This window comes from Lentzea sp. NPDC005914, assembly GCF_040629405.1.
Lineage (GTDB): Bacteria > Actinomycetota > Actinomycetes > Mycobacteriales > Pseudonocardiaceae > Lentzea.
In genome coordinates, this window is sequence record NZ_JBEXVQ010000016.1 from 134265 (window position 1) to 191935 (window position 57671).

The 57671-nt window shown below is 69.2% G+C and carries 46 protein-coding genes, 1 pseudogene and 1 riboswitch (2 of these 48 cut by a window edge); of the genes and pseudogenes, 14 read left to right on the forward strand and 33 right to left on the reverse strand.

Annotated elements, in window-relative coordinates:
- On the reverse strand, positions 1-136 hold the start of the coding sequence (locus tag ABZ345_RS23440; RefSeq protein ID WP_359852384.1) for a hypothetical protein. Its footprint begins 764 nt before the window's first position; the window shows 136 of its 900 coding nt (coding positions 1-136); it begins with the start codon at positions 134-136; its stop codon lies beyond the left edge, outside the window.
- Between the two features lie 123 nt (positions 137-259).
- Here ABZ345_RS23440 and ABZ345_RS23445 point away from each other — a divergent pair, with 123 nt between their 5' ends.
- The gene (locus tag ABZ345_RS23445) at positions 260-1303 is read left to right on the forward strand and encodes a polyprenyl synthetase family protein (protein ID WP_359852387.1); all 1044 of its coding nucleotides are present in this window, start codon (positions 260-262) and stop codon (positions 1301-1303) included.
- Between the two features lies 1 nt (position 1304).
- On the opposite strand, the gene ABZ345_RS23450 is transcribed toward ABZ345_RS23445, so the two are convergent.
- The 3 genes from ABZ345_RS23450 to ABZ345_RS23460 form a co-directional block, all read right to left on the reverse strand.
- On the reverse strand, positions 1305-2339 hold the full coding sequence (locus tag ABZ345_RS23450; protein WP_359852389.1) for a ribonucleotide-diphosphate reductase subunit beta: 1035 nt from the start codon (positions 2337-2339) through the stop codon (positions 1305-1307).
- Positions 2339-4681, reverse strand: coding sequence for a ribonucleoside-diphosphate reductase subunit alpha (locus tag ABZ345_RS23455; protein WP_359852392.1), 2343 nt, complete (start codon positions 4679-4681; stop codon positions 2339-2341). The genes ABZ345_RS23450 and ABZ345_RS23455 overlap by 1 nt, the downstream gene beginning before the upstream one ends.
- Before the next feature lie 105 nt (positions 4682-4786).
- A riboswitch (cobalamin riboswitch) is annotated at positions 4787-5001 on the reverse strand.
- Positions 5002-5198: 197 nt separating this feature from the next.
- The gene (locus ABZ345_RS23460; protein WP_359852586.1) at positions 5199-5744 is read right to left on the reverse strand and encodes a LysE family transporter; all 546 of its coding nucleotides are present in this window, start codon (positions 5742-5744) and stop codon (positions 5199-5201) included.
- Between the two features lie 99 nt (positions 5745-5843).
- Between ABZ345_RS23460 and ABZ345_RS23465 the strand changes: the two genes are divergently transcribed.
- From ABZ345_RS23465 to ABZ345_RS23485, 5 genes are all read left to right on the forward strand, one after another.
- Positions 5844-6701 (forward strand): LysR family transcriptional regulator ArgP, encoded by an 858-nt coding sequence (locus tag ABZ345_RS23465; RefSeq protein WP_359852589.1) that lies wholly within the window; start codon positions 5844-5846, stop codon positions 6699-6701.
- Between the two features lie 85 nt (positions 6702-6786).
- Positions 6787-7494 carry a DUF998 domain-containing protein gene (locus ABZ345_RS23470; RefSeq protein WP_359852395.1) on the forward strand — a complete coding sequence of 236 codons (708 nt, stop codon included), beginning with the start codon at positions 6787-6789 and terminating at the stop codon, positions 7492-7494.
- Complete coding sequence (locus ABZ345_RS23475) at positions 7419-7829, forward strand: hypothetical protein (RefSeq protein ID WP_359852398.1); 411 nt, start codon at positions 7419-7421, stop codon at positions 7827-7829. The genes ABZ345_RS23470 and ABZ345_RS23475 overlap by 76 nt, the downstream gene beginning before the upstream one ends.
- Entirely contained in the window at positions 7829-8395 is a 567-nt protein-coding gene (locus ABZ345_RS23480) for a TIGR03086 family metal-binding protein (protein ID WP_359852401.1), read from the forward strand. Before ABZ345_RS23475 ends, ABZ345_RS23480 begins: the two co-directional genes overlap by 1 nt.
- Before the next feature lie 11 nt (positions 8396-8406).
- On the forward strand, positions 8407-8745 hold the full coding sequence (locus tag ABZ345_RS23485; RefSeq protein WP_359852404.1) for a hypothetical protein: 339 nt from the start codon (positions 8407-8409) through the stop codon (positions 8743-8745).
- 23 nt (positions 8746-8768) lie between these two features.
- On the opposite strand, the gene ABZ345_RS23490 is transcribed toward ABZ345_RS23485, so the two are convergent.
- From ABZ345_RS23490 to ABZ345_RS23505, 4 genes are read right to left on the reverse strand one after another with little or no spacing between them, the layout of a single operon-like run.
- Complete coding sequence (locus ABZ345_RS23490) at positions 8769-9464, reverse strand: class I SAM-dependent methyltransferase (protein WP_359852407.1); 696 nt, start codon at positions 9462-9464, stop codon at positions 8769-8771.
- Entirely contained in the window at positions 9457-10125 is a 669-nt protein-coding gene (locus tag ABZ345_RS23495; protein WP_359852410.1) for an NAD-dependent protein deacetylase of SIR2 family, read from the reverse strand. The genes ABZ345_RS23490 and ABZ345_RS23495 overlap by 8 nt, the downstream gene beginning before the upstream one ends.
- Positions 10125-11732, reverse strand: coding sequence for a hypothetical protein (locus ABZ345_RS23500; RefSeq protein ID WP_359852413.1), 1608 nt, complete (start codon positions 11730-11732; stop codon positions 10125-10127). The genes ABZ345_RS23495 and ABZ345_RS23500 overlap by 1 nt, the downstream gene beginning before the upstream one ends.
- Complete coding sequence (locus ABZ345_RS23505) at positions 11729-12790, reverse strand: MoxR family ATPase (RefSeq protein ID WP_359852416.1); 1062 nt, start codon at positions 12788-12790, stop codon at positions 11729-11731. The genes ABZ345_RS23500 and ABZ345_RS23505 overlap by 4 nt, the downstream gene beginning before the upstream one ends.
- A gap of 158 nt (positions 12791-12948) precedes the next feature.
- Between ABZ345_RS23505 and ABZ345_RS23510 the strand changes: the two genes are divergently transcribed.
- Positions 12949-14631: a cellulase family glycosylhydrolase gene (locus ABZ345_RS23510; RefSeq protein WP_359852418.1), complete on the forward strand. Its 1683-nt coding sequence runs from the start codon at positions 12949-12951 to the stop codon at positions 14629-14631.
- Positions 14632-14667: 36 nt separating this feature from the next.
- On the opposite strand, the gene ABZ345_RS23515 is transcribed toward ABZ345_RS23510, so the two are convergent.
- The 3 genes from ABZ345_RS23515 to ABZ345_RS23525 form a co-directional block, all read right to left on the reverse strand.
- The gene (locus tag ABZ345_RS23515; RefSeq protein ID WP_359852421.1) at positions 14668-16149 is read right to left on the reverse strand and encodes a glutamate--cysteine ligase; all 1482 of its coding nucleotides are present in this window, start codon (positions 16147-16149) and stop codon (positions 14668-14670) included.
- 138 nt (positions 16150-16287) lie between these two features.
- Entirely contained in the window at positions 16288-16716 is a 429-nt protein-coding gene (locus ABZ345_RS23520) for a hypothetical protein (RefSeq protein WP_359852424.1), read from the reverse strand.
- Positions 16717-16814: 98 nt separating this feature from the next.
- Positions 16815-17285 carry a ricin-type beta-trefoil lectin domain protein gene (locus tag ABZ345_RS23525; RefSeq protein ID WP_359852427.1) on the reverse strand — a complete coding sequence of 157 codons (471 nt, stop codon included), beginning with the start codon at positions 17283-17285 and terminating at the stop codon, positions 16815-16817.
- Positions 17286-17463: 178 nt separating this feature from the next.
- On the opposite strand from ABZ345_RS23525, the gene ABZ345_RS23530 reads away from it, so the two are divergent.
- Positions 17464-20313 carry a BTAD domain-containing putative transcriptional regulator gene (locus ABZ345_RS23530; RefSeq protein WP_359852430.1) on the forward strand — a complete coding sequence of 950 codons (2850 nt, stop codon included), beginning with the start codon at positions 17464-17466 and terminating at the stop codon, positions 20311-20313.
- A gap of 25 nt (positions 20314-20338) precedes the next feature.
- Here the strand turns inward: ABZ345_RS23530 and ABZ345_RS23535 are convergent, their stop codons facing one another.
- Positions 20339-21505: an FG-GAP-like repeat-containing protein gene (locus ABZ345_RS23535; RefSeq protein WP_359852433.1), complete on the reverse strand. Its 1167-nt coding sequence runs from the start codon at positions 21503-21505 to the stop codon at positions 20339-20341.
- Position 21506: 1 nt separating this feature from the next.
- Positions 21507-22820 carry a VCBS repeat domain-containing M23 family metallopeptidase gene (locus tag ABZ345_RS23540; protein WP_359852436.1) on the reverse strand — a complete coding sequence of 438 codons (1314 nt, stop codon included), beginning with the start codon at positions 22818-22820 and terminating at the stop codon, positions 21507-21509.
- Positions 22821-22952: 132 nt separating this feature from the next.
- Between ABZ345_RS23540 and ABZ345_RS23545 the strand changes: the two genes are divergently transcribed.
- Complete coding sequence (locus ABZ345_RS23545) at positions 22953-25826, forward strand: BTAD domain-containing putative transcriptional regulator (protein WP_359852439.1); 2874 nt, start codon at positions 22953-22955, stop codon at positions 25824-25826.
- Here the strand turns inward: ABZ345_RS23545 and ABZ345_RS23550 are convergent.
- Genes ABZ345_RS23550 through ABZ345_RS23580 form a run of 7 tightly spaced genes read right to left on the reverse strand, consistent with a single transcriptional unit; the run spans position 25801 to position 31639 of the window.
- Positions 25801-26604 carry a carbohydrate ABC transporter permease gene (locus ABZ345_RS23550; protein ID WP_359852442.1) on the reverse strand — a complete coding sequence of 268 codons (804 nt, stop codon included), beginning with the start codon at positions 26602-26604 and terminating at the stop codon, positions 25801-25803. The genes ABZ345_RS23545 and ABZ345_RS23550 overlap by 26 nt on opposite strands.
- Positions 26604-27419: a sugar ABC transporter permease gene (locus ABZ345_RS23555; protein WP_359852445.1), complete on the reverse strand. Its 816-nt coding sequence runs from the start codon at positions 27417-27419 to the stop codon at positions 26604-26606. Before ABZ345_RS23555 ends, ABZ345_RS23550 begins: the two co-directional genes overlap by 1 nt.
- Positions 27416-28645 (reverse strand): sugar ABC transporter substrate-binding protein, encoded by a 1230-nt coding sequence (locus tag ABZ345_RS23560; RefSeq protein WP_359852448.1) that lies wholly within the window; start codon positions 28643-28645, stop codon positions 27416-27418. The genes ABZ345_RS23555 and ABZ345_RS23560 overlap by 4 nt, the downstream gene beginning before the upstream one ends.
- The gene (locus ABZ345_RS23565; RefSeq protein ID WP_359852451.1) at positions 28642-29379 is read right to left on the reverse strand and encodes an amidohydrolase family protein; all 738 of its coding nucleotides are present in this window, start codon (positions 29377-29379) and stop codon (positions 28642-28644) included. Before ABZ345_RS23565 ends, ABZ345_RS23560 begins: the two co-directional genes overlap by 4 nt.
- Positions 29376-30125: a hypothetical protein gene (locus ABZ345_RS23570; protein WP_359852454.1), complete on the reverse strand. Its 750-nt coding sequence runs from the start codon at positions 30123-30125 to the stop codon at positions 29376-29378. The genes ABZ345_RS23565 and ABZ345_RS23570 overlap by 4 nt, the downstream gene beginning before the upstream one ends.
- A gap of 50 nt (positions 30126-30175) precedes the next feature.
- The gene (locus ABZ345_RS23575) at positions 30176-30820 is read right to left on the reverse strand and encodes a 4'-phosphopantetheinyl transferase superfamily protein (protein WP_359852456.1); all 645 of its coding nucleotides are present in this window, start codon (positions 30818-30820) and stop codon (positions 30176-30178) included.
- Positions 30821-31639 carry a metallophosphoesterase gene (locus ABZ345_RS23580; RefSeq protein ID WP_359852459.1) on the reverse strand — a complete coding sequence of 273 codons (819 nt, stop codon included), beginning with the start codon at positions 31637-31639 and terminating at the stop codon, positions 30821-30823.
- A gap of 628 nt (positions 31640-32267) precedes the next feature.
- Here ABZ345_RS23580 and ABZ345_RS23585 point away from each other — a divergent pair.
- A pseudogene (locus ABZ345_RS23585) lies at positions 32268-32675 on the forward strand (transposase); the annotation flags it as partial.
- Between the two features lie 120 nt (positions 32676-32795).
- On the opposite strand, the gene ABZ345_RS23590 reads toward ABZ345_RS23585, so the two are convergent.
- From ABZ345_RS23590 to ABZ345_RS23640, 11 genes are all read right to left on the reverse strand, one after another.
- Positions 32796-35333, reverse strand: a complete 2538-nt coding sequence (locus ABZ345_RS23590; protein WP_359852462.1) for a CHAT domain-containing tetratricopeptide repeat protein — start codon at positions 35331-35333, stop codon at positions 32796-32798.
- A 3-nt stretch (positions 35334-35336) separates the two neighbouring features.
- Complete coding sequence (locus tag ABZ345_RS23595; protein ID WP_359852465.1) at positions 35337-35807, reverse strand: hypothetical protein; 471 nt, start codon at positions 35805-35807, stop codon at positions 35337-35339.
- Entirely contained in the window at positions 35804-36394 is a 591-nt protein-coding gene (locus ABZ345_RS23600) for a sigma-70 family RNA polymerase sigma factor (RefSeq protein ID WP_359852468.1), read from the reverse strand. Before ABZ345_RS23600 ends, ABZ345_RS23595 begins: the two co-directional genes overlap by 4 nt.
- 7 nt (positions 36395-36401) lie before the next feature.
- Positions 36402-38180 (reverse strand): S8/S53 family peptidase, encoded by a 1779-nt coding sequence (locus ABZ345_RS23605; RefSeq protein WP_359852470.1) that lies wholly within the window; start codon positions 38178-38180, stop codon positions 36402-36404.
- A 95-nt stretch (positions 38181-38275) separates the two neighbouring features.
- Positions 38276-38920, reverse strand: coding sequence for a hypothetical protein (locus ABZ345_RS23610; protein ID WP_359852472.1), 645 nt, complete (start codon positions 38918-38920; stop codon positions 38276-38278).
- Positions 38921-39000: 80 nt separating this feature from the next.
- Positions 39001-40176 (reverse strand): histidine kinase, encoded by a 1176-nt coding sequence (locus tag ABZ345_RS23615; protein ID WP_359852475.1) that lies wholly within the window; start codon positions 40174-40176, stop codon positions 39001-39003.
- Positions 40177-40186: 10 nt separating this feature from the next.
- On the reverse strand, positions 40187-41929 hold the full coding sequence (locus ABZ345_RS23620) for a cation acetate symporter (protein WP_359852478.1): 1743 nt from the start codon (positions 41927-41929) through the stop codon (positions 40187-40189).
- On the reverse strand, positions 41926-42315 hold the full coding sequence (locus tag ABZ345_RS23625) for a hypothetical protein (protein WP_359852480.1): 390 nt from the start codon (positions 42313-42315) through the stop codon (positions 41926-41928). The genes ABZ345_RS23620 and ABZ345_RS23625 overlap by 4 nt, the downstream gene beginning before the upstream one ends.
- The gene (locus tag ABZ345_RS23630; protein ID WP_359852483.1) at positions 42312-43220 is read right to left on the reverse strand and encodes a LytTR family DNA-binding domain-containing protein; all 909 of its coding nucleotides are present in this window, start codon (positions 43218-43220) and stop codon (positions 42312-42314) included. The genes ABZ345_RS23625 and ABZ345_RS23630 overlap by 4 nt, the downstream gene beginning before the upstream one ends.
- A 323-nt stretch (positions 43221-43543) precedes the next feature.
- On the reverse strand, positions 43544-43831 hold the full coding sequence (locus tag ABZ345_RS23635) for a hypothetical protein (protein WP_359852486.1): 288 nt from the start codon (positions 43829-43831) through the stop codon (positions 43544-43546).
- Positions 43832-44278: 447 nt separating this feature from the next.
- Positions 44279-46114 carry a polyketide synthase dehydratase domain-containing protein gene (locus ABZ345_RS23640; protein WP_359852489.1) on the reverse strand — a complete coding sequence of 612 codons (1836 nt, stop codon included), beginning with the start codon at positions 46112-46114 and terminating at the stop codon, positions 44279-44281.
- Positions 46115-46586: 472 nt separating this feature from the next.
- Here ABZ345_RS23640 and ABZ345_RS23645 point away from each other — a divergent pair, with 472 nt between their 5' ends.
- From ABZ345_RS23645 to ABZ345_RS23660, 4 genes are all read left to right on the forward strand, one after another.
- Positions 46587-48302, forward strand: a complete 1716-nt coding sequence (locus tag ABZ345_RS23645) for a fatty acyl-AMP ligase (protein WP_359852492.1) — start codon at positions 46587-46589, stop codon at positions 48300-48302.
- Between the two features lie 274 nt (positions 48303-48576).
- Positions 48577-52149 (forward strand): cytochrome P450, encoded by a 3573-nt coding sequence (locus ABZ345_RS23650; protein ID WP_359852495.1) that lies wholly within the window; start codon positions 48577-48579, stop codon positions 52147-52149.
- A 12-nt stretch (positions 52150-52161) separates the two neighbouring features.
- The gene (locus ABZ345_RS23655; RefSeq protein ID WP_359852498.1) at positions 52162-52911 is read left to right on the forward strand and encodes a maleylpyruvate isomerase family mycothiol-dependent enzyme; all 750 of its coding nucleotides are present in this window, start codon (positions 52162-52164) and stop codon (positions 52909-52911) included.
- A 166-nt stretch (positions 52912-53077) separates the two neighbouring features.
- The gene (locus ABZ345_RS23660; protein WP_359852500.1) at positions 53078-54187 is read left to right on the forward strand and encodes a hypothetical protein; all 1110 of its coding nucleotides are present in this window, start codon (positions 53078-53080) and stop codon (positions 54185-54187) included.
- A 10-nt stretch (positions 54188-54197) separates the two neighbouring features.
- On the opposite strand, the gene ABZ345_RS23665 is transcribed toward ABZ345_RS23660, so the two are convergent.
- Positions 54198-56687 carry a DUF3516 domain-containing protein gene (locus tag ABZ345_RS23665; RefSeq protein ID WP_359852502.1) on the reverse strand — a complete coding sequence of 830 codons (2490 nt, stop codon included), beginning with the start codon at positions 56685-56687 and terminating at the stop codon, positions 54198-54200.
- Positions 56688-56697: 10 nt separating this feature from the next.
- Positions 56698-57671: the 3' portion of a glutamine synthetase family protein gene (locus ABZ345_RS23670; protein ID WP_359852505.1), read on the reverse strand. The gene runs 361 nt beyond the window's last position; only the last 974 of its 1335 coding nucleotides appear in the window; its start codon lies off the right edge, out of view; it ends in the stop codon at positions 56698-56700.

Below are 57671 nucleotides of genomic sequence, written 5' to 3' on the forward strand. Positions count from 1 at the left end.
AACCGTACGACTCGGTGGTCCGATGGGGCCCGTGCGCGTCCATCCACCTGTGGAAACAGTTCCTGACCTCGATGTAGTGAGGGCTCTGTCGAACGGGGTACGAACGATCCAAGACCGGCATTTCCATGCGCAGCATCCATCCGATCCGGCAGCGTGGGGACTTCGAGGGTAAATGCGCGAACCTTCGCGGGTAAACGACGTCGTCTCAAATCGAAGAGTTCGTTGACAACGCACTGACCCGATCCCTCATCATTACCGCATGACCACCGCGCCTATTTTCACCGCGACCGCCGCACGCGCCGAACTGATCGCGCTGCTGCGCGAGGTCGAGGTGGGCCTGGCCGACCACCTCGCCCTGGAGGCCGTCCGCCGAGCCGACCCCGACCCCCGCGGCGCCCTGCCCGTTATGGACATCGCGTCCCTGGTGCGCGCCGGCGGCAAGAGACTCCGGCCACTGTTCTGTCTCGCCGGGTTCCTCGCCGCGGGTGGTGACCCGGGAGCCTCGCCGATACCCGCCGCCATGGCCGTGGAGCTGCTGCACATCGGCGCGTTGATCCACGACGACGTGATGGACGACTCGGACCTTCGTCGTGGCTCGCTGACCGTGCACGCCAGGCATGCGTTGGAGCACAAGCAAAACAGCTGGCGCGGCGAGTCACGCCGCTACGGCGAAGCTCTCGCAATCCTGGCGGGCGACCTGGCCTGGACCTACGCCGACGGCCTGATAGCGGACTACGGCGCCGCGGTCGCCCGCGAGTGGTGCGAGATGCGCACGGAACTGTGCAGCGGCCAGGCACTCGACGTGATCGCGGCCGCAGAGTTCGCCGCGGATCCCGTGCTGGCACGGCACATCGCGGTCGTGAAGTCCGGCCGCTACACGATCCAGCGCCCGCTGACCCTGGGCGCGCTGATCGCCGGGCGCGCCGACCTGGCGTCGGTGTTCGCGATCTACGGCGAGGCGCTGGGGGAGGCGTTCCAGCTGCGCGACGACCTGATCGACGCGTTCGGAACCAGCAGCGTGAGCGGCAAGCCCGCCGGTCTGGACTTCCAGCAGCACAAGATGACGCTGCTGATCTCATTGGCCATGCGGCACGACGCGGAGGTGCGCGCGCTCGTCGAACAGGGTGCGTTCGACGAGCTGCGCTACCACCTGGTGACCTCCGGCGCGCTGGGCACCGTGGAGGACCACATCGCGGACCTGGTGCGGACCGCGCGGACCGCGATCGGCGAGGCCCCGATCAGCGACGAGTGGCGCGACGAGCTCTGCGCGCTCGCCGCGCGGGTCGCCTACCGGGACCGGTAGCTCACCACTCCAGCGAGCCGCCGTTCTGGTACTCGATCACGCGGGTCTCGAAGAAGTTCTTCTCCTTCTTGAGGTCCATCATCTCGGACATCCACGGGAACGGGTTCTCCGTCACTTCCCACACCGGCTCCAAGCCGAGCTGCGCGCACCGGCGGTTGGTGATGAACCGCATGTACTGCTCGCAGGAGTCGGCGTTGAGGCCGAGGATGCCGCCGGGCATGGTGTCGCGGCCGTACGCGATCTCCAGCTCGCAGCCCTCGGCGAGCATCGTGCGCACCTCCTTCTGGAACACGTCGTTCCACAGGTGCGGGTTCTCGAGCTTGATCTGGTTGATGGCGTCGATGCCGAAGTTCAGGTGGATCGACTCGTCGCGCAGGATGTACTGGTACTGCTCGGCGATGCCGACCATCTTGTTGCGCCGGCCCAGCGACAGGATCTGCGCGAAGCCCGTGTAGAACCACATGCCCTCGAAGACCACGTAGAACGCGACGAGGTCCTTGAGGAACGCCTGGTCCTTGTCCGGCGTGCCGGTCCTGAACTCCGGGTCCTCCAGGTGCTGCGTGAACTGCAGTGCCCAGGCGGCCTTGTCGGTGATGGACGGGATCTCGCGGTACATGTTGAACAGTTCGCCCTCGTCCAGGCCGAGCGAGGTGCAGATGTACTGGAACGTGTGAGTGTGCACGGCCTCCTCGAAGGCCTGGCGCAGCAGGTACTGGCGGCACTCGGGGTTGGTGAGGTGCCGGTACACCGCGAGCACGATGTTGTTGGCCACCAACGACTCGCTCGTCGCGAAGAAGCCGAGGTTGCGCTTGATCATGCGGCGCTCTTCTTCGGTGAGGCCGTCCTTCGATTTCCAGAGCGAGATGTCGGCCTGCATCGAGACCTCGGTCGGCATCCAGTGGTTGTTGCAGCCGTTGAGGTACTTGTCCCACGCCCAGTGGTACTTGAGCGGCAGCAGCTGGTTGACGTCGGCGCGGCAGTTGATCATCGCCTTGTCGTCGACACTGACGCGCGCGGCGCCTGCTTCGATGCCCATTACTGACAAGCCTCACATTCGGGGTCGGTCACGGCGCAGGCGTTGGGGGAGACGGCGTTGAGCTTGCCGTCGGTGCCCTGCAGCGTGGACTTCTCCACGTGCGTGGCGCTCTGCGTCCGCAGGTAGTAGGTGGTCTTGAGGCCGCGCAGCCACGCCAGCTGGTACAGCTCGTCGAGCTTGCGGCCACTCGGCGCGGCCAGGTAGAGGTTCAGCGACTGCGCCTGGTCGATCCACTTCTGCCGGCGCGAACCCGCCTCGATCAGCCACGAGCTGTCGACCTCGAACGCCGTGGCGTACAGGGCCTTGAGGTACGGCGGCACCCGGTCGATCGCGCCGAGGCTGCCGTCGTGCAGCTTCAGGTCCGAGATCATCTGCTCGCCCCACAGCTTGCGCTGCTTGAGCGCCCGCACCAGGTCCGGGTTGGTCACGGTGAAGTCGCCGGACATGTTCGACTTCACGTACAGGTTGCGGTACAGCGGCTCGATCGACTGGTTCACGCCGGTGATGTTCGCGATGGTGGCGGTCGGCGCGATGGCCATGACGTTCGAGTTCCGCATGCCCGCGCGGGCCTTCTCGCGCACGACGTCCCAGTCCATCGTGGACCCGCGGTTCTGCTCCAGCTCACCCTCCGCGCGTGTGCCCGCGAGGATCTCCACGGAGTCGATCGGCAGGATCCCCTTGCTCCACAAGGATCCCTCGAACGACTGGTACGCGCCGCGTTCCTGTGCCAGCTCAGCCGACGCGGTGATCGCGTAGTAGCTGATCTCCTCCATGCTGCGGTCGGCGAACTCGACGGCTTCCGTGCTGGCCATCGGCGTGCCGAGCGTGAACAGCGCGTCCTGGAACCCCATCAGGCCGAGACCGACCGGTCGGTGCCGGAGGTTGGAGTTCCGCGCCTCGGGGATCGTGTAGTAGTTCACGTCGATCACGTTGTCGAGCATGCGAACCGCCGTGCGCACGGTCTTCTCGAGCCGCGCGTGGTCGATGCCGTCCGCGGTGACGTGCCGCGCGAGGTTGACCGAGCCCAGGTTGCAGACCGCGACCTCGTCGACCGTCGTGTTCAGGGTGATCTCGGTGCACAGGTTCGACGAGTGCACGACACCGCTGTGCTGCTGCGGCGAACGCAGGTTGCACGGGTCCTTGAACGTGATCCACGGGTGCCCGGTCTCGAACAGCATGGTCAGCATGCGCCGCCACAGGTCGACGGCCTGCACCCGGCGGAAGACCTTGATCTCGCCGTTGTCGGCCATCTCCTCGTACGCCCGGTACTTGGCCGCGAACTCGTCCCCGAACGCGTCGTGCAGGTCCGGCACTTCGTCGGGCGAGAACAACGTCCACTGGTCGTTCGCGCGGACCCGGCGGATGAACTCGTCCGGCACCCAGTTCGCGGTGTTCATGTCGTGCGTGCGGCGCCGCTCGTCACCGGTGTTCTTGCGCAGGTCGAGGAACTCCTCGACGTCGATGTGCCACGTCTCGAGGTACGCGCACACGGCGCCCTTGCGCTTGCCCCCCTGATTCACGGCTACCGCGGTGTCGTTGGCGACCTTGAGGAACGGCACGACACCCTGCGACTTGCCGTTGGTGCCCTTGATGTGCGCGCCGATGCCGCGCACGGGCGTCCAGTCGTTGCCGAGACCGCCGGCGAACTTGCTGAGCAGCGCGTTGTTGCTGATGCCGTGGAAGATCGAGGCGAGATCGTCGTCCACCGTGGTCAGGAAGCACGACGACAGCTGCGGGCGAGTGGTGCCCGAGTTGAACAGCGTCGGTGTCGAGCACATGAAGTCGAACGACGAGAGCAGCTCGTAGAACTCGATCGCGCGGGCGTCGCGATCGTCCTCCTCCAGCGCCAGGCCCATGGCGACGCGCAGGAAGAACGCCTGGGGCAGCTCGTAACGGCGGCCGTCGTGGTGCAGGAAGTAGCGGTCGTAGAGGGTCTGCATGCCCAGGAACTGGAAGTTCAGGTCACGCGACGCGTCCAGCGCCGAACCGAGCTTGACCAGGTCGAAGTCCGCCAGGCGCGGGTCGAGTTGGCCGCAGTCGATGCCGTAGCCGATGAACTCGGCGAAGTACGCCGGGTAGCGCTCGGTCATCTCGGCGTGCGACAAGGGAACGCCGCAGGCCTCGGCGCGCAGCTTGTCCAGCAGCAACCGCGCGCTGACGTACGAGTAGTCCGGGTCGTGTTCGACCATCGTGCGGGCGGCCATGATCGGCGCCAGCGCGAGCTCGGCGTCGGTGATGCCGGCGTAGAGATTCCGCTTGGTCTCGGCCAGAACCGCCTCGGCCGACGCGTTCGGCAGGTCTGCACAGGCTTCGTTGATGACCACTGAAAGGCGGTCGGGCACGCTCTCTCCTCGCGAGCCGGCCCGAGGAAACGCATGCGCACGCCAGCGAGGACACCACTGATGCACACAGCAGCCCTCCCTCGGGGCACCGTGTCGTGCGCGCAGGTTTGCGCGCACACCAGTGGCAGGTCTTCGGACTCGTGGGCAGACCGCAAAGACTCCTACCGGCCGTCGCTTCCCAGGTCCGGAGACCCAGTGCTTCGTTGACGGCTTTCGTTCCCACTCACCGCTGCGGGGCAGTCCCGGATTCTCACCGGGTTCCCTCTTGCCTCACCGGGCCCGTTGCTCCGGGCCGGTGAACCACCAGCGCGGCAGATACTACATGTGGTGGTGGGGTCTGGATCACCACCCAACATGCGCGTGTCGCGGGCTATGGTCATCAACGTGGGTGATCTTCGGCCGCGGGTCGTCATCGGTGCTCTGGTCAGTGCGGGGCTCGCTTCGGCGTCCCTCGGGATCGGTGCCGCAGCGCCCGTGACGGCCGGTGTTCTGGCGGTGGCGGTGGCGCTGGTGATGATCACCACCCGGCGATCAGGGTCACCCCGAGACTGATCATCACGGCCGCGATCACGCCGTCCAGCACCCGCCACGCGCGGGGCTTCGCGAACAGCGGGCTGAGCAGGCGGGCGCCGAAGCCGAGCGCGACGAACCACGTGACGCTCGCCGTCACCGCGCCGACCCCGAAGAGCCACCGCCCGGCCGCGATCGAGCCGAGCAGCAGCAGGGTGTCCAGGTAGACGTGCGGGTTGAGCCACGTCAGCGCGAGTGCCGTGAGCACGGGCCTGGCGCTGTCGCCGCCGGCCCGCAGCGACTGCGGGTGCAACGCCCGCCGCGCCGCCAGAAACCCGTATCCCAGCAGGAAAAGCCCGCCGACGACGGCAGCGACGGTGACGGCGCGCGGGAACATCTTCACGATCGCCCCGAACCCGGCGACGCCCACCGCCACGAGGATGGCGTCCGAGAGGGCGCACACGGCGACGACCCTGGCCACGGCCTGACGCCGGAGTCCTTGGCGCAGCACGAAAGCGTTCTGCGCGCCGATCGCGACGATCAGGGTCATCATGGTGCCGAAGCCGAGCAGCAGGTCAGTCACGCCCACGACGGTATTGACGCGGTCTTGATGAGACCAGCTAAAGATTCTTACGTACCATTAGCCGCTGTGATGGACCTGGACCTGGTGCGCACGCTGCTCGCGGTCGTCGACGCGGGCACGTTCGACGCGGCTGCCGCAAATCTGCACGTCACTCCTTCCGCTGTCTCGCAACGGATCAAGGCCCTGGAGCAACGGACAGGTCGCGTGCTGCTGGTGCGGGCGCGGCCGGTGCGGTTGACACCATCGGGGGAGGTGCTCGTCCGCTACGGTCGGCAACTGCTCGCTCTGGATCAGGACCTCGACGCGGCCCTCGGCGAGGACGCCGTCGTACGGGTGCCGATCGCGGTCAACGCCGACTCGCTCGCCACCTGGTTCCTGCCCGCGCTGCAACGGGTCTCGCCGGAGCTCAAGATCTCGTTCGACCTCCACCGCGAGGACCAGGACCACACGACCGCCCTGCTGCGACAGGGTGTGGTGATGGCGGCCGTGACGTCCTCGCGCGAGCCGGTCGCGGGCTGCTCGGTGCGCAAGCTGGGCAGCATCCGTTACGCCGCAATGGCCACACAGTCCTTTGTGGACCGATACGCGGACGGCCCGGTCAAGTCGTGGCTGCCGGACGCGCCGGTCGTGGTGTTCGACCGCAACGACGACCTGCAGGACCGGTTCGTGCGCACGCTGACCCGCGGCCGTGGCGCGTCCGACCACCGCCACTACGTCCCGTCGTCGGAGGTGTACGTGCGGGCGATCGTGGCGGGCCTCGGGTGGGGGATGGTGCCGCCGCAACAGCTGCAGGAAGGCCTGGTCGACCTCGCGCCCGGCCGGACGGTCGACATCCCGCTGTACTGGCAGCAGTGGAAGCTCGACTCCCCGGCGCTGACGGCGGTGGCCGACGCGGTGGAACAGGAAGCGGCGCGGGCGCTGAGGTAGGAGTCACCTGTCGGGAAGCTGGGAGCAACCTGTCGGCTTGCTGAATCCAGGAACCCCGGAGGTTCACCCCGGCGTTGACCGTTGTGTGCTGATTCCTCGACTAGCCGCCACCGGCGGTTCACTCGCCGTCGTCGCCACGGTGGCCATGGTCGGCCTGCTCGACCTGACCGTAGGCCCGCTGCGCCGCACGATCAGCGAGTACGCGCTGGGCGACCACCGCGCCGTCTTCGACACCGCCGTGCTGCTGCTGGCGATCGGGTCGCTCGCGATCCTCGCCGCGCTCGTCCACAAGGGACTGACGAGATGGCGGTCCGCGGGCTCGATCGCGCTGGTCCTGTGGTCGGTGGGCCTGCTGCTCGTGGTCGCGTTCCCCAAGACGAACTGGGCGATGGGCACCAACGAGCTCAGCGGCAGCATCCACCGGTTCGGCAGCATGATCGCGTTCGTCAGCCTGCCGGTCGCGGTGATCCTGCTGGCCCGGCCGTGGCTCCGGGACCACGTGTGGGGCCGGCACGCGAAAGTCGCGATGGCGTCCGGTGTGGTCAGCGTTGTCGCGTTCATGCCCATCCTCTACGCCATTGTGATGGGCGCGGCCTCCGGCGTTCGGTGGTGGCGCGTGTTCCCGTTGGGCTACATCGAGAGGATCTTGCTCGCCGCGGAGGTCGGCGCCGTGCTGGTCGTCGGGCTGTGGGCGATCGCGGCAAGTAGGGTTGCGCCATGGCGAGTTGGGGAGACCTCGCGGATTACGTCCGCGCCGAGTACGACGTCATCCACGACGAGGACGAGGAGCTGAGGATCCTCTTCACCTTCGGTGACGATGATGAGGGCGATGACGAGCGCACGCAGGTCGTGATCGTCGTCCGGGAAGTGCTCGACAAGATGCACGAATGGGTGCAGATCGCGTCCCCCTGCGGCCTCGCGAAGGACGTGAACCTCCGCGAGGTGCTGGAGGAGGTCGGCAGGTCCACCGTCGCGTGCGGCCTCGCGATCATGGGGGAGCACGTCGTGGTGCGGCACTCGCTGCCGCTGGCGGACCTCGACATCCACGAGTTCACCGACCCGCTGCAGCTGCTCGCCGGCACGGCGGACACGCTCGAGGAACAGTTCTGGGGAGGAGACGGCTACTGATGTTCGACTTATCGCCTGCGGCCGATCAGCTCGCGGGGTTGGTGCGCACCGTGACGGACGGGGACCTGAAGGCCCCGACCCCGTGTCCCGACTACATGGTCGGCGACCTGCTCGACCACATCAACGGCCTGTCGGTGGCGTTCACCATGGCCGCGCTGAAGACCCCGCTCGACGGGACGGCCGCGGGAGACGCGTCCCGCCTGCCTTTGGACTTCCGCGAGGCGATTCCCGCACGGCTGGGCGAGCTCGCCGAGGCCTGGCGGGCGAAGGACGCGTGGGAGGGCATGACCAGGGCGGGCGGCGTCGACCTGCCCGGCGAGGTGGCGGGTGCCGTGGCGCTGGACGAGCTCGTGCTGCACGGCTGGGACCTCGCTCGCGCGACAGGGCAGCCGTTCGAGGTCGACGAGAACCTGCTCGAGGTCGTCCACGGGTTCGTGTCGTCGATCGGCCCGGACGATCGGGACGGCTCGTTGTTCGGTGCGGCGGTCGACGTCGGCCCGGACGCGCCTCTGCTCGACCGTGTCCTAGGACTCAGTGGGCGCGATCCCTCGTGGAGCCTGGGTTAGGGTCTCCTAACATGAGAGCGATTACGGTGCAGGTTCGGGCCGGCCTGGGCGTGGGACGCCTGGCCGCCGCGGTGGACTCCCTCGTGGAGCTGCATCCCGAACTGCGTCGTTCCGGCTTCGCGCACGTCGAGGTCGTGGACCCCGCCGCCGCCACGGACGTCGCACTGGCGCGGGCGGAGGCGGGGCTCGACCTCCAGACGGGTGTTCTGATGCAGGCCGTGTGGCTGGACGCGGGACCGCGGCAGTCCGGCCGGATGATCGTGGTGCTGCACGACGTCGTGGCCGACCGGATGCCGCGGATCCTGCCGTGGCTGGTGCGGGCCTGGAAGCAGCCCGCCCTCGTCAGCTGACGCCCGTCATGCCTGCCTGCCCGCTATGCCTTTTGGGCGACGAACACGTACTCGCGGCCCGGCCGATCGGGCGCGTCCCGCACGTCCACGACCTTGAAGCCGCAGCGAACCAGGGTCTGCTCGACCTCCGCGCGCGAGCGGAACCGCAGGGTCGAGTCCGACGCGATCGCCGAACCGTCCGGGAAGCTGTAGGTGTGGCGGAACGAGACGAACGGCATGCTCACGTCGAGCAGTTCGAGCTGCTCCCGAACCCCGACCAGCACCCGCGGCTTCGCACGCGCCCAGTCCTCCCAGGCCCGCCGCTCCGGCCGCCGGGTCTCGAACACGAAGTGCCCGCCGGGCCGCAGCGCGGCACGGACACCCCGCAGCGTGGCCTCCCAGTCGTCACCGAGGAACACCTGGGCCACGTTCCCGGTCATCGTCGCGAGATCGACCGACAACGGGGGAAGTGAGGTCGCGTCCCCGTGGATCCAGGTGACGCGGGAGTCCTTGGCACGGGCGATCTCGAGCGACGCGAGCGCCGGGTCCACCCCGACGACCGATCGTCCGGACGAGGCCAGCAGCACCGCGAGGGAACCGGTTCCGCACCCGATGTCGAGCACACTCGTCGCCTCCACCTCGGCGGCGATCCCGAGATACAGGTCCAGGTCCACGCGCGGCCCGTCGAAGGCGTCGTAGATCCGAGCCAGTCGTGGGTCGGCGAAAATCGCATCAGGCATGCCACATCCTAGGCCCGACGACGTACGGCATCAGCAACTCGATCACCTCGCGGTCCGGACGCCCGTTCAGTTCTTCCTCGGCGACGCGGCGGGCGATCCCCGCGAGGAAGTCGGCGACCTGCACGCGCGCGTCGAACTGGGAGTCCACCAAAGTGAGGCTTTTCAGTCGCGGGGCCAGCTTCTTGAGCTGCCGGATCCGGCCGTCGGTCAGCGACAGCTGCTGGTCGTGCACGATCGACACCGGGCCGCCCCACTGCGCGACGGCCCTCAGGATCGCCGGGAACAGCGGGTCCAGCGTGCCGCGCTGGCCGCGGGCGCGCAGCAGGTCGTTGTAGTGCTCCAGCGGCCCCGAGACGGCACCGAACTCCGCGCGCACCCGTGAGGCCAGGAACCGCCGCTTGTCGACGAGCTGCACTCGCGCCTTGTCCGCCAACGGGCCGGTGGGGCCGAGGAACCACAGCAGCACCCACCGGTTCTTCGCGCGCAGCAGGTGGTTCGCCTTGTACTCGAGCGCGGGCGACTTGATCATCTCCCGCAGCGACGCGACGCAGGTGGAAGCCTCGTCCTCGGACATCCGCACACCGGCGTGCGCGAAGACCGCCGTGACCCCGCCGACGAGCTTCTCGCCCTCGGATCCCGACTCGTCGCAGGCGATCTCCATCAGGACATCCGGAACACGGGCCCACGAGCGCGGAACGGCAGGTGCGCGCCGGCGGGGATCAGGAACGCGTGCTCGCGCCGGATCCGCAGCACGTCGCACCCGCCGTCGGTGATGACCAGGATCGGCCCGGCGGAGGGGAAGTCGGGGGCGCGTTCGAGCAGGTCGACGCCGGGCTGCAGCACCGTGCCGCCGCGCCCGCGCACCTTCATGCGGCCCGCGATGTCCTCGACGGGCACGTATCCGGCGTCATATGCCATCGCGTCACAGAAAACCACGCGTGCGGCGGGCACGTCACGTGCCGCGGCATAGGAAGCGATCGCGCCCACGGCCTTGCCCAGCAACTTGGGATCCATCGAGCCGGACGTGTCGAGCACGACCCCGAACGTGGGCCGCGACTCCAGGCTCTCGGGCCGCACCCACCCCGGTCGCGGAATGTCCGGAGTGGACGCTTGCCGCCGTGACGCGCGGGCGTAGGTCCGGTGCTTTTCCGCGGCGGGAACGAATTCCTCGAACCAGCGCGCCAGCTGGGCGTCCCACGACAGCGGCGGGTGCTCCAGCGCGCGGATCTCCTCGACGAGCCCGGCGGGCAGCAGGCCACGCGACACCGTGTGATAACTCAGCCCGGTCAGCAGGGCACGGCGGTAGAACTCGTCCAGATCCGTGATGTCCGAGGGGCCTTTCAACGGTGCGCCGAGCAAGTCGCCGTTGTGGTGGCCGCGCAACGTCAGCAGCTTCCGGTACCGCCGCAGATCCGTGGTGATCTGGTCGTAGACCGACTCCGCCGACAACCCGCGCAACGACTGGTCGTGCAGCACGCCCTCCGGTGGGGAACCGACGCCCATCTCGATCAGCCAGCCGTTGACCACGTAGTCCGCGGCGATGTTCCACAGGTACTCGTCGCGCCCGCCGACCCGGTCGCAGTGGCGCAACGCGGCGTGCAGCATCTCGTGCGCGAGAACGAACCGCCACTCGTCGCGCTTCAGGCCGGCGAGCGGGTTGACGTAGATCTCGGCCGACGCCGTGGAGACCGCCGCGATCGAGATGTCCCAGCCCCGCGCCAGTTCCGCGTCCGCCACCACCGTCATCGACGACGCCAGCGCGCCCAGCAGCGGATAGTTCGACACGAACCAGCTCAACGCGAGGTCCCACTCGGTCCTGGCGGGCCGTTTGTCGGTCAGCGACGAGCGCGCGCCGCCCGCCACGTCGATCGCGGCCACGGCGGCGTTGGAGAGCCCGGTGGCGAACCGTTGCGCCCACTTCTCCGGTTCCCTCGACTCCCCGCCGCGCACGCACCTCCCCGGCCGCCACGACGCGGGCTGCCTGCCGAACCTCAGCGCGGGCTGGAAGTCGAGCACCTCGTCGCAGGAGTGCGTGCCGAAACCGACGTGCAGCAGGCAGTGCGCGAAGACCCAAATCCACTCGGCCTCGTCGGCTTGTCGCTTCGGGTGCGCGTACAGGCTGCCGTCCAGTGAGATGTCGGCCCAGTCGTGGTCGGAGCGGCGGTAGAAGTAGACGCCCAGCGCGGCGAACAGCGGGTGGTTCGCGACCTGCCGGTGGGCGGCGTCGTACGCCGCCGCACCGGGGTCGATCTTGTTGCGCGAGCTCATGCCCGTGCCGCGACGAGCCGCGGCAGGTCACGGGTGACCTCGACGAGGAACCACGCGGGCAGCACGGGGTTGCCGTCGTCGTCGGCCGCGATCACCATCTGCGCGATCTCCAGCGACAGCTCGGCCAGCTCCAGCAGCAGCGCCTTGCCGCGGTGCGCGAGCTGCTTGCCCGCCGCCGGTGCGTGCGCCTTGTCGTGCGGCAGTTCCTTCACCAGCCGGGTGCGGAACGCCTCGGCGAGGAAGTAGAGCAGGTCGCGGTCTTTGGGCTCACCGGGCCAGCGAACGTCCCCGCGCAGCACGGCTTCCAGCCCGTACGCGTGCTTCACGGTCTTCACGAACGCCTTGAACATCGAGGCGTGGTTCGCGGTGACCGTGCCGAACGCGAGCACGCCGAGGATGTCCTCGGAGATGTCGTCGCCGAACGAGTGCAGCGCGTCGGACAGCATGTGCCAGCCCCGCGGCGTGGAGAACGTCTCCTCGACCTTCGGCGCCGCGCTCCACAGGTGGTCCGGGCGCTGCGTGAGGTACTCGAGCACCCACGGGTGGATGCCGTTCTCGCGCGCCCACCCCAGCCAGTCCTTCGCCGACGCGGTGAGGTGCACGTGGATCATGCGGTTCACGAGCGCGGACGCCATCGGGCGCGCCAACGCGTTGTCGACTGCCCGGTTGCCCGCGCCGATCACGATGGAGCCCTTCGGCAGCTCGTAGGAGCCGATGCGCCGGTCGAGGATCAGCGAGTAGAACGCCTTCTGCACCTCCGGGCTGCTGGCGTTGAGCTCGTCGAGGAAGAGGCAGTACGGGTCGTGGCGGGCGATGGACTCGGGCGGGGCGAACCGGGACCTGCCACCGACCAGTTCCGGAACACCGATGAGGTCCTCCGGCGCGAGCTGGGTGCCCAGCAGCGTGACGCACTCCAGGCCCAGCTCGGCCGCGAACTTGCGGACGAGCGAGGACTTGCCGATACCCGGTGCTCCCCAGAGGAAGACCGGCCGGACGACGGCGACGTGCAGCAGCACCTCAGGAAGCTGAGCTGGTGTCACGGTGACTGTGGATCGCATCAGGCGTGCAGGATGCCGCACCCGACTTGTTCCGGTCGCCCGAATTTATTGACAGGGGCAGTGGTCTAGTGCTGTGATTCAACGCACATCAGATAGGAAACCTTCCTAACTAAATCGCCGCCGCACCCTGCTGTTTCCCCATACACAGGAGGCACCCTGTGGCCAGATCCCTGTTCCTGGTCTTACCGGCAGCACTAGCGCTCGCAGTCCCGGCCGTCGCGGTCGCCGCGCCGGTCCAGTACCAGGCGGAGAGCGCGACGATCTCGAACGGCGTCGTCGAGTCCAACCACGCCGGCTTCACCGGCACCGGTTTCGTCAACTACGACAACGAGGTCGGCAGCTCGGTCGAGTTCACCGTGACCTCGCCGAGCGCGGGCCAGGCGACGCTCACGTTCCGGTTCGCCAACGGCACCACGGCCAACCGCCCGATGGACGTCTCGGTGAACGGCTCGCTGGCGGCGGACGAGCTCTCGTTCCCCGGCACGGGCGCGTGGACCACGTGGCAGACCCGCACCACCACGGTCTCGTTGAACGCAGGCTCCAACACGATCAAGACCGTCGCGACGACGGCGAACGGCGGCCCGAACCTCGACCGCCTCGACGTCGAACCTCCGACGGGCCCGCCGGACACGGTGGCGCCCACGGTTCCCGGCAACCTGCGCTCGACGGGCACCACGGCGTCGTCGGTGTCGCTGGCGTGGGACGCGTCCACGGACAACGTGGGTGTGACCGGGTACGTGCTGTCCAACGGTCAGACCGCGACCGGCACCACGCACACCGTCACGGGCCTCACTCCGGACACCTCTTACACCTTCACCGTGCAGGCACGTGACGCGGCAGGGAACCTCTCCGGCGCGTCGAACTCGATCACCGTGAAGACCACGCCGGGCACGCCCGGCGGCACCAGGCCGCACGACATCAACGGCCTGCTGCGTGTCTGTGGCGTGCAGCTGTGCAACCAGTACAACAAGCCCATCCAGTTGCGCGGCATGAGCACGCACGGCCTGCAGTGGTACGCCCAGTGCATCAAGCCCGCGTCGTGGGACGCACTGGTGGACGACTGGGGCGGCGACTTCATCCGCACCGCGATGTACATCCAGGAAGGCGGGTACGAGACCAACCCGCGCAAGTTCACCGACCTGGTGCACAGCTACATCGAGGAAGCCACCCGGCGCGGCATCTACGTCCTGGTCGACTGGCACCAGCTCTCGCCGGGCGACCCGAACTACAACCTGTCCCGCGCCAAGACGTTCTTCACCGAGATCGCCACGCGGCACAAGGACAAGACCAACATCATCTACGACATCGCGAACGAGCCGAACGAGGTCTCGTGGTCGAAGGTCAAGTCCTACGCCGAGCAGATGATCCCGGTGATCCGCAACATCGACCCGGACAGCCTGATCGTCTCGGGCACGCACGGCTGGTCGACCTTCGGCTTCTCCGACGGCGAGGACGCCTCGGTCGTGCTGAACAACAAGGTCAACGCGACCAACTTCATGTACTCGTTCCACTTCTACGCGAACTCGCACAAGCAGGACTACATCAACGTGCTTGATCGCGTGTCTTCGGCGGTTCCGGTGTTCGTGACCGAGTTCGGCACGCAGACCGCGTCCGGTGACGGTGCGAACGACTTCACGACGTCGCAGAAGTACATCGACCTGATGGCCCGCAAGAAGATCTCCTGGGCCAACTGGAACTTCTCCGACGACAACAGGTCGGGCGCGGTGTTCAAGACCGGCACGTGCTCCGGCAACAACTTCAGCGGCACCGGTGTGCTGAAGCCCGCGGGCGTTTGGGTGCGCGAACGCATGCGCACGCCTGACGATTTCCCGACCAGCTGATGAAACGGGTGTGGCCGCATCAGCGGCCACACCCGCTCACGGCGTTACCGGCCAGGTGTGCACGGGCTCGTTCGCGTGCATCAGTTCCACATAGGACCGGAGCATCGCGCGCAATGCGTCCGCCCGGTCCAGGTGGGTGTGGTCGTAGTGGCGGTGGAACTCCCGCGCCTGCCACGAGGCTCCGTTGACCCCGGCGAGGCAGCGCTGCTCGATCACGCCGAGCAGCCTGTCCCGTTCGGCGGAGTCGACACCCCACCGGATCAGCCCCTCGTGCGCCAGGGGAAGAAGCCTGCGCAGCACCAGCTCGATCACCGGCACGGTGCCCACGCCGGGCCAGTACATCTGCGCGTCCATCCCGTTGCGCGAGGCGGCGTTGAAGTTCTCCTCGGCGGCCTGGAAGCTCATCTGCGACCACAGTGGACGCTCGTCCTCCGCCAGCGCCCGCACCAGCCCGAAGTACAGCGCGGCGTTCGCGAGCGTGTCGACGATCGTGGGCCCGGCCGGCAGCACCCGGTTCTCGACGCGCAGGTGCGGCCTGTCCCGCACCACGTCGTACACGGGCCGGTTCCAGCGGTAGATGGTGCCGTTGTGCAGCTTCAGCTCGCTCAGGCCCGGCGTGTCACCGCGGTCGAGCACGGCCAGCGGGTCCTCTTCGTCGCAGATGGGCAGCAACGCGGGGAAGTACCGGACGTTCTCCTCGAACAGGTCGAAGATCGAGTTGATCCACCGCTCGCCGAACCACACCCGCGGCCGCACGCCCTGCGCCTTGAGCTCGTCGCCGCGGGTGTCGGTGGCCTGCTGGAACAACGCGATGCGGGTCTCGCGCCAGAGCTCCTTGCCGAGGAAGAACGGCGAGTTCGCGCCCACCGCGACCTGCACGCCGGCGATGGCCTGGGCCGCGTTCCAGTAGGCGGGGAACTGCTCCGGCGACACCTGCAGGTGCAGCTGCGTGCTGGTGCAGGCCGCCTCGGGCACGATCGAGCTGGCCGTGAGGTGCAGCCGTTCCACGCCGTCGATGGAGATCTGCAGGTCCTCGCCCCGCGCGGCCAGCACCTGCTCGTTGAGCAGCGCGTACCGCGGGTTGCTCGACAGCTGGTCCGGTGTGACGTGCTTGGTGCGCAGCGTCGGCAGGATGCCGTTGATGACCATGTGCGCGCCGATCTCGCGCGCCTTCTCCTCGGCGGAGTTCAGGCTGCGCCGGACCGTCTCCTCGAACGAGGTGATGCCCCCGCCCGCGAGCCGCCGCGGCGCCACGTTGATCTCGATGTTCCACTGGCCGAGCTCGGTCACGAAGTCCGGGTCGTCGATGACCTCGAGCGCCTCGTGGTTCTTCATCGCGGGGTCGCCCTGCTCGTCGATGAGGTTGATCTCGATCTCGAGACCGGTCATCGGCCTCTCGAAGTCGAACCGCGCCTCACGCAGCATCCGGGCGAACACGTCGAGGCACCGCCGCACCTTGGTGCGGTACCGCGTGCGGTCCTCGCGCGTGAACTCGTGCTTCGCGACGTCCTCGCCCATGGTGCCTCCCGGCGGTCGAGAGCTAACCCCACCACTGTGCAGCATCGTTGATCAATCCGACACCCGTGTGTCGCTCGCGTTTTGAGACGCCGAACGGCGGGCCGCCCCTGGGGGAAGCGGCCCGCCGTACCCCCAGTACTACGCGGGCACCTTGTACTCATCGCACACGACGTACAGGTCGTCGTCGTTGGCGATGCAGATGTGGACCCAGCCAGGACCTCCCTGGAGGTTCACCGGCAGGTTCCAGGTGTCCGACGAGGTGTCGTCGCAGTGCAGGCTGGTGCTCCTCCTGGAGCGTTCGAACCCCTGCCGGTCGTAGGCGAACGCGTAGAGCCTGCGGCAGTAGTTCGCCTTGAAGGTGTAGTCGACGTCGACCGACCTCTGGTGCCAGCGGATCGTGCCGGACCCGACGGTCGCGCCGTAGGCGACTCTGAACGGCGTGGACGGGTCGGCGGTGACGGAGGCCGGAGCCGCGCCTGCCGAGCCCGGCACCATCAGCATCGCGCCGACCGCCGCGAGCACTGCCGCCCCTCCGACAACACGGCGCAGCATTGACTTGAATTCCACGGTGATTTCCTCTTTGTGAGAAGCGTGCATTTCGTCACGATCGGAAGCGAATCTGGAACCGATCTGCAGGCGGATGAGCGACCCGCCGAATCCCCCAGTCAGCTGATGACCCAGCGCGTGGCCTCCGCGCAGTCGATCATGTACGCGAATCGTCCGGCGACGCTGCTCTTCGTGGTCAGGCACTTGGAGGTCTCCACCCCGTGCCGGAGGAGCTTGGGATTGGTGGAGGTGGTGGTCCACGTGCTGGACGGGGTCCCGCAGTCCATCGTGAAGACCTTCACGCCGTTCGAGGCCAGGCACAGCCCGCTGGCGTCGTTCCTGAAACGGCCAGGGGCGTAGTTGTTCCACTGCTGCGAGTCTGCGTTGTCGCACATGTACAGGAAGACGTCGCCGTCTCCGTTGTCCAGGCAGTTGTTCGCGTTCGGGTGCTTGATCTGGAAAAGCGCGTTCACGCCGAACTCGCCTTCTGGCGCCGGAGCCGCCGACGCCGGCGCCATCAGCGTCGCGCCCACCGCCACGAGCACTGCCGCCCCGCTGGCGACCCGGCGCAGAATTCCCCTGAATTCCATGATTGATCCCCTTTTGTGTGAATCGCGCATTTCTCCGCGATCTGAAAGGAATCTAGAAAAATCGACCTACAGGTCACCTACAGCGCTCCTACACGGCCTGGCACTCGTTCGGACGCACCCCGCACCGTGGCGACGCTGCTACCCTCCGGAGTCGTTGCTTGGACCGGGTGGGGGAGCCTTGGTTACTACAGCGACGTTCGCGGTCCTCGGTCCGCTGCGCGTCACGAACAACGGCCTGCGCCTGTCGCAGGCCAGTCAGCGTCAACGGGCACTGCTGGCCGCACTGCTGGTCAGGCCGCATCAGCCGGTGGGACTGCCGGACATCGTCGAGGCGCTGTGGGGTGAGCGGCCGCCCGCGTCGGCGGTCGCCAACGTGCACACCCACGTGAGCCGGTTGCGGCAGGACCTCGCAGGCATCGGTCTCAAAGACCGGGTGGTCACCGACAGCGGCAGCTATCTGCTGCGGGTCGAGCCGGACGAGCTCGACATCACGCGTTTCCACCACGCCGCCGAGGAAGCACGCACCGCGATGCGGTCGGGTGACGCGGGGAAAGCGGTGGCGATCTGGGAAGAGGCGTGGGCCGGCTGGCGGGGTTCGCCGCTCGAGGACGTCGAGCGCGCGGGGTGGCTCGAGATCGAGGCGGTGCGGCTGGAGGAGATGGCCGTCTCCGCCCGCGAGGACTTCGCCGACGCGCGCCTCGCGGCCGGGCAGCTGGGCATCGTGATCACCGAGCTGGGCGCGCTGGTGCGGCAGACGCCGTTGCGCGAGGGGTTGTGGCAGAGGCTGATCCTCGCCCAGCACCGGGCAGGGAGGCGCGCCGAGGCCCTGGAGACCTATCGCACGATGAGAGAGGTGCTGGTCGACGCGCTCGGGGTCGAGCCGTGCGACGAGGTCCGGCGGCTGCACCAGGAGGTCCTGAGCGGGACGATCCAGCGGGTGGTGCGGCCGATGCAGCTGCCGCCCGACGTGGAGAACTTCACCGGGCGCGCGGCCGAGACGGCGGAGCTGGTCCGGTTGCTGCACCGGAAACGGAGAACCGTCGCGATCACCGGCAAGGCGGGGGTCGGCAAGACCGCGCTCGCGGTGCGGGTGGCGCACGAGGTCGGCGCCCGGTTCCGCGGCGGGCACCTCTACGTGCGGCTGGGCGGTACCTCGCCGTCACCGCGCGACCCGGCCACCGTGCTCGCCGAGCTGCTGATCGCGCTCGGCGTGCACCCGCACGCCGTACCGGACGACCTGGAGGCGCAGGCCGCGCTGTACCGGTCGCAACTCGCGGCCCGGCAGGTGCTGATCGTGCTGGACGACGCGGCGGGCATGGCGCAGGTCCGGCCGCTGCTGCCCGGTTCGCCGGAGTCCGCGGTGCTGATCACCAGCCGGGTGCAGCTCGTCGAGACCGACGGCGCGCACACCGTGCACCTCGACGTCCTCGGTGAGCGGGACTCGGTGCGGTTGCTGGGGTCGATCGCCGGGCAGGACCGGCTGGCCTGCGAACCCGGCGCCGCCGCCGAGGTGGCGCGCTACTGCGGCAACCTCCCGCTGGCGTTGCGGATCGCGGGCGCCAGGCTGGCGCGGCGGGCACAGTGGACGGTCGGCAGGCTGGCCGACCGGCTGGCCTGCGAGGGCACGCGGCTCAACGAGCTGCGCATCGACGACCTGGAGGCGCGCGCCAGCCTGGCGCTGAGCTACCAGACGCTGACGGACGACCAGCAGCGCGCGTTCCGGCTGCTGAGCCTGCTGGACGCGCCCGACTTCCCCGGCTGGGTCACCGGCCCGATGCTGGACGTTCCCGACGGGGAGGAGATCACCGACAGCCTGGCCGACGTGCACCTGCTGGAGTCCGCCGGGCCGGGCCGCTACCGGTTCCACGAGCTGCTGAGGGTGTTCGGCCGCGAACGCGCGCTGGAGCAGGACGATCCCGAGACTCGTACCGAGGCGTTGCGCAGGGCGTTCACCGCGTGGCTCGACCTGGCCGTGCGGGCGGAAACCGACCTGCCGTGCCGATTCCTCAAGGTGCGGGTGCCCGATCGCGGCTCGGTGCCGGGCCTCGACACTGGCGACCCGCTCACGTTCCTCGAAACCGAGCGCGACGCCCTGGTCGCGGTGGCGGCGCAGGCGATCGCGCTGGGCCTCACGGGTCTGGGGTGCGAGGTCACCGGCGTGCTGACGACGTTGTTCGACCTGCACGGCCACTACGACCTGTGGCGGCGGACCCACACGCTCGCACTGGAGGCCGCCGAGGACCCGCACCACCGGGCCGTCCTGCACCAGGGCCTCGGAGCGCTGGCGTTCTACCGCGACCACTTCCACGAGGCGAGCGCGTACTTCGCGACGGCACAACGACTGTTCGCCGGTGTCGGCGACGTCCGCGGCCACGCCTACGCCGATCTCGGTGTGGGCAGCGTGCACATGTTCCACGGGCAGCACGACGAAGCGGTGGTCGAGCTGACCCGCGCGCTCGCCGTGTTCCGCGACTGCCAGGACGCCTGCGGGGAGGCGTTCTCGTTGCAGGGACTGGGAGTCGTCCGCCGCAACCAGGGCCGCCTCGACGACGCGGAAGCACTCCTCGACAGCTCGCTGGCGATCTTCGCTGAGCTGGGCTGCGGCTACGGCCGGGCGTGCACGTTGTTCAGCATGGGCCTGCATCACAACGCCCGCGGCGACCTGGAGGCCACGGAACGCGCGCTGATGGAGGCCGTCGAGCTGTTCGGCGCGGTGTCCTGTCCCCGCGACGAGGCGCTGGCGCTGCACGTCCTGGCCGCCGTCCACGCCCGGCAGGGCGACGCGGAACGGGCCGCCGAACTGATGGCCCGCTCGCAGGTCGCGTTCTCCCCGGCGGACGAGAGCGTCGGCAAGGCCGAGACCCTGTACAGCCTCGGCTGGGTCGCGCACCGCACCGGCCGCCCCGACCACGCCGCCGCCTGCTTCGACCAGGCGTGGCGGTTGTTCGAGAAGCTCGACATGCCGATGCACCGGGAGTGGACCGAGCGGGCGCTGACACAGCTGGGCATGAGCGTGCCGGCCCCGTGAAGGGCCGGCACGCCGTCATCGTCGTTCAGTTCGCAGCGAGATCCCAGCCGGTCCACCCGGACCCGACCTGCGTCCCGGTCCCGAACCCGCCCGTCCCGGTCCCGAGCCACTGCCAGAGGGTGTTGTCCGACGAACGGATGGCCACGAGGTCGGCCCTGTTGTCCCCGTTCACGTCCATCGACGTCATCTGCCGGAACCCGTTCCACCCCGACCCGACCTGGACCGCGGTCGCGAAGTCGGCACCGTTGCGCTTCCAGAAGAAGAGCTCGCCGGCCGAGTTCGTCGCCCAGATGTCGCCGTCGGAGTCACCGTCGGCGTCCGCGGCCGTGTGCCGGGCCAGCGACGCCCAGCCCGCACCGACGAGGTCGCGCTCGGCGAACTTGCCCAGGCCCCGGCCGACGTAGAGGTACATGTTGCCGCCGTCGCGGGCGAGGATGTCGGTCTTGTTGTCGCCGTTCACGTCGCCGAACGCCACGTTCTCCATGGCCGCCCAGCCGGTGCCGACGGTCTGCGCCGACGTGAAGGTGCCGTCGCCGCGGTTGTGCCAGTAGTAGAGCGTGCCGTTGCCGATCGCCCACAGGTCGGCCCAGCCGTCGGCGTTCGAGTCGCCGATGCCGATCCGCGAGAACCCGCCCCAGCCCGGCCCGAGCCGCACCCCGGCGGCGAACCCGCCACCGGCCTTGCCCTTGTAGATCCACGCGGTGCCGGACGGGTCGACGCCCAGCGCGTCGTCGTACTTGTCGCCGTTCACGCTCTTGCCCGGCAGCACGACGGCAGGGGGAGCGCCGATCGCGGCACGAGCGTCGTCCACGAACTGCTTGTAGCGCCCCGACTTGTAGGTCGACCACGGCGACCAGTCCGAGCCCTGGTCGGAGATCTTGTACGCCTCACGGGCGTTGCACGCCGCGTTGTAGGCGCAGGAGTCGCTGACCTCGGGGTGCCAGTAGTCGTTGAGCTGCCACAGACCGCGGTCGACCGAGTTGTGGCTGTCGCTGTTCACGTACCGGGCCGACGGGTCGCACCGCGACTCGGCCATGCCGACCGCCACCGCGACGACGAGCCTCTCGCCGGTGAACCCGGCGGTGCGGCCGTTCGAGACGCAGAGGTCGATGTCACCGGCGGCCTGGGCGGAGGGAGCGAACACCACGCTCGCTGCGGCGGCCAGTGCCAGCACTCCGGACAGGATCCTCATGTCAGTTCACCGCCAGGTCGAAGCCGGACCAGCCGCTGCCGATCTGCACGGCCTTGCCGAACGTCCCGGCACCGCCGCCCAGCCACTGCCAGAGCGTGTTGTCGGACGTGCGGACCGCCACGAGGTCGGCCTTCGCGTCGCCGTTGACGTCCATCGACACGAGCTGACGGAAGCCGTTCCAGCCGGAGCCGACCTGCGTCGCAGTCGCGTAGCCACCCGCGTCCTTGCGCCAGAAGAAGAGCTCGCCGGCCGAGTTCGTGGCCCAGATGTCGCCGTCACCATCGGCGTCGGCGTCGCCTGCGGTGTGCCGCGCCAGACCCGCCCAGCCCTCGCCCAGCAGCGAACGAGCGGAGAACGCGCCGCCGCCCTGGCCGGTGTAGACGTACATCTTGCCGCCGTCACGGGCGAGGATGTCGGTCTTGTTGTCGCCGTTGACGTCCACGAAGGACACGTACTCGAACGCGGCCCAGCCCGTCCCGACCTCCTTGGAGGCCGTGAACGTGCCGTCACCGCGGTTGGCCCAGTAGTAGAGCGTGCCGCTGCGGACCGCGAACAGGTCGGCCCAGCCGTCGGCGTTGGAGTCGTTGATCGCGATCACCGAGAAGTCGCCCCAGCCCGGACCCAGACGCGTCGCCGCGGTGAACCCGCCGCCCGCCTTGCCCTTGTAGATCCACGCGGTGCCGGAGGCGTCGACACCGATCGCGTCGTCGTAGACGTCGCCGTTGATGCTCTTGGCGGCCTTGTTCGCGGTGCCGCAGTTCTGCGACACGTACGTCTCGGTGCCCGCGGCGTAGTCGAACGGATCGCCGTGGAACGAGGCAGGGCGGATGTAGTCGGGGTAGGACTGGCCACTGCCCCGGTTGCGGTACTCGAAGTGCAGGTGCGCGGACAGGCCGGAGGTGTTGCCGTCGGTGTTGCCGACCGTGCCGATGACCTGGCCCTGTCGCACGGTGTCGCCGTCGTGCACCGATTTCTTGTCGAGGTGCGCGTACAGCGTCGAATAACCGCCGCCGTGGTCGATCTCGAGGTAGTTGCCGTAGGCGGAACTTTCGCCGCCCTCCGTCATCACGGTGCCGGCCGCGGCGGCGAGGACGGGCTCACCGAGGTCCTCGTTGCCCGACGTGCCGGACATGTTCCAGTCGATCTCGTTGTTGCGGTGCGCGCTGCTGGCGCCGGAGTTGCCGATCCACGAGGTGCCGCAGATGAACGGCAGCTCGAGTGAGGGAGCGGCGGCCTGGGCGGTGCTCGGGGCGAGCGTCACCGCCATCGCGGCCACGGCGACGCCGACGACCGTTCTGCCGATTCTGGAAACCATTTCCTGAATTCCGTTTCTTCTCGTGAATTGACCTGAAACGGAATTTATGGAGCTGTTCTACACGGCCCCTACAAGGGCTCTACAAGGGCTCTACAAGGTTTCGTGCAAGGAATGTGGTGCAGGCTCCCCGGTGTGGGGAACACGGCGAGCTTCGAGATCCTGGGTCCGCTGAGGGTGGCCAACTGCGGTCAGCCGCTCAAGCCGGCCGGTCCGCGGCAACGGGCGTTGCTCGCCGCGCTGCTCGTGCGCGCGAGACAGTCCGTCAGCCTCGCCGGTCTCATCGACGCGTTGTGGGGCGAGAACCCACCGGTGTCCGCGGTCGCGAACGTGCACACCTACGTGAGCCGGTTGCGCCGCGACCTCACCGACATCGGCCTGCCCGGCAGGCTCACCACCGACAGCGCGGGCTACCGGCTGCGGGTCGAGCCGGGCGAGCTGGACACCGAGATCTTCGAAGCCACGGCCCGGCGAGCCCGCGAAGCACTGGCGGCGGGAGACGCCGCCGAGGCCGCGGCCCTGTGGCAGGAGGCCTGGCAGGTCTGGCGCGGCACGATCCTCGAGGACGTCCCCCGCGCGGGCTGGCTGGAGGCCGACGCGGTCCGGCTCGAGGAAATGGCCGCCGCCGCAAGGGAGGACTCCGCCGACGCACGGCTCGCCGCGGGCCAGTACGGCGCGCTGATCACCGAGCTGGGCGTGCAGGTCCGGCAGTTCCCGCTCAGGGAAGGCCTGTGGTGGCGCCTGATGCGGGCCCAGCACCTGGCAGGCCGGAGAGCCGAGGCGCTGGAGACCTACCGCGCCGTCCGCGAGGTCCTCGTCGACACGCTCGGCGTCGACCCGTGCGACCAGATCCAGGACCTGCACCAGGAGATCCTGCGGGGCAGACCGGAGAGACCCGAGCCTGGCCCGACCCCGGTGCGCCCCATGCAGTTGCCGCCCGACGTCGACGACTTCACCGGCCGCACCGCCGAACTGGCCCAGCTCCGCGAGGTGCTCACGCACCGCACCAAGTCCACGCTCGCCGCCATCACCGGCAAGGCGGGCGTCGGCAAGACGTCACTGGCCGTCCGCGCGGCCCACGAGATCGGCGACCAGTTCAGCGGCGGCCAGCTCTACGTCCGCCTCGGCGGCACCGGCTCGTCACCCCGTGACCCCGCAACGGTTCTCGCGGAACTCCTCATCGCCCTCGGCGTTCACCCGCACGCGGTCCCGGAGGAGATCGAGGCCCGCGCCGCGCTCTACCGCTCGCAGCTCGCCGCCCGCCAGGTGCTGATCGTCCTGGACGACGCCAGGAGCATGGCCCAGGTCCGCCCGCTGCTGCCCGGTTCCGACTCGTCCGCCGTCCTCGTCACGAGCCGCGTGCAGCTGGTCGGCGCGCAGACCGTCAACCTCGACGTGCTCGGCGCCGAGGACGCCGTCCGGTTGCTGGGCGAGATCGCCGGGCAGGACCGCGTGACCGCCGAACCGGACGCGGCCGCCGCCGTCGCCCGGTACTGCGGCAACCTCCCGCTGGCCCTGCGCATCGCCGCCTCCCGCCTGGCCCGCCGCGGCCACTGGTCGGTCGGCAGGCTCGCCGAACGCCTTGCCGGAGAAGGAACCCGGCTCAACGAGCTGCGGATCGACGACCTCGAAGCCCGCGCCAGCCTCGCGTGGAGCTACGAGGCGCTCGACGACGACCAACGGCGCGCGTTCCGCCTGCTCGGCCTGCTCGACGTGCCGGACTTCCCCGGCTGGATCGCCGCCGCGTTGCTCGGCGTCGACGTCCCGGACGCCGAGGAGATCGTCGACAGCCTCGCCGACGTGCACCTGCTGGAGGTCTGGCAGGGCCGTTACCGCTTCCACGACCTGTTGCGCGTCTTCGCCCGTGAGCGCGCACACGAGATCGACGACGACTGGGCCACCGCGTTGCACCGGGCCTTCACCGCGTGGCTCGACCTGGCCGTGCAGGCCGAGGCCGGTCTGCCGTGCCGGTTCCTCAAGGTGCGGCTCGATCCCGAACGCAGCGGGCTGGCCCTCGGTCACCTGCTCGCGGATCCCCTGGCGTGGCTGGAAGCCGAACGGGACGCGCTCGTCGTCGTCGTCGAGCAGGCGCTGGAACTCGGCATGACCGCGCTGGCGTGCGACCTGGCCTGCGCGCTGACCACGTTGTTCGACCTGCGCAGCCACTACGACCTGTGGCGCCACACTCACGAGCTGGCCCTCACCGCCGCGACCGGCGAGCGGCACAGGGCGATCCTGCACCAGGGTCTGGGAGCGCTGGCGTTCTACCGCGACCGCTACGGCGAGGCGAGCGAGCACTTCGCGTCGGCTCAGGACATCTTCGCCGGCACCGACGAGCACCGCGGTCACGCCTACGCGCACCTCGGTCTCGGGAGCGTGCACCTGTTCCACGGCAGGCAGGACGAGGCCGCTGACCAGCTGGGACGGGCGCGCGAGACGTTCAGCGCCTGTCTGGACGAGAGCGGTGAAGCGTTTGCGTTGCAGGCGCTCGGGATCGTGCACCGCAACCAGGGCAGGCTCGACGACGCCGCGCGGTGCCTCGGCCAGGCGCTGGAGATCTTCTCCGGGCTCGGCAACCGGTACGGGCAGGCCTGCGCGTTGTTCAGCCTCGGCCTGCACCACAAGGCCAGGGGCGACCTCGCCAGGACCGAACGGTCGCTGCTCGACGCCGTGGAGCTGTTCCGCGCCGCATCCTGTCCGCGCGACGAGGCCCTGGCGTTGCACGTGCTGGCCGCCACCTACGCCGAGCAGGGCGACGCGGGCACGGCGTCGGAGATGATGTCCCGTTCGCTCACGGTGTTCTCACCGGAGGACGAGAGCGCCGGCAAGGCCGCCACCCTCTACAGCCTCGGCTGGGTCGCGCACCGCAACCAGCGCGCCGACGAGGCCGCCGCGTGCTTCGAGCAGGCGCTGCACCTCTTCCAGCGCCTCGACATGCAGGCGCACGTCGGCCGGACCGTCACCGCGTTGCGGCAGCTGGGGCTCAGCGTCCCGGACCTGCGAAGCTGACAGTGCTGACCAGTCGTCGCTGCACCACCAGGAACACCAGCAGGCAGGGCAGGCCCGTGACCGTCGCCGCGGACATCAGCTCGGGAATCGTGAGGTGCCCGGCGTCCAGTGTGGACAGACCGACCGTCAACGTGCTCGTGTCGCCGTTGCCCGAGACGACCAGCGGCCACAGGAAGTCGTTCCAGTGCCACAGGAACACGAACACGGCCAGCGTGGCGAGCACCGGGCGGCACAGCGGCAGCACGATGGTCCAGTAGACCCGCCAGTTCCCGGCGCCGTCGATCCGGGCGGCGTCGAACACCTCGTCCGGCAGCGCGCGGATGAACTGCCGGAGCAGCAGCACGGCCTGAGCGTTCGCCAGCGTCGGGATGATCAGGCCCCAGTACGTGTCCGCCCAGCCGAGCAGCTGAATGATCACCACGGACGGCATCAGGACCGCGTGGAAGGGCACCATCAGCGTCGACAGCAACGACCACAGCAGCGCGTCCCGGCCGGGAAAACGCTTGCGTGCGAACACGTACCCGGCCATCGATGCCGACAGCAGCACGGCCACGACGGACACCGACGAGTAGATCACCGTGTTGCCCGTCCACCTCAGGAAGCTCTCCGTCGACAACAGCTGCACGAAGTTGTCCAAGGTCAACGAGCTCGGCCACGCGTGGGGGAGTGTCGGTGAGAGGCGTGGCGTCAGCGCGACCACCACCATCAGCACGAACGGTGCGATCGCGATCAACGACACGATCGCGAGCAACACCGTCAGCCAAATACGGTTCCGCATCAGGGGTTCCGTTCGAACGCACGCCGCTGGGTGAGCGACACCAGCAGAACGATGGCCCACAGCACCAGCCCCGCCGCCGCGGCCTTGCCGACCTCGAAGTACGTGAAGCCGTACTGGTACACCGCGTACGCGAGCGTGTAACTCGCCCGCGCCGGTCCACCGGTGGTCATCACGTAGATGAGGTCGAAGACCTGGAACGCGCCGATGGTCTCCACCACGACGACGAAGAAGATCGCGGGCCGCAACGACGGCAGCAGCATGTGGCGGAATCGTTGCCACACGCTCGCACCGTCCACTTCGGCCGCTTCCAGACAGTCGGCCGGGACGGTGCGGATGCCCGCCAGCAGGATCAGCATCGCGTAGCCGAAGCCCTTCCACACCCCGACGATCGCGAGCGCGGGCAGCACCGTCGAGGGGTTCCGCAGCAGCCCGGCGGGCTCGAACAGCCACTTCCAGATCACGCCGCTCAGCACGAGACTCGTCACGTACGGCGCGAACAACGCGGCCCGGAACACCCCGCGGCCCCACGGCACCGAATGCAGCAGCAAAGCCGTTCCGAGAGCTACGGCGACCGTGAGCGGCACGTAGATCGCGACGTAGATCGCCGTCGTGCGCAGGCTCGCCAGGAAGTACCGGTCCTCGACCAGTCCCGCGTAGTTCTCCGCGCCCACGAACTCGACGTCGCCACCGGGCCGGTAGTCGGTGACGCTCAACCCGGCCGCGCCCAGCATCGGCAGGAACCGGAACGCGCCGAACAGCACCAGCACCGGCAGCAGGAACGCCAGCACCGTCAGCGGCTCACGCAGCCGGCTCATCGCTTCTGCAGCAACGCGTCGACCTCTTCCGCCGCGTCGGACAAAGCCTGTTCGGGTGTCCTCTGGCCCAGCAGCGCGGCCTGCAGGTGCGGCGAGAGCAGCCCCATCGCCTTGCGCGCCTTCGGATGCGCGTCCCCGGCCCGTGCGGCTGGCAGCGCCTGGGCGAAGCCCTTGTCCACGTCGTCCACCACCGGCGGCGACGTGTCCGTCCACGGCAGGAAGTAGCCGGACTGCACGCACAGGTCCTCGACGACCTTCCGCGAGGTCATGTAGGAGAGGAACTTCCGTGCCGCGTCGGGGTTCTTCGCCTTGCGCAGCAGCGACAACGCGCCGGGCTGCCCGAACGTCACCCGCTGCGTGCCCAGCAGTGGCGCGCCGACCACGGTGTTCTCCGCCCCGATCGAGCGGGCGACTTCGCGTGCCGTCGCCGGAACCATCGCGTGCGCCATCGCGGCCCGGCCGGCCACCACCGCGTCGTCCGCGAGCTGGGACCGCTTGGTCGCGGCGTCCGGGGGCAGGCCGCCCATCGCTTTCAGGCCGACGAGGAACTTCAACGCCTCAACGCCCTGAGGTGACGAGAAAGCGCTCTTCGTGCCCTCCTCGTTGAACACGGTCCCGCCCGCCTGCCACAGCAGCGGGTAGAAGGTCGTGTTGAGCGTCTCCTCGGTGGAGCCCGCGTAGTCGAGCACCGCTATGCCGTGCGCGGCCAGCTTCGGCGCGGCGGCCCTCACCTCGTCCCACGTGTCCGGCAGGTCGGTGATCCCGGCGTCGGCGAACAGCTTGCGGTTGTACACCGTCGTCGTGACGGTCTGGTACAGCGGCAACCCGTAGACCTGGTCCTTCACCGTCAACGCGTCGACCGCCGACGGGCGGTACGCGCGTTCGCCGCCGGTCAGCACATCGCTCACCGGCAGCAGCGCCTTCTCCTCCACGTACTGGGGAATCATGTCCGGCTGCAGCAGCACGACGTCCGGCCCGTTGCCCGCCATGAGCGCGGCGCCGAGCTTCGGCTCCCTGGTCGCCCACGGCTGGAGCTCGATCCGGAGCTTGATCCCGTGCTCGGCCTCGAACCCCGCCTCGACCCGCTGCCAGTAGGCCCGGCTCTGCGCCTGCTCGGCGATCACCGGGTACATCCACAGCGTCACGGCGTCCTCGCCGGGCTGCGAGCCGCAGCCCGTCAGGGTCGCGGCCAGGGACAGTGCGGCGAGCGCTGCCGTTCTCTTCATGCGGCGTCCGTTCCGAGTCCGAAGAGGCGCGCGGCGTTGCGCCACATCACGTGGTCGTACTCGTTGTCGGAGAGTCCGGCGTCCGCGACCACGCCCAGCGCGATCGCCGGGTCGACCAGGGTGCTGTCCGTGCCGAAGAGCATCTGCTCCAGCGGCACCCGGTCGAGCGCGTACCGGTAGCGGCCCGCGTCGGTGATCGAACAGCACGGCTCGAGGTAGAGCCGGTCGGTGCGGCACGCCGCCTCGACCGCCGTCCGCCACGCCGGTCCGCCCATGTGCCCGGCGATCACCCGCAGGTCCGGGTGCCGTTCCAGGACGTCGACCAGGCCGAGCACCGACTCGTCCCAGGTGTGCACCAGCACCGGCAGACCAGCCTCGGCGGCCAGCGCCATCGTGTCCTGGATCGCCTTGGACAGCAGGGTCTGCCCGGGGTAGGTGGTGTGCACCTTGACGCCGACGAACCGGCCGGTTGGCAGGTACTTCTCGAGTTCGCGTGCCCCGGCGGCGACGTCGTTGGGGTTCACCACGACGTAGCCGAGCAACCGCGGGTGGACCCGCAGGACCTCGGCCATCCACCTGTTGCCGGACACCATGTCGTAGGTGACCGCCTCCGACGCGGAGACGATCTGCCGGTCGATGCCGTAGCGGTCCATCAGCGTGAGGTTGAGCTCGGCGGCACCGACGTCCGTGGCGAAGAACCACGGTCCGGCGTGCGCGTGGACGTCGATGATCACAGTTCTTCTCCCAGCCAGCTCCCGGCCGTTCCGCCGGTGACCTGCTTCCACTCCTGCTTGGTCAGTCCCGCCATGCGCAGACGCAGTGCTGACGGCATGACGTCGTGCAACGGCGTGCGCGACCCGTAGGCGAGGTGTTGCGCGCCGACCTCGCCGGCGATCCGTTCGATGGAGTCGGGGCCGACCAGCATCCGGGTCGAGGCCACGAAACCGGGCTCGCGGCGGGCCGTCACCACGAAGTCCGCCACCCGGTAGGCGTGCACGTCGAGGAAGCACACCCGCGCGCCCCTGTCGGCGAACGGCCGCCAGAACTGGCTGAAGTCGCCGCTCGTCAGCAGCACCATGTCGTGGCCGACAGCGGTGTCCACGACGGCCGCGAGACCGGGGGAGCAGGGCTCGACCCACTGCTCGGGCGGGAACAGCCGCAGGATCCGCACACCCGACTCGGCGAGCCTGCCGATCTCGTCCTCCGCGCCCAGGGCGTCGCGGATGTCGACACTGCCGACCTGCACGAACCGCTGCTGCTGTTCGACTGCTTTGCGCGTCTCGTCGTTGCCCGAGCAGACGTCGAACAACGCGCCGCGCAACGAGCACAGCAGGCCACGGCGGATCCCGTGCCGCTCCTGCTGCTTGGCCACCGCGTCCAGCGACGCGTCGAGCTGCCGATGAGGTACCGCGCCGAACAGCACGTCGACGTCGATGCCGATCTCGTGCCGCTCGGCGGGTAGTGGAGGGAGGGTCACCATGCTCTGGGAGTCTGGTGACCCGCTCTACACGTCCCCTACACGGCGATTTCCTACTTGGCGGCGGGCACGGCGATGGCGGTGATGAGCACGTCACCCTGCACGAGCCACCGGCCGTGGAACCCGGCGATCGGGGTGTCCGGCAGCAGGATCCGCGAGTGGAACGTGCCGTCGGCGTTGAGCGTGATGTCGGCGTCCTCGAAGCCCAGCCACCGCTGCGTGACCGGGTACCAGGCCTTGTAGGTCGACTCCTTGGCGCTGAACAGCAGCCGGTCCCAGCAGATCTTCGGGTCGTCGACCTTCAGGCCGGGCATCCGCCTGATCTCGGCCGGGATCGCGATGGCCTCCAGCACACCGTTCGGCGCGGGACCGTGCGGCTCGGCGTCGATGCCGATCGTCCGGTAGTCGGTCGTCAACGCCAGCGCCGCAGCCCGGAAGCCCGCGCAGTGCGTGAGGCTGCCGACGACGCCGTCCGGCCACTGCGGTTCGCGTTTCGGGCCCGGCAGGATCGCCGCGGGCTCGACGCCGAGGCGCTTCATGGCCTCACGCGCGCACCACCGGGCCGTGCCGAACTCGAACTTCCGCTTCGGGACGGCGTTGGCCAGCAGCGCCTCCTCCTCGGGGAAGAGCTCGACCGGCAGGTCGTCGTCGTACCGCTCCACCGCCGCGATCGGCGGGGGAAGAAGCTGTTCCAGCACCTATGACTCCCGCAGCACGTCGTGCAGCTTCACCTGGGTGGTGCCGCGTGGCTTCCACTCGCGCGGGTAGCCGAGCGAGACCTCGTCGAAGCGCACGCCGTCGTAGTGCGTCGTGCGCGGGATGTGGAGGTGGCCGTAGACCATCTCGACCGCGTTGAACCTGCGGTGCCAGTCGGCGGTCAGGGTCGTGCCGCACCAGAGCGCGAACTCGGGGTAGCGCAGCACGAACGTGGGGTCGCGGACGAGCGGGTAGTGGTTGATCAGCACGGTCGGGCCGGTGACCTGGGCCAGCCGCTCCTCGGTCTCCCGCACGCGCGCCTGGCACCAGGCCTCGCGCGACGGGTACGGGTCGGGGTGCAGGAAGTACTCGTCCGTGCACACCACGCCCGCCTCGTGCGCGATGGCGAGGGCCGACTTCACGTCCGTGGCACCGTGTGGCCGAAAGGAGTAGTCGTAGCCGAGGAACAGTGGACAGACGGTGACCGGGCCGCGTTCCCCGTCGAACACCACGTAGGGATCCTCCGGGGTGACCACGTCGAGGCTGCGGCACAGCTCCACGAGCTGCTTGTAGCGCATCTCGCCGCGCGACTGGTTCTCGTCGTCCCTGGTGGTCCAGAGCTCGTGGTTGCCCGGCGACCAGATGACCTTGCCGAACCGGGCGGCGAGGGTCCTCAGCGTCCACTCGACGTCGGCGAACTTCTCCCCGATGTCTCCCGCGACGATCAGCCAGTCCTGCGGGTCCGGTGAGGCGATCGCATCCACAACCTGGCGGTTGTCCTGGTAGGAGACGTGCAGGTCGCTGGTGGCCAAAAGCTTCACAGTTCGAACGGTATCCCCGGCGTCAACGACCGGATCATTACCGTCCGGTGGGGGCGCTCTCCGTGAGCGGCAGTTCCACTCGGTCGTGATTCAAGTACACGACCGGTTATCCGTTCGTCGCAGACGGTGGGCCACTCGTCTCAACAGGACCGGCCGTGTATCGCCGTCGCACGCCCGCTCGTCGCCTTTTACGGTCTACCTACTTACCTGTTTTCTGGCCGCCTTCTTACTGTGAGCGCTGTCACCTGACGGAAAAGTCCTGGCGGAGGACCACACCATGACCGACTCACAGTTCGCTCGCACCCCGGACCCGCGACTTGCGCGACAGGTCCCGCCCCGTCAGGTGCCCCAGCGGCCTCTTCCCCCACGTCAGGCCCCGGTCGGCCAGGTGCCGGCGCGATACGGCCAGCCCGTGGACCCGCGCCTGGCGGGCAACCCCTCGTTCCGCCGCACGGTCGGCGCCGAGATCGCCCGTCACGCCCAGCAGCACTCGGCCTACGCCGTCCCGCAGCGCCGCACGACGGCCGAGGACACCGCCCTGGCCACGCTGCTGCGGTCCCGTCAGCGCGCCGAGTCCGCCCGCCAGGACACCCGGCCCGTCGACCCCGCACCGCGCCAGGACTCCTGGATGCGCGCCTCGGCCTGGCCGGAGCACAGCTGCGAGACCGGCCGCGGTGACGTCATCGACCAGCTCTCGGCACGCCTGGTCAGCCCGAACCTGTGGGCAGTGGTCGAACCGCTGATCCCGCCGGCCAAGGTGCGCCGCCAGGGCGGTGGCCGCGGCCGCGTCTGCAACCGAGCGGTCTTCACCGCGATCGTCTTCGTGCTCTCCTCCGGCTGCGCGTGGCGGCACCTGCCGGCGTCGTTCGGCGTGACCGTGCCGACCGTGCACCGCCGCTTCCAGGAGTGGACCGACCTGGGCCTGTGGGTCCGCCTGCGTCGCGCGGCGGCCGAGGGCGCCTGCGGCACCGAGGAGATCGACTGGATCCGCGCGGTGCTCGACGCGGCGGACCGCCGTGCCGCGAAGGCCGCCAGCTGATCCTCCCCGATCTTCGCCGGGGTCACCCTGAAACAAGGGTGGCTCCGGCGTTTTTGTGCGCGTTGCTAACCAACTACCGCTCATCGCACTCGTGACCGTTCATCGCGGGCTTACCGGTCATCCGGCGCCGAAGCACACCAGGGGTACGAGCAGGTCCGCCGCGGAGGTTCTGGCGAGTGCCTGCGCCGGTCCGGCCCCGGCGACGACCGCCCGGTGGTACTCGGCCATGATCGGGACCACGAGATCGTCGGGCACGCGTGCGACGCTGGAGACGACGGTCGTGGTGCCCACGTACAGCATCGCGGCGGTCATCCCGAGGATCTCGTCGCCGGGGCGCACGGCGGCCTGCCCGACGTCGCACGCCGACAGCACCACGTGCCGGGGCGGTTTCACCAGGTCCTGCAGGTCGTGGGCGAGCAACGGCCCGTCCGCCAGGTCGAGGCACGAGAACAGCACGTTGTCCGGCTCGTGGTGGCCGTGGGTGGCGAGGTGCACCATGTCCGCTCCGTCCAGCGCTCGCAGCGTGGCCTGGACGGTCGCGCTCCCGCCCAGAAGCCTGTCGCCGGCGGGGTAGATCCGCGCCAGTTCGTTGACCTCGGTTTCGGCGTGCTCCAGGTGCGGGCCCGCGACCAGCAACGCGTCCGTGGCGGGTGTGTGGTTGGTGCGATGGGCGTTCACCCACGTCGTGGCGGAGGGCGCTACCGACACCGCCCGGCCGCGAAGACTCGGTAGCAGGCCCCACGGGATCGCCGCGAGTCCGGTGCACGGCACCACGACCACGCCGTCCTCGTCGAGCTCCCCCTGGATCGGGGTGAGGAGGTGGTCCTCCAGCTTCTTGAGGTGCCAGTCGGCGGACTCGCGCAGGACGTTCTCGACGTGCGGGGGCAGTTTCCAGCCCGCGAGCGCGTCGAGGTCGCTGAGCAGGCGGCGGGTGGTCTCCAGCACGACCGCCGTGGAGCCCAGCTCGGTCAGGTTCGCCCTGCCGGCACGGATCACGAGCGCCGTCAGCCGGTCGTCACGGGCGATGAAGCTGATCAACGTGCGGTTGCCCGCCTTGAGCTCGTCGCGGAGCTCGGGCAGCGACACCTGGCCTGTGCTCTCGCCCGTTCCGTCGCGTTGCCACTCGCGTTCCCGCAGCCGCCGTTCGAGCCGGCCGAGTCTGGCCGCGGCCCGCGGATCGCGGACACCGTGCAGCTCCGCCTCGCGGGTGATCCGGCTGAGCTGCCGGAACTCCGCCAGCTCCTCGCGGGTCTCCTGGTCGGCGGGAGGCCGCACGTGCCTGGCGCGAAAGGCCTGCGCGCGGCAGCGTTCCGACCAGCTGAACACCTGTGCCGTGCCGGTGCCGAACGCGAGGTCCAGGCCCGTCCGCGCCAGCTCGACACCCAGCGCGGAGGCGCCCACCCTCATCTCGAGGCTGCCGAACCGCCTGCGGTGCTCGTCCAGCCGGGCAAGTCCTTGGCGCAGATGGGAGAACGCCTGGGCGCGGCTTCCGCGAGCTGCTTTGAGGCCGGCGTTGACCAGCTGCCGCAGGAGCGTGACCTCCAGTGGTGCACCGGGGCTCGGCCGTACGCCGGCCGCCGCGGACCACGCGCCGTCGACGTCGTTCGCGGCGAGCAGGGCGAGTGCGGAGAGCAGGTCCGCTCTCGTCGCGTCGTTGCGCAAACCCCGTTCCCGCAACCGTTGCGCCACCTGTGCCGCCTTGACCGCCAGCCGTTTCGGGTCGCGCGACGACCTCAGCTCGGCCCGGACCGTGGTGAGCTCCGCCAGTGCCGCCCACGCCGCGTCACCGTGGCCGCGGAACCGTCGCGCGGCCCGCTGTGCCCAGGTCCGGCAGGCGCGGTGGTCGCCGAGTGCCAGTGCGACCTGGGCCCTGGTCAGTTCGGCCCACGCGTAGTCGACGCTGAGCCGGTCGCGTGCGAACAGGTCGAACGCCGTGGCCATCTCCCGTTCGGCGGCGCTCGCCATGCCCGCCGCGAGCAACGCTCTCGCCTTGTCCATCGCGACGACCGCGAGATAGCCGGACCCGTGCACCGCGTACCGCTGGGCGGCGAGGTCGAAAGTCCTCAACGCCAGGGGGATGTCGCCGACGAGGTGGTGGCAGTACGCGAGATCGTGGTCGACCTTGGCCTCGATCAGCTCGAAGCCGTGCCTGTGCGCGATCTCCCTGCACCGCCGCAGATCTTCCCGCGCCGGGTGTACCCGCCCGACGCCGAGGTGCAGCGTGGCGCGGTTGAGCAGCGTCGACGCCAGGTTGTACCAGTCCGCCGCCTCGGTGAGCAGCGGAACGGCCGCGTCGAGCACCGGCAGTGCCTCGTCGGTGCGGCCGGCCCGTTCGAGGATCGTGCCGCGGTTCTGCAGCAGGATGCCGCGATGTTCGTGCGCGACGATGCCGTCCGCCTCGGCCAGCAACTGCAGCCCGGCGTCGGTGTCGCCGCGCTCGGCCTCGGCGAACGCGAGGCTGATCAGGACCCGCCCGGTCAGCCACGCGTCACCCGGCAGCGTTCGTGCCGGCCAGCCGAGAACCTTCAGCGCGGCCAGGAGCTTGCGCTTGCCCGCCGCGGGACGGCCGCTGTTGGTGATCCCCGCGCCCGTCTCCCGCATCAGCATCACCCTGGCGACGGTCGCCGGGCTGAGCGGTCTGGGGAGGTCGTCCACGCGTCACAGCTCGATCGTCGGTGTGGTGACCGAGACGCGGCCGACGTGGACGATCAGGTAGGCCGTCGTGCGCGGTAGTTCGTCGAGGACGAACCGCCCCCGCTCGTCCGACGTGGTCGTCCAGTTCCGTTGCGGGGTGCGGAGTTCCACCTCGTGCGTGCCCGGCGGGGCGAGCCATCCGTCGAGCCTGACCGCGCCCTCACTGGTCTGCAGCCCGACGGTGATCGTCGCGCTGGGACTCTCGAACCCGAGCAGCCTCCTGTCGTCCTCGCCGCGCGTGCCGACGGCCAGCAGCCCCGGCGACTCCCTGGCGACCTCCATGCCGAGATCGTGGACGGCGATCTCGAACCTGATGTCGTCCAGCAGGTCCGCCGGCATCGGATCGACCAGCTCGTAGACCTCGCGCACAGCGTCGAGCAGCCGGAAGTCCTGGTCGTCCAACGGTTCCGCCGCGCCGGAAACCCCTTCGCTCATGGCCATCCTCCGTCACCGGCCAGCGTCGCCCGCAGTTGCGCCAGGCACCGCCCGCGGGTGGGCCCCACCCCACCGACGGGCATGCCGAGCCGCCCGGCCAGTTCGACGTAGCTGGGCCGCGGCACGAACGCCACGACACGCAACAACTCCTGGCACCGCCGCGACAACGTGCCCACCGCCTCCCAAAGCCGCCGATGCTCGTCGCCGAGCACCACCGCCTCCTCCGGCGTGGCCGCCTCGTCCGCCTTGTCGAACCCCTCGACCGGCTCAGTGTTCGTCTCGGCGCGCCGCATCCGCCACGCCTCGCGCTTGGTCGTCGTCACGAGCCACCCCACCACGGCGGCGGGAGTGTGGATGCGCTCGATGTCCTTGAGGAAGTGCAGCCAGGTCATCTGCACGACGTCCTGGCTGCTCGCCCGATCCAGCCCCTGGGCGCGAGCCACCTGCCACAGCACCGGAGTCAGCGTCGCGACCAGCTCGTCCAGCCGGTCGCGGTTGCCGGCCCGCACCTCGAGGAACAGCTCGGCGACGCGGTTCCGGCGCTCCTGGAACGTGTCCCTTGGCGCGGTAGCTTCACTCTTGGCCATGGCAGACCTACGTTTTCTCGCCGCCGAGATCCTTGATCGCCTTCTTCGCCCGCTCGATGGTGTTGGCAGGCTCGCATTCGGTGCTTTCCTTGTTGTCGAACAACGATTGTGCGAGTTTACCGACTACCAGCGGTGTGGCGAAGGAAGTTCCACTCCACATGGCAAAACCGCTCGTGTAGTCGTCGCTTTCGAGCGACTCGCGGAAGTTGATCGGATCCTCTGGAGGCACGCCTTCCGGCCACGTGATGGGCTTTTCCACCCGGAACGCCACACCCCTGGCCGCGTTGGTCTTCTCGGGGAACGTGCTGATGAGCGCCGCTCCACGCCCCCAGCAGGTCACCCACGTGTCGTCTTTGTTGTTGTCGTTGCTGAACAAAGTCTTGGTGCGGTTCGGGTTCAGCGCACCGACGCTGATCACGGGAGGTGCGTCCGGTTCGGGATCCGGGTTCTGGCCTCCGGTGCGGCCGGCGAGCGCGGCGGGGAAGAACCGGCGGCTGCTGGCGAAGTTTCCCGCGGACGCCACCACGATCACACCGAGTTTGCGAAGATCATCGATGGCCTTGGTCAACACCGCCAGTTCGGTGGGGCCGAAGTCGCCCTCGATGTAGTTGCCGAGGGAGAGCGACACGATGTCGATCGTTCTCGCCTTCGCCTCGGGAGTGGTGCCTCTTTGCGCGATTTCCACCCGCTCGCGCAACTTTCCGAGCGCATAGGCGATGACGCCCGAGCTGGCGATGCCGTCGTTGTACATGACCCTGATCGACATGACCGTGGCGTTTGGTGCGACCTGCTGGATGAGTCCCATGATGAAGGTGGCGTGGCCGGCGTGCGTGCTCAGTTCGCCGACGAGCGGCTCGGTGGTGTAGGGATCGTCGGCCGAACCGCCTGGAGCCTCGTCGGGGTTGTTGACGTCGATGTCGTTCTGCAGGACCTCGTCGACGACGACGAAGTTCGAAGGGTCGTCGGACGGCGTGCCCAGCCACGTGTTCGGGGCGATTCCGGTGTCCAGCACCGCGATCACCGGCCGTCGCTTGCCCGCTTCTATGACCTTGGCGTCGGTCATCCTGGCGGGTCGCGGAATCTCCAGCATGACGGGCCGCCGCCAGTAACCGAGGTCGTCACCGCCGGTGCTACCGCCGCTGAACGGACCGCCGTTGACGGCACCAGGCACACCTTGCAGGACGCCGGACGCTCCACCGAGGCCGCCCATCGCCGTTCCGATCATGAGATGGTTCAGCCCGACGCCTTCCATCTCCTGCGGCTTGAGCGTCGGGACCGGCTCCTCCCCGGGGGCCGGTCGTGGATCCGGCTCCACCAGCGGATCCACCACCGCGGCCCGCAACGTCTGCAACGCCAGCCATGCGTCGACGACAGCAGGCTTCTTGGGGTTGCTCGCGGTCAACACGGCCTTGACGAAGAACTCGTTGCTGATGATGCGGTCTTTCTCGTCCCGGGGTTCGGCGATCGCCATGCCCACCTGTTTCAGCACGGCGTTGTAGTTCGGCAGGCTCTCGCGCCGGGACACCGGCATCAGCAGCTCGGTGGCGAGGTAGATGGTGGGCAGAGGAGCGGGGAAGTTCGGGAGGCCGGGTGCGGTCTTCGCGTCGAGGACTCTGGCGTTGTGTCTCAGCAGAACCTCGTCCGGTACGGACGCGAGCCCGACAGCGCGCTGGACCGGCATCCTCGCGGGCCGAGGGTCTGGTCTGCGCTTCCGCGGCACCCCTTCCGCCTGGTGCGGGTCGGACATCGCGGGTGGTGGTCCGAAGTAGCGGATGTCATCAGCCATGCCTGTCCAGGGACCGGCGCCCGTGAACGAAATACCGTTGCCGAGTAACGAAAAGAAAACGGTGGTGGATCACATGCTCACCGCGGGCCGGGCGGTCACAGCCACCAGGGCCCCATGCTCTCCCGCTCCGCCAGTTCCGCGAGCGCGGCGTCCTGCGCCGCTCCTGGTGGCAGGGCCGCGAGAAGGTCGACGCCGTGTCGCCGCAGCCAGTGCCAGAGGGCGTCCTCGGCGGCTTCCCCGTCGAAGTCGTGCATGAAGCGGGACCAGGGCACGTGGCTGCGGAGCAGGTCGCTGAGCTGGCGGGCCGCCGCGACTCCGCTGGTGGCAGACCACGTGGACAGCCACAGCTCCACATCGCCGCTCAGATAACTGACGACGGCGAGAACGTCGGTCACGGGGACCGGGCTGGGGTGCTCGGTGATCGTCGCCGTCCACCACGCCCGCAACACGTCCTCGACCGCGGTGCGTCGAGCCGGCGGCCACTCGGGCCACCCGGCTTCCCGGAACCGGTCGGCGGCCTGGGCCTCCGAGTACCTCAACTGGCCGCTGGTGAGCAGCCGCAGGATGCGCGGCGTCCAGATTCGCATGTGCTCGTCGTGGTCGAAGTCGTCGAACCCACCGGAGCCGTACCAGATGAAGGTCTCGAACCGATCTTTCAGCGTGAACGGGTCGGCTGCCGGGCCGGGATCGTCGGGGAAGGCGTGGGGCAGCCGGAGGAGTGCCGCGGCGAGGTCGTCCATCGCGTGACCTAACAGGACTCCGCTCAGGGCGAAGATCGCGACGTTACGCGAAGCCGGGTGGACGAGGAAGCGAAATAGGCCTACATGCCGTTGATGCCCGCGTGGTACTTCGGGACGCGCACGGTGATCTTCGTGCCGAGCCCGCACGCCGTCTCCACCACGAGCCCGTACTCGTCGCCGTACACCCGCCGCAACCGCTCGTCGATGTTCCCGAGCCCGATCCCCGCCGACTCGTCCACCTGCCCGGCCAGCGTCCGCCGCAACTTCTCGGGATCCATCCCGATGCCGTCGTCCTCGATGGTGATCTGAGCTTCGGCGCCACCGTCGTTGGCGTGGATCTGGATGTGCCCGGGCTCGACCTTGCCCTCCATCCCGTGCCGCACCGCGTTCTCCACCAACGGCTGCAAACACAGGAACGGCACCGTCACCGGCAACACCTCGGGCGCCACCTGCAAGGTCACCTTCAGCCGCTCACCGAACCGGGCCCGTTCCAAGGCCAGGTATTGGTCGATGGACCGCAACTCCTCGGCCAAAGTCGTGAAGTCACCGTGCCGCCGGAAGGAATAACGGGTGAAGTCCGCGAAGTCCAGCAACAGAGTCCGCGCGCGCTCCGGGTTGGTGCGCACGTAGGAAGCGATGGCGGACAACGAGTTGTAGATGAAGTGCGGCGAGATCTGCGCACGCAGGGCACGCACCTCCGCCTCCACCAACCGAGTCCGCGACCGGTCGAGCTCGGCGAGCTCCAACTGACCGGCAGCCCACCGCGCGACCTGGTTGGTAGCCCGCACAAGTCCCGCCGACGCCTCGCGCGAGTAGGCGGCGAGAGTTCCGACGACGCGCCCTTCCACCGTCAGAGGGGCGACGACCGCGCAGTTGATCGGGCAGTTCGGTTCGGTGCAGCCGATGTCGAACGCCTGGGTGCGGCCGGTCAGGAAGACGTCCTCGGCCTGGGTCATGGCCTCGGCCGCGTGGTGGTCGGAGACGCCTTCCCACGCAACGACTTCCGTCTCGTCGGTCAACGCCAGCGCAGGCGTGTCCAGCAAGGTGCGGAGGTGGCGCGCGGACTTCTTGGCGGCGTCCGGCACCAGGCCGGCGCGCAGAGGCGGGGCGGCGGACCAGGCCGTGTGCAGTGTTTCGTAGGTGACGCGCTGGGCCTCGGTCGAGAGCGACTGTTTGTTGCGCGTGCCCCGCCACAGGACGAGCACGGCCGCTCCGCCCACGATCAGGATCGCGGCGGCGGTGAGGAAGTCCTGCATGTCACATCACCTAGCTTCGCTCGTCGGACGACGAAGGCCCGGAGCCGTCCAGCCCGAGGTTCTCGGGTGCGTGGAGCTTGACCATCGTGCGCTGCACGCCCGGTGGCACGTGCCGCGGGGTGAGCAGGGAGACGACGTACATGACCGCGAAGCCGAGTGGCACGGTCCACGCGGCGGGGCGCGAGAGCAGCACCTCGTACCAGGAGTCGCCGGTGTCGGTGAACATCGTGACCAGGCCCGCGGTCAGCGCCGGGACGCCGCCCGCGAGCATGCCCGCGATGGCGCCGACGGTCGTGATGCGGGTCGACCAGATTCCCAGCATCAGCAAGGGGCACAGGGAGGAGGCGGCCACGGCGAAGGCCAGGCCGACCATGTCCGCCACGGGCATGCCGGTCGACACGAACGTCATCGCGAGCGGCACGATGCCCGCGAGCACCGTGGAGATCCGGAAGCCGCGCACCCCGCCGAGCCGCAGCACGTCCTGCGACAGCACGCCCGCCAGGGAGACGACGAGGCCCGACGACGTCGACAGGAACGCCGCGAACGCGCCACCGGCGACGAGAGCGCCGAGCAGCTGGCCGCCGATGCCCTCGATCATCCGCGTCGGCAGCACTAGCACGACGGCGTCCGTCTGCCCGGTCATCAGCAACTCGGGGGTGTAGAGGCGGCCGAGAGCGCCGTACATCGGGGGCATCAGGTAGAAGACCGACAGCAGGCCCAGCACGATCAACGTGGTGCGGCGCGCGGCGGTGCCGTTCGGGTTGGTGTAGAAGCGCACGATCACGTGCGGCAGGCCCATGGTGCCCAGGAACGTCGCGATGATGAGCGAGTACGCGCCGTACAACGGGAACTTCGCGCCACCGGACTCTGGCAGGGCCCACGACGCGTTGGTGTTGTGGCCCATTGTGGACAGATGCGGGACGGGCGCGCCCTGGGGGAACGTGAACTCCGACCCCAGCCCGATGCGGTGGTAGCCGTCGGACAGCGTGAGCCCGGCGTTCTCGATGTGCAGGCCGTCGATCTGGCCGCTGCCGCTGATGAAGATGGACTGCTCGACGTGGACCGTGGTCTCCTTGTGGAACTTGACCACGGTGTCCTGCGGGAACTGCGGGAACTCCGGCTTCGTCAGCGACTGCGCGCCGTGCACCTGCCAGACGACGATCAGGAACACGATCGGCACGGTGATCGCGGTCAGCTTGAGCCAGTACTGGAACGCCTGCACGAACGTGATCGACCGCATCCCGCCGGACATCACGTTCGCCGTGACGACGACCGTGACGATCAGCGCGCCCACCCAGTCCGGCGCGCCCGTCACGGTGTTCAGCGTCAGGCCGGCGCCTTCCAGCTGCGGCAGCAGGTAGAGCCAGCCGATCGCCAGCGCCAGGATCGACGCGACCGCGCGCACCACCCGTGAGCGGTAGCGGGCCTCGGCGAAGTCCGGCAACGTGTAGGCGCCGGAACGCCGCAGCGGCGCCGCGACCATCGTCAGCAGCACCAGGTATCCGGCCGTGTAGCCGACCGGGAACCAGAGCATGTCGGGCCCGTAGGCGAAGATCAGTCCCGCGATGCCGACGAACGACGCGGCGGACAGGTACTCGCCGCCGATCGCGGAAGCGTTCCACCACGGGGAGACCGTGCGCGACGCGACGTAGAAGTCGGACGTGGTGCGGGAAACGCGCAGTCCGTAGGTGCCGATCAGGATCGTGCCGAGTGCGACGACCAGCACCGCCACGATGGCGTATCCACTCGTCATGGACGTTCGACCAGCTCCGCGAACTCGCGTTCACTGCGTTCGGCCTGCCGCACGTAGAACCAGCCCGCCAGCAGGAGCATCGGGAACGTCGCCACGCACAGCAGGAACCACGGCAGCCCGAGCCCGAGCACCCGCGCCTTGCCCAGCTCCGGTTCGATCGAGAACAGCAGCGGCAGGACGCCCAGCGAAGCGCACACCACCAGGCAGACCGACAGGCCCAGCCGCCGTTGCGCGCGGATCAGCGTGCGCATGTAGACGGCGCCGAGCTCGCTCTGCTCATTGATCTCGCGCGTGCCCGAGTACGGACGGCGGGCGCGCGGTGCCCTCGTGCGCGGGCTCGTCACCACCACACGCTGGGTCGGCCGTTGCGGTGGTGGCGTGGTCATGACCCGAGCCCGTTTCTCGGTTGCACGACACCGGCGGGCGTCGCACCGGACACCGGGGCCGGGCGGGCGCGCCGCACCAGCAGCTGGCGCAGGTGGCGAGCGTGCCGGCGGCTGACCGGCAGCACCGCGCCGCCGATCGTGACGCTGAGGTGGCCGTCCTCCAGCCGCAGCTCGTCGATGTGGCCGAGCGACACCAGGTGGCTGCGGTGGATGCGGACGAATCCCGCGCTGCGCCAGCGTTCTTCGAGACCGTTCAGCGCCGCGCGCACCAGGCCGCTGCCGGTCGCGGTGTGCAGGCGGGCGTAGTCGCCGTGCGCCTCCACGTACCGGATGTCGGCGAGGCGGATGAATCGCGTGACGCCACCGAGTTCGACGGGGATGACCTCGTCACCCATCTCCGGCGGCGTGGTGTTCGAGGGCTGCGCGGGAGCGGCCGGCACGGGTTCGGTGGGAGTCTTGGAGTCCCAGACCTCGTGCACGATGCGGTGCACGGACTCCGCGAGCCGTTCCGCGCGCACGGGCTTGAGCAGGTAGTCGAGAGCCTTGAGCTCGAACGCCTCCACCGCGGGCTGCTGGTGCGCCGTCACGAACACGACGGGCGGCGGCTGCGCGAACCGGGAGAGCACGCGGGCGAGGTCGAGACCGTCGAGGCCCGGCATGCGGATGTCGAGGAACACCGCGTCCAACGGCTGCCCGGCGTCCATCGCGCGGTGCAGCACCCGAAGCGCCTTCGTGGCGTCGGTGACCGCTTCTACGTGTGCGATGCGCGGATCGGAGCGCAACAGGTACACGAGGTCTTCCAGCGCGGGTGCCTCGTCGTCGACGGCGAGCACCCGGAGGGAGCGCTCGAGGCTGCCACGTCGATCCGGCCCCTCGCAGACGGGGCAGGGCAGACCTGAGGTCATTCGAGATCGAGTCCAAACTGTGTACGGCCGATCCTCACGTGGCGGCGATTAGACCACGCTCGGTCATCGCGCGCCTGGTGAGCCGAGGGCGTCGGATACGCGATCATGCCCGCTCACGGAGGGTGACCCGCCGCGGGGGTCCGATTGCACACCGTGCGCATGCCTCGCCCCCCTCACCCCTGAAAAGCCCGATCGGGCGCATCATCCGCCAGGTGGCGGAGGTGCGGAAACCCTCCGAACGGGTGTGTCTCGGATGGGAGACGGAAACCGCTATAACGCAGCGTGCAGCTACCTGGTCAGGCTCACGGAGCGCGCGGGTCCGGTCAGGTCTGGCGGAGCGCGCGGGGCTGGGCGGCCAGGGCGTCACCGAGCGTGATCTCCAGCTCGATGAACGACTCCTCGGCGCGGCGGGCGGCGACGCTCACCGACGCGGCCGCGGCCGGTCCGATGAGTCTGCGGGTGGGCGCGCGCAGCGCCTGGATCGCCTCGGACCACTGGTTCGACAGCTTGGCGAGGCCGCTCAGGGTGTCGACGAGCTCTTCGGTGTTGTCCGGCGGTGACGCGATGATCTCCGCCAGCCGGTCGCGCAATGCGTCCAGTGCCGGGTCCACGGAATCCTCCCGTCGGGGAGACAATTACCCCCACTGAGCAACACCATATCTCGACCTATGTGGTCCAGCGCAATGATGTTGCCCCAGCAGGACCACCCGGTCAATCGAGCGCGCATTCTGTCTCAATTGGTGCTCGTCTCAACTGGTGCACTCTTATGGCGGGCCGCTGAAATGAACGGGTTTCGACGTTCGGTCGGCACCGGTCGACGCGGTGTCGGTTCTACGTGCCTGGTAGGCCAGGTGGCGCTCGGGGTGTTGGGCCGAATCGGTGTGTCCTGGGTCGCATCAATCACCGCATTGAGTTCCCGGTCGAGGGACTTCTCGTCACTTGTATTAACTCTTTTGCTGCAGTGCGGTGCCGCCGGTGTGGGCGATGGTGTCGAGAGTTCAGTCGTTCGGGTTCATACAGGATTTTCGAACCGTTCTCCCGCGCGGACCGGCACTGTCTCAGCGGGGATGGCGCAGCATCCGCACGCCGAGCAGCTCCAGCCGCGCCGAGCCGTCCGCGTCGCTGAGCAGAACGTCGCACTCGGCCTGCCCGTCGTGCACTCTCCCGGCGGACATCGTGACCTTTCCGGGAGTGGAAAGAAGTCCGGTGCGGTGCACCCTGACCTCGCTCACGTTCGTCACGACCGCGGTGCCGCCGAACTCCTCGCGCGCCCAGATCGCGGCCAGACGCAGGCACTCATCCGTCGCGGCCGGGTCGGTGCGGCTGTGCTCCAGCGGCCAGCCGAGGTGCCGGGCGCCACGGACAGTGACGGCCGAGGCTGTTTCTGGGGGATTCGGCGGACCTGGCTCGGCGATTCTGGCCCGGCCGTGCGTGACATTCGAGACGAGTGCGAGCCGCTTTCCGTGACCGCGCACGGTGATCGGGCCGGTTCCGGTGCCGGGATCGCGCAGCAGCGAGACCTCACGCAACGCGGTCGCGCCCGACGCGGCGACGAACCACTCGATCATCCAGGAGATCGGGGAGTGGGACTCGTCGGTGAGGGGACTGGGCCAGACCTCGGCGCGGAAGTCGTGGTGCGCGGGCTCCGGAACCAGTTGCAGCGCGCCCTTTGCCGTGAACTCACGGACCAGTGCGTCGTCGTCTGACGTGAGAGTGGACCAGCCGTGTGCGGCCGCGAGACACATGAGGGTCTCGTTGGCCATCGCCTGGGTGCGGTCGCCGGGGGAGGCCAGCACGACGCAGACCTTGGCGACCGGGTCGGCCGCGGTGGCTTCGAGGACGGCTTCGAGAGCTGTGTGCGGGGTTGAGCGGGCGTCGTGCACGATCCCGGTGATCGGGCCCCACTCGCCTCGCACGGCGTCGAGGTTGTCCAGGTGCGTCACGCGGAAGTCGTTGGTGTGGTTGAGGATCGCGCGTTTCATCTTCGCTTCGACAGCCTCGGGGCCGAGGAGCACGATCTTCGGCCGTAGCCCTCTCGCGAGTGCGATGAGCACGGGTGAGCCGCCGGTCGCGACGAGGACGTTGTGGGTCGTGCCGTCGGGGTCCGGGAGCTGCTTCGGTTCGGTGACCAGCTCGTGGCGGCCCTGCGGATACCCCGCCGCTTCGGTCGCGCCGCCGTGCAGGAGCTCGGTGGTGATGTGCTGGGCGGTGTGCGGGCCGCGGGGGACGTCGAGGGCGCGGATCGTGCTGTCCGGCCACTCGGTCTTGAGGTGCCGGGCCAGGCCTTGCAGCCCGGCCGCCTGCTCCCGTGTCGTCCCGCTCTGTGCCGTCCCGCTCCGTGTGGTCCCGCTCTGGGTCGTCCCGCTCTGGCCGAAGTCGCCACCGGTGTCCTGCACCGTGACGAAGAGCCGGCGCTCCTCGCGCGCGGCGTGCAGGGCCTCGGCGTGGACGTGGGTGACGTCGTCGCGCAGGCCGCCGAGGAAGATCACGCCCGTCGCGCCGTACGGGACCTCGTCGACCACGGTGGCGGCGATCCCTTGTGCGGCAAGGCCTGCCTGGACCTGCTGCGCCGTGCCGCGGCCGTCGTCGGTGATCACGAGCGTGCCGCGCAGGTCGGCCGTCCGCAGTCCGGGAGCCGGACTCGGTTTCATGGTCCGGACGTGACGGGTCCTGTGCGGGCGGCCCTCGACCGCGGCCCGCAGCTCGCCGAGCGTGCGGAAGCCGAGCAGGTCCTCGATGGTGATCTCCGGCAGACCTGGGACTCGGACCCGCAGCGCGGCGAGCAATTCGACGCGGGCCAGCGAGTCGAGGCGCAGATCAGTGGCGAGATAGAGGTCCTCGGTGAGAACTGCGGCCGGTCGTCCTGTCCGCGCGGACACGAGTTCCAGCAGCACGTGCCCACCTCATTCCTCGGCTTTGTGTCCGGCGACGGTACCGCAACGGGAATGGGCATCGACAGGGTGCGTGTCTCGTCACACGAACAGCGCAATCCGCGCACGTTTGCGGTCGTCCCGTTGTCTCATTTGGAAACTTCTCCGCTGTTGACGGCTTAGGCGTGACCGTGTCTCAACAGGGTTTGCCGAGCACTTGCATTTGTGAGCAAACGAACTGTTATTGTTGCTCTATTCGAGTGACCGATGGACTAGTTTGTGCTGGTCAAGGCATCTTTCGCGGAAATCGACGCGGTGTTGGCGGCATTCGACGGAAGGAACAAATAGGGAATGTTGGTGGACTGTTCGAGTCAGTGAGTTGTCTTCTCGTGACAGGGATTGGCGCATCTTCGGGTACCGGAGGGTTCCGTAGTCCACGTGGGCGTTGCTACGGTCCTGCGGCTGAAAGGTCTCTGCGGTCAGATCGGGTATCACGATGAAAACCAGCGCCTCGCTCGACCACGCCGCCGGCACCGTTGTCTCCGCGTTTCAGGCATTGTGGAAACGCTCTCCCGAACGCTTGTTGTTCACGTTCGTCGACGAGCGCGGCCGCGATGAGGAGACCATCACCGCCGCCGGCGCGGGTGAAGCCGCCTCGTCCATCGCCGCCGCCCTGCGCGGCTGGGGGTTCCGCCCCGGCGACCGCGCGGTGCTGGTCTACCCGCCGGGCCCGGACTTCGTGCGCGCCCTGCTCGGCTGCTTCGCCGCGGGCGTCGTCCCGGTGCCGGTCTACCCGCCGAACCCGATGCGGCTGGGCCACGACCTCGCGGGCTTCCAGTCCATCGTGGACAGTTGTGCCCCTCTGGCCGTGCTGACCAACAGCGCCTACGAACGCGCTCGCACCGTCGGCGCCGTCACGGGCTTCTTCGACCGCGGCAAATCGGAGTGGCCACGCCTGCGCTGGCACCGCAGCGACCGCGTCCGCCCCGCTGAGACCGAGTGGCACCAGGAGTCTCCGGACGACCCGGCGCTGCTCCAGTACACCTCCGGTTCGACCGCCGCGCCCAAGGGCGTCGTGCTCACCCACGCCAACCTGGCCTGCGAAGTGACCGCCAACGCCCGCGACCTGGGCCTCGGCGACGACACCGTGGGCGCGTTCTGGCTCCCGCAGTACCACGACCTCGGCCTGATCAGCGTCATCATGAGCACCCTGACCGGCAACTCGCACACGTACCTGATGTCGCCGCTGTCGTTCCTGCACCGCCCGGCCCTGTGGTTCGACGTGATGTCCCGGGTCCGCGCCACGCACACCGCGGCCCCGAACTTCGCCTTCGAACTGGCCGTCCGCAAGACTTCTGCCGAGCAGCGCGCTTCGTGGGACTTGAGTGCCCTGCGCGTGGTGATGTCCGCCGCCGAGCCGATCCGCCTGTCCACTGTGGACGCCTTCTACGCCGCCTTCGCCTCGTCCGGCCTGCGCCGCTCGTCGTTCTACCCGGCCTACGGGCTCGCCGAGCACACGGTCAGCGTGTCGATGGGTGGCCAGTCGGTGCTGCGCCTGGATCGCGCGGCGCTGCAACGCGGCGAGGTGCGGCAGTCGCTGGACGGCCTGCCTGTCGTGGGGTGCGGGCGGATCACCAAGCCCTCGGCGCACGCGCTGATCGTCGACCCTTCGACGTCGCTGGTCTGCGCTCCCGACCGGGTCGGCGAGGTCTGGGTGACGTCGGGGACGAAGGCCGCCGGGTACTTCGGGCTAGCGGAGGAGACGCGGCGGGCGTTCAAGGCCCAGGTGCCGGGCGACGAGCGCGAGTATCTGCGGACCGGCGACCTCGGCTTCTTCGCCGACGGCGAGCTGTTCATCACCGGGCGGCTCAAGGACGTGATCATCATCAACGGCCGCAACCACTATCCGCAGGACGTCGAGGACGCCGTGCGCGACTGCCACGCCGGCATCCGGCCGGGCGGGGTGGTGGCGTTCGGTGTGCCGCGGGAGGACGGGGAGCGGCTCGTGCTGTTCGTGGAGACACGCGCGAAGAAGGCCCCGGAGGCCGAGCGGGCGGAGATCGCGGAGGCGGTGCGGCGGCGCGTGTTCGAGACGCACGGGCTCGCGGTCGACGAGGTGGTGGTGCGGCCGCAGGGGCTGGTGCTGAAGACGACGAGCGGGAAGGTGCGGCGGCGGGCTTGTCGTCAGGCGTTCCTGGAGGGCCGGGCGTGAGGGCCGCGCAGGAGTTCGGTCGCCGCGAGAGGCGCGTGGGAGTGCTCGGGCTGACGGCGGCGTATGGCCGCGCACCACACACACGAGTCTGGCCGGGTACCCCCAAATTCGAGCGTAGTGGGCGGGTCTGACATGGCGACCGCGAACGTCCAGGCGCTCGGTCACCGCGCGAAGTGCGTGGGTGTGCTCGGGCTGGTGGCGGCGTATGGCCGCGCACCACACACACGAGTCTGGCCGGGTACCCCCAATTTCAAGCTTAGTGAGCGGGTCTGACATGAAGACCGTCATCGTCATCGGCGCGGGCGTCAGCGGCCTCACCACGGCCCGCGCCCTCGACCGGGCCGGCCACCGCGCGATCGTCCTCGAACGCGGCGGCGAGGTCGGCGGCAAGTGCGCGTCGGTCGACATCGGCGGCCACGCGTTCGACCTCGGCGGCCACGTCTGCACCACGAAGTACCAAAGGCTCGCGGCGCTGGCGACCGAGCTCGGCCTCGACACCGAGCCGACCACGCCGCACCGGATCTTCGACGCGGCCGCCGGCGAGTCGCGGCCGCAGAGCTCGGCGTTCTTCACCTACGAGAACTTCCAGCGCTACACGAGCATCCGCGACGCCGAGTTCCCGCGCCTCGGCGAACCCGGCCTCGCGCACTCGGCCAGGGCGCTCAGCACGCCGGCCCGGCAGTGGCTGCACGAGCACGGCCTGCAGGCCATGGCCGAGTCGTTCGGCACCGGCTACACGGCCGCGGGCTACGGCGACCTCGACGAGATCCCCGCCCTGTACTTCCTGAAGTACGCCGAGATGACCGGGCTCCTGTCGAGCACGCGGGACCTCCTCGGGCACGCGGGCAGCTTCACGATCAAGGGCGGCTTCGGCACGCTCTGGCAGAAGGTCGCGCAGGACCTCGACGTCCGGCTCAACGTCCACATCGAGCAGATCACGCGCAACGCCGGCGGCGTGCGGGTCAAGGCAGGGGACCGGATCGGGGCAGGGGAGTGGATCGAGGCCGACGCGCTCGTGCTCACCGTGCCGGTCGACCAGATCCCGGCACTCGACGCGACCCCCGAGGAACGCGACATCGCGGCACGCGTGCGATACCTCGACTACCGCACGATGATGTGCGCGGCGGACGGGTTGCCGCGCGAGGCGTTCTCGCTGGTCACGCAGCCGGCCAAGGTGGTGTCGTTCCACCACCGCTACGAGGACAGCGACGTCTACGCATGCTACGCGTACGGGGCGGACAACGACGCGTTCACAGAAGACGTCCGCGCGTTGGGCGGCGACCTCAGGGCGCCGTACGTGCGGAAGGACTGGAAGTTCCTGCCGCACTTCGGTTCAGAGGACCTCGAGAACGGCATCCTCGACCGCGTCGAGGCCCTGCAGGGGGAGCTCAACACGTTCCACGTCGGCAGCCTGCCCGCGTTCGAACTGGTCGAGTGCACCATCGCGTACGCGGAAGACCTGGTCGCCCAGCACTTCCACGCCCCAACGGGCACCCGTGCGGTCACGACCGCGCAGACGATCCGCGAGTGGCTGGTCAAGCACATCGCCGCGGAACTCCAGGTGCCGGCGATCTCCGCGCAGGCGCCGCTCGCCTCGCTCGGCCTGGAGTCGCTGTCGGTCGCGACACTGCAGAGCGAGCTGTCGGACTGGCTCGGCTTCCGGGTGCCGCACACGCTGTTCCTCGAACTGCCCACAGTGGACGCGGTCGCGGAACACCTTGCGCGCCAAGATGTTCCGCAGGCGGAGAGCTCCCTCGCTCTCGCGCTGACCACGCCGCGGCCGTTCTTCTGCATCGGCGGCGCGGTCGGGGCGGCGTACTACCTGCTGCCGCTGGCCCGCGCGGTCGGGCAGGGGCAGCCGTTCTACGGGTTGCAGGGGCCCGGCTTCGACGGCACCGAGGAACCGATCGACGACGTCGAGGAGCTCGCCGCCCGCTACGTCCAGGAGATCAAGCAGATCCAGCCGTACGGGCCGTACCTCGTCGGCGGGCACTCGTTCGGCGGCGTCGTCAGCTACGAGATCGGCCGGCAGCTCCGGCAACGAGGCGACGAGGTGGCGCGGGTCATCATGATCGACGCGTACCCCGCCGTGCCGGGCCAGCTCGAACCGCCGTGGGACGAGCGCGCGGTCATCGAGGAGCTGTGGACGATCCGGCAGCACGCGTTCCAGGACGACGGCGCCCCGCGCCGGCGGGTCGACCAGTCGCTGACGCCGCAGGAGCAACGAGAGCAGCTCGGCAAGTTCCTCGGCGCGTCCGGCACGAGGCCGGTCGAGGAGCACATCGCCACGATCATGGGCGTCTACCAGGCCCAGGTCGAGGCGCTCGTGCGGTACGAGCCGCAGGCGAGCGACCTCAGGGTCACGCTGATCAAGGCCACCGGCGGTTTTCCCCAGGTGCTCAAGGACGACCGGCACGTCGAGCTGTTCTTCGACTCACCGGCGAACGGCTGGGAAACCGTCGCGATGCGCGAGTTCGACGTCGTGACGGTGCCGGGCGACCACTTCAACATGCTCGTACCGCCCGCGCTGACCACACTCGCGGAAGCCGTCCGCGACGCCGTCGCACAGGTGCCGCCGCCTCCACCACCACCCGCCGCGCACGTCGAGTCGTCCATCCACATCAACCCGATGCACCCGGACTTCCTCGCCGACCCGTACCCGTTCTACGCGCTGTTGCGGGACCTCGCGCCGGTCTACTACGACGACGCGCTCGACGGTTGGGTGCTCACGAAGCACGCGGACGTCACTGATGTACTGCGCCGCACGACCGTTGTCCGCCCATCCACCGCAACGCTGATGGCCCGGCTGCCCCACGACGTCCTCGAAAAGATGAACCCGTTCATCCGCCGCCTGGACTCGTCGCTGCCCTTCAGCAACCGCCCGTCGCACACCCGGCTGCGCAAGCTGATGAACCGCAGCTTCACCCCGCGCGCCGTGGAACAGCGCAGGACCGAGGTCGAGCGAACCTGCCGCGAGCTGCTCGACGGCTTCACCGGCGGCGACTTCCTGGCCGAGGTCGCCTACCCGTTCCCGGCCCGCGTGGTCATGGATCTCGTTGGCGTGCCACGAGAAGACCAGCAGCAGCTCACGCGGTGGGGCACCGACGTCATGAAAACGCTGGGGGAGGGCCAGTACGGCACCGACCCCATCGCCGTCGCGCACACCTCGTCCGCCGCGATGGACTCACTCATGACCTACCTGCGGGACCTGATCGGCGAACGACGCCGGCGCCCCGCGGACGACCTGATCTCCGAGCAGCTCAAGGCATCCGACGCGGACCTGTTCGGCGAGCGCGGCGAGTGGGACAGCGATGACGAGCTGGTCGTCAACATCGTCTCGCTGATCAACGCCGGCCTGGAGACGACTGCGAACTACCTCGGCAACGGCGTGCTCGCTCTGCTGCGCAACCCTGCCCAGTACGAGCTCCTGCGCACGGAGTCCGTGGCCACCACGGCCGCCGAGGAACTGCTGCGCTACGACTCGCCCGCGCCGATCATCACCCCGCAGCTGGCGAGCGAGGACATGGAGGTCGGCGGCAGGAAGATCAGGGCGGGCGAGCTGCTGTTCCCGGTGCTCGGTGCCGCCAACCGCGACCCCGCCCGCTACACCGACCCGGACACCCTCGACCTCACCAGGGAGTCGGCCGTCACACACCTCACGTTCGGCGCGGGCATCCACTACTGCATCGGCGCGTTCCTCGGCCGGCTCGAAGGCCAGGTGATGTTCCCGATGCTGGCCCAGCGGTTCCCGGACCTCAAGCTGGATCCGGACGCGGGCACGCCGGAGTTCCGGCCCGACCCGGCGTTGCGCGGCTTAAAAGAACTGCGCCTGCTCGTCGGCGGGTGATAGACATCCGCCGTGCACAACGCTCTGGGTTTCCCCGATCTGCTGCGGCTCATCGACGAACGGTCGACCGCCTTCCGCCACGCCGTCTCCTCCGCTCCCAGCCTCGACGCGCAGGTGCCGACCTGTCCGGACTGGACGCTGTACGACCTGGCCCAGCACATCGGCGGGGGACGCCGCGTCTGGGCCGCCACCGTCGCCGCGGGACCGGACGCCACGGCCAAGGCCAAGGTGACGGCCACCGCGCCGCGCGAGCGCGAGGCCCTGGACGCCTGGCTGGCCGAGTCGACGCGGCAGCTGCTGGACGCGCTGCGGGAGGCGGGCCCGGACCGCGGATGCTGGGTGGGCTGGGTCAACTCGCAGTCGCCGCGCACCTGTGGCGCCGTTGCCCGGCACCAGGTCCAGGAGCTCGCGGTCCACACCTACGACGCCCAGGTCACCGTGGGCGATCCGCAGCCGCTGCCCGAAGAGGTCGCGGTCGACGGCGTGGACGAGTTCCTGCACACCTGCGTCGCCACGACCTATGCGTGGCCGCACGAGCCCGCCACTCTCCAGTACCACCTCACCGAGGGCCCTTCCTGGAGCATCCGGTTCGACGCGGACGGCGCCCGCATCGGCCCTGTCGACGGTGAGGCCGACACGTCCGCCACCACCTCGGCGAGCGACTTCGTGCTGTGGTTCTACGGTCGCGCCGAACCGGGCGAGCTGAAGCTCGACGGCGACCCGCGGGTGATCGACCGGCTCATCGCCTGGGAACCTGCCTAGGACACCGACGATCTGGGGGGATCTGGTTGGGGTACTACGTAGTCGGCGACGGCTCGGCTCCGCGTGTTCTGGTCCGGACCGATCGGAGCACGGAGGAGAGGTTCACCAGCGCGGGTGAATGGGTCGAGTCCAGCCTGCTCGCCCGGCCCGAGCCGGGCTGCCGTGCGTGGCGGTGCTTTCGACGTCCTACCGGGTCGACGAGCTGTGCAACGTGACCGCGGTGATGCGCCGGCGGGACGGGGCCGAGGAGTGGCTCGGTCGCGACAACGTCTGGCGCGCGGAACAACGCGACCTGCGGGGGCAGGTCCACCTCCCCATCGGCGAGGAGGAGCTGGAGCGTCTCAAGTGGACGGTCGCGTCGCCGTTGTGGTTCGTCGTGCACGACGACCGTGACTACCCGTACGCCGTGGTCAGGAAGATCCCGTCGGCGGAGGAGGCGTTCACCCGCGACCTGCGCTGGGAGCCCTCGGATCTGCTCGGGCGAGAGGACCTGCGCGTCGAGGAGTTCCCGAACCAGGGGGCGGCGTCCGACCCGCGGGCCGCGATCGAGATCGGGGTGCGCTCGGACCGGCAGCGTGTCCGTGGCGGGCCCGAGCACTTCACCTTGTGGCCCGGGGTCCACTTCGATCCGCAGCGGCTCTCCAGCGTGATCAGGCGGACCGAGGCGGGCGAGGAGGTCTGCGTCGGGCACAGCGGATGGGTCCGATCGAGCATGCTCGACGACGTCCCGCGCGACTTCTACCCGTTCTACCGCGTCCTGCCGATCTCGCCGGTGGAAGCCGGGGAGATCCTCTCGCGGCGGTCAGAGCCCCGGTGCTACCACGTGCTGACCGCGGACGAGGGACAGGACGTGCCGTTCGCGATCGTCCAGGTCGACGGGGAGCGGGAGGAGGCGTTCACCCGTGACCTGGTGTGGGGGCCGTCGGACCTGCTGTCCGGGTCGCGGACGAGCCCGGCCTGCGAGTGCGGGAGTTCCTGCCGGGCTGGACACCGGGGGAGGCGGCGTTCCGGATGGCCGACGCGGTACGGCGGTGGCGCCGCGGTACCGAGTGGGAGAGCGAGCACTGGTACTTCGCGATCTTCCCGGACCGGGTCTCCGCGCAGGACCTCTCGAACGCCCGCCGGATCGTCCGCACCGAGGCCGGGGGCATCCTCGGCGAGCGGGTCCACCACGACGGTGAGTGGACCTGCACCTTCACACTGGACGACATCAACAGGGGCAAGTCCGACGACGTGTACCTGCCGATCAGCCCTGAAGAGGCCCAGCGCCTGGTGAACCGCTGAGTCTAAAGGCGGCCGACGTCCGTGATCGTCACGGCCGCCTCGCCCAGCTCGTCCGACGCCATCAGGTCGATCTCCGCGTTGAAGCCCCAGTCCTTGTCCCCGGCCGGGTCCTCGAAGATCTGCCGGCACACCCAGCGCTCGCGCTCGACGTTGATGATCAAGAACGCCGGGCCGCGCGCGTTCGGGCCCGCGCCGAGGTCGGCGTGCTCCTCGAAGTACGGCTCCAGAGCGTCCATCCACTCCTTGGCCGTCCAGCCCGACTCGTGGTCCAGCTCGCCGAGTGAGTACCAGTCGCGTTTCGCGGCCAGCTCGACGCGGCGGAACAGCGCGTTGCGAACGAGCACGCGGAACGCCCGGACGTTGCTCGTGACGGCGGGCGGCAGGTCGACCCGGACCTCGGGAGCTTCCGGAGCGTCGGGGTTGGTGAGCTTCTCCCACTCGTCGATCAGCGACGAGTCGACCTGGCGCACCAGCTCGCCGAGCCACGAGACGAGGTCCTGCACCTCCTCGGTCTTCGCCTCGTCCGGCACCGTCTGCGACAGCGCCTTGTAGGCGTCGGCCAGGTACCTCAGAACCAGGCCCTCGGAGCGCGCCAGGCCGTAGAACGCCACGTACTCCGTGAACGTCATCGCGCGCTCGTACATGTCGCGCACGACGGCCTTGGGGGAGAGCTTGTAGTCATCGACCCACGGGTGGCCGCGGCGGTAGGTGAACATCGCGGCGTCGAGCAGTTCGGCGAGCGGCTTCGGGTACGTGACCTCCTCCAGCAGCTCCATCCGCTGGTCGTACTCGATGCCGTCGGCCTTCATCGCGCCGATCGCCTCACCGCGCGCCTTGTGCTCCTGCGCGCCCAGGATCTGCCGCGGGTCGTCCAGAATGGACTCGATCACCGACAGCACGTCCAGGGCGTAGCCCGGATCCTCGCGGTCCAGCAGCTCGATCGCGGCCAGCGCGAACGGCGACAGCGGCTGGTTCAGCGCGAAGTTGAACTGCAGGTCGACCGTCAGCCGGAAGTCGTCACCGTTGCGCTCCACGACACCGGCAGCGACCAGCGCCTTGTACATCGCCAGCGCGCGGCGGATGTGCTTGAGCTGCTTCGCCCGGTCCTCGTGGTTGTCCTCGAGCAGGTGCCGCATGGCCTGGAACGCGCCGCCGAGGGGACGGCCGATCACGTTGAGCAGCATCGCGTGCGAGACCTGGAACGACGAGGTCAGCGGCTCGGGTTCGGCGCCGACGAGCCGTTCGAACGTCGACTCGCTCCACGACACGAAGCCGTCCGGGGCCTTCTTGCGCACGACCTTGCGGCGCTTCTTCGGGTCGTCACCGGCCTTCGCCAAGGCCTTGATGTTCTCGACCTCGTGCTCGGGCGCCTGCACGACCACCGTGCCCACGGTGTCGTAGCCCGCACGGCCCGCCCGTCCGGCGATCTGGTGGAACTCGCGCGCCTTGAGGATCCGGGTCCGCGTGCCGTCGTACTTCGACAGCGCGGTGAACACGACCGTGCGGATCGGGACGTTGATCCCGACGCCGAGGGTGTCCGTGCCGCAGATGACCTTCATCAGACCGGCCTGCGCGAGCTGCTCGACCAGGCGGCGGTACTTGGGCAGCATGCCGGCGTGGTGCACGCCGATGCCGTGCCGCACCAGCCGCGACAGCGTCTTGCCGAACCCGGACGAGAACCGGAAGTTGCCGATCTTCGCGGCGATCGCTTCCTTCTCGGGCTTCGTGGCGACGTTGACGCTCATCAGCGACTGCGCGCGTTCGAGAGCGGCGGCCTGGGTGAAGTGCACGACGTAGATCGGGGCTTCGCGGCCGTGCAGCAGGTCCTCGATCGTCTCGTGCAACGGCGTGGAGACGTACTGGAAGTTCAGCGGCACCGGGCGCTGCGCGGAGCGGACCACGGCGGTCGGGCGGCCGGTGCGCCGGGTCAGGTCCTTCTCGAAGAACGTGACGTCGCCCAGCGTCGCCGACATCAGCAGGAACTGGGCCTGCGGCAGCTCGACGATCGGCACCTGCCACGCCCAGCCGCGGTCGGGCTCGCTGTAGAAGTGGAACTCATCCATCACGACCTGGCCGACGTCGGCCGTGTGGCCGTCGCGCAGCGCGATGTTCGCGAGGATCTCCGCGGTGCAGCAGATGATGGGCGCCTGGTCGTTCACCGAAGCGTCGCCGGTCATCATGCCGACGTTCTCCGGCCCGAACACCTCGCACAGCGCGAAGAACTTCTCCGAGACCAGCGCCTTGATCGGCGCGGTGTAGAAGCTGCGCTGGTTGGCCGCCATGGCGACGAGGTGGGCACCGATGGCCACCAGTGACTTGCCGGACCCCGTGGGCGTGCTGAGGATGACGTTGGCCCCCGAGACGAGCTCGATGACCGCCTCCTCCTGCGCCGGGTACAGCGCGAGGCCGCGCTCACCCGCCCAGTGGGAGAAGGCGTCGAACAGTTCGTCTTCGTCGGCGATCGAGGTGAGCCGGTCCGTAAGTGCAGTCATCGCAGGTGAACTATAGGTGGTACGCGTACTCGGTGAACTCCCAGTCGGTCACGAACCGCTGGAAGCGGGCCACCTCCTCCCACTTGAAGTCCACATAGGACCGAACGAAGTCCTTGCCCAGCACCTCGACCATCGCCGTGTCCTCTTCCAGATAGGCGAGTGCGTCGGGCAGCGTGGCGGGCAGCGTCGGCGCCTTCGACGGGTCGTACCCGTACCCGGCGGACGGCCGCGGCGGCTCGATCCGGTCGCGAATGCCCAGGTAGGTGGCCGCGATGAGGCCGGCGATGCCGAGGTAGGGGTTGGCGCTCGCGTCACCGAGCCGCAGCTCCAGCCGCGTGGTCTCGCCGCGTTCGGCGGGCACCCGGAGCATGGCGCTGCGGTTGTCGAGGCCCCAGTCGATCAGCCACGGGGCGAGCGAGTCCGGCCCGAACCGCTTGTAGGAGTTGACCGTCGGGTTGAGCAGCGCGGCCAGGGCGGGGGCGTGCTTGAGGATGCCGCCGATGGCCCAGCGCGCCTCGTCGGACAGGCCGTGCGAGGTGCCGGCCGCCTGGAACGCGTTGCGGCCGTCCTTCTCGTGACACGACAGGTGCAGGTGGAAGCCCGATCCGCCGCCGTCGTTGAACGGCTTGGCCATGAACGTGGCGAGCCGGCCTTCTCTCCTGGCCAGTTCCTTGACGCTCGTCTTGAACCGGAACGCGCGATCGGCGGCGTCCATGGCGGGCGAATGGACGAGGTTGATTTCGAACTGACCGCCCGCGTACTCGTGGTTGCCGCCCGTGGTTTGCAGGCCCGCCGAACTGAGTGTGCGAAGAGTTCTCAACAGATGACCGTCCGAGTCGCCCCGTCGGCCGGTGGCGTACACGTTGCCGGGCTCATCGCAGTAGGGCCGCCACCCGTTCGGGCGATCTTCGTCGGGTTCGCAGAGAAAATATTCCAACTCGGGACCGACCACGGGCTGCAGTCCCGTGGTCTCGAATATTTCCA

Coding starts and splice junctions, on each gene's coding strand:
- ABZ345_RS23465 (WP_359852589.1), top strand. CDS start 5,844: ATGGACCTGGACCTGGTGCGCACGCTGCTCGCGGTCGTCGACGCGGGC.
- ABZ345_RS23515 (WP_359852421.1), bottom strand. CDS start 16,149: ATGGGCGAGGACGTCGCGAAGCACGAGTTCACGCGCGAGGACCGCACG.
- ABZ345_RS23570 (WP_359852454.1), bottom strand. CDS start 30,125: ATGGTGACCCTCCCTCCACTACCCGCCGAGCGGCACGAGATCGGCATC.
- ABZ345_RS23550 (WP_359852442.1), bottom strand. CDS start 26,604: ATGCGGAACCGTATTTGGCTGACGGTGTTGCTCGCGATCGTGTCGTTG.
- ABZ345_RS23555 (WP_359852445.1), bottom strand. CDS start 27,419: ATGAGCCGGCTGCGTGAGCCGCTGACGGTGCTGGCGTTCCTGCTGCCG.
- ABZ345_RS23535 (WP_359852433.1), bottom strand. CDS start 21,505: ATGAGGATCCTGTCCGGAGTGCTGGCACTGGCCGCCGCAGCGAGCGTG.
- ABZ345_RS23495 (WP_359852410.1), bottom strand. CDS start 10,125: ATGGAGATCGCCTGCGACGAGTCGGGATCCGAGGGCGAGAAGCTCGTC.
- ABZ345_RS23525 (WP_359852427.1), bottom strand. CDS start 17,285: ATGGAATTCAGGGGAATTCTGCGCCGGGTCGCCAGCGGGGCGGCAGTG.
- ABZ345_RS23595 (WP_359852465.1), bottom strand. CDS start 35,807: ATGAGCGAAGGGGTTTCCGGCGCGGCGGAACCGTTGGACGACCAGGAC.
- ABZ345_RS23650 (WP_359852495.1), top strand. CDS start 48,577: ATGAAGACCGTCATCGTCATCGGCGCGGGCGTCAGCGGCCTCACCACG.
- ABZ345_RS23445 (WP_359852387.1), top strand. CDS start 260: ATGACCACCGCGCCTATTTTCACCGCGACCGCCGCACGCGCCGAACTG.
- ABZ345_RS23505 (WP_359852416.1), bottom strand. CDS start 12,790: ATGCGATCCACAGTCACCGTGACACCAGCTCAGCTTCCTGAGGTGCTG.
- ABZ345_RS23665 (WP_359852502.1), bottom strand. CDS start 56,687: ATGACTGCACTTACGGACCGGCTCACCTCGATCGCCGACGAAGACGAA.
- ABZ345_RS23450 (WP_359852389.1), bottom strand. CDS start 2,339: ATGGGCATCGAAGCAGGCGCCGCGCGCGTCAGTGTCGACGACAAGGCG.
- ABZ345_RS23615 (WP_359852475.1), bottom strand. CDS start 40,176: ATGCAGGACTTCCTCACCGCCGCCGCGATCCTGATCGTGGGCGGAGCG.
- ABZ345_RS23620 (WP_359852478.1), bottom strand. CDS start 41,929: ATGACGAGTGGATACGCCATCGTGGCGGTGCTGGTCGTCGCACTCGGC.
- ABZ345_RS23625 (WP_359852480.1), bottom strand. CDS start 42,315: ATGACCACGCCACCACCGCAACGGCCGACCCAGCGTGTGGTGGTGACG.
- ABZ345_RS23645 (WP_359852492.1), top strand. CDS start 46,587: ATGAAAACCAGCGCCTCGCTCGACCACGCCGCCGGCACCGTTGTCTCC.
- ABZ345_RS23605 (WP_359852470.1), bottom strand. CDS start 38,180: ATGGCTGATGACATCCGCTACTTCGGACCACCACCCGCGATGTCCGAC.
- ABZ345_RS23460 (WP_359852586.1), bottom strand. CDS start 5,744: ATGATGACCCTGATCGTCGCGATCGGCGCGCAGAACGCTTTCGTGCTG.
- ABZ345_RS23540 (WP_359852436.1), bottom strand. CDS start 22,820: ATGGTTTCCAGAATCGGCAGAACGGTCGTCGGCGTCGCCGTGGCCGCG.
- ABZ345_RS23485 (WP_359852404.1), top strand. CDS start 8,407: ATGAGAGCGATTACGGTGCAGGTTCGGGCCGGCCTGGGCGTGGGACGC.
- ABZ345_RS23500 (WP_359852413.1), bottom strand. CDS start 11,732: ATGAGCTCGCGCAACAAGATCGACCCCGGTGCGGCGGCGTACGACGCC.
- ABZ345_RS23610 (WP_359852472.1), bottom strand. CDS start 38,920: ATGGACGACCTCGCCGCGGCACTCCTCCGGCTGCCCCACGCCTTCCCC.
- ABZ345_RS23490 (WP_359852407.1), bottom strand. CDS start 9,464: ATGCCTGATGCGATTTTCGCCGACCCACGACTGGCTCGGATCTACGAC.
- ABZ345_RS23560 (WP_359852448.1), bottom strand. CDS start 28,645: ATGAAGAGAACGGCAGCGCTCGCCGCACTGTCCCTGGCCGCGACCCTG.
- ABZ345_RS23600 (WP_359852468.1), bottom strand. CDS start 36,394: ATGGCCAAGAGTGAAGCTACCGCGCCAAGGGACACGTTCCAGGAGCGC.
- ABZ345_RS23480 (WP_359852401.1), top strand. CDS start 7,829: ATGTTCGACTTATCGCCTGCGGCCGATCAGCTCGCGGGGTTGGTGCGC.
- ABZ345_RS23475 (WP_359852398.1), top strand. CDS start 7,419: ATGGCGAGTTGGGGAGACCTCGCGGATTACGTCCGCGCCGAGTACGAC.
- ABZ345_RS23630 (WP_359852483.1), bottom strand. CDS start 43,220: ATGACCTCAGGTCTGCCCTGCCCCGTCTGCGAGGGGCCGGATCGACGT.